Origin of the sequence: Streptomyces sp. NPDC048002 (assembly GCF_040653275.1) — a bacterium.
Classification (GTDB): Bacteria; Actinomycetota; Actinomycetes; order Streptomycetales; family Streptomycetaceae; genus Streptomyces.
The window spans coordinates 57,488-115,158 of record NZ_JBEZNL010000002.1 but is presented as its reverse complement, the minus strand read 5'-3'; the positions used below and the strand labels follow the sequence as shown (position 1 = coordinate 115,158).

Sequence of the window (57,671 nt, the reverse complement as noted above, 5' to 3'; positions counted from 1 at the left end):
TCAACACCTTCTCCATGCTGGTCGCCCAGCGCACCCGCGAGATCGGCCTGATGCGGGCCATCGGCTCCAGCCGCAAGCAGGTCAACCGGTCGGTGCTGGTGGAGGCCCTGCTGCTGGGCGTGTTCGGCTCGGTCCTCGGCGTCGGCGCGGGCGTCGGACTCGCCATCGGCCTGATGCAGCTCATGGGCTCCATGGGCATGGAACTGTCCACCTCCGACCTGACGATCGCCTGGACGACCCCGGTGGTCGGCCTGGTCCTCGGCGTGGTCGTCACCGTCCTCGCCGCCTATCTGCCGGCCCGCCGCGCGGGCAAGGTCTCCCCGATGGCCGCCCTGCGGGACGCCGGCGCCCCGGCGGACGCCAAGGCGGGCGTGGTCCGGGCCGTGCTCGGCACCCTGCTCACCGCGGGCGGCGCCTACGGCCTCTACCTCGCCGCCTCGGCCGACCAGGCCAAGGAGGGCTCGCTCTGGCTCGGCCTCGGCATCGTGCTCTCGCTGATCGGCTTCGTCGTCATCGGACCGCTGCTGGCGGGCGGGGTGGTGCGTGTCCTGGGCGCCGTCGTCCTGCGGGTCTTCGGCCCGGTCGGCCGCATGGCCGAGCGCAACGCGCTGCGCAACCCGCGCCGTACGGGGGCCACCGGCGCCGCCCTGATGATCGGCCTGGCGCTGGTCGCCTGTCTGTCGGTGGTCGGCTCCTCCATGGTCGCCTCGGCCACCGACCAGCTCGACAAGACCGTCGGCACCGACTTCATCATCCAGTCCGACAGCGGGCAGCTCGTCACCCCGGAGGCCGTCGCCGCGGTCAAGGCGGCGCCGGGACTGGAACGGGTCACCGAGTACAAGATCGCCGAGGCGGACTACACCACGCCCGACGGCAAGACGCTCAAGGACACCGACATCACCGCGGCCGACCCGACGTACGCCGAGGACCTGCGCACCGAGACGGTCGCCGGCAACCTCGCCGACGCCTACAAGCCCGACTCGATGTCCGTCCACGAGACCTTCGCCAAGGACCACGGCATCACGCTCGGCTCGAAGATCGAGGTCGCCTTCAAGGGCGGCGAGACGGCCGAACTCACCGTCCGGGCGATCACCAGCAGCGACGTCGTCATCGACGCGGGCTCCAAGTACACCTCGATCGCCACCCTCGCCAAGTACGTGCCGGCCGACCGGATGCCCCTCGACCAGCTGGTCTTCGCCTCCGCCAAGGAGGGCCAGCAGGACGCCGCGTACACGTCCCTGAAGTCGGCGCTGCACGACTACCCGCAGTACACCGTGCGCGACCAGACCGACTACAAGGAAGCCCTGAAGGACCAGATCGGGCAGCTCCTGAACATGATCTACGGCCTGCTCGCCCTCGCGATCATCGTGGCGATCCTCGGTGTGGTGAACACCCTCGCCCTGTCGGTGGTGGAGCGGACCCGGGAGATCGGCCTGATGCGGGCCATCGGCCTCTCCCGCCGCCAGCTGCGCCGCATGATCCGCCTGGAGTCGGTGGTCATCGCCCTCTTCGGCGCCCTGCTCGGCCTGGGCCTCGGCATGGGTTGGGGCGCGACGGCCCAGCAGCTGCTCGCCCTGGAGGGCCTGAAGGTCCTGGAGATCCCCTGGGTCACCATCGGCTGGGTGTTCGTCGGCTCGGCCTTCGTGGGCCTCCTGGCCGCGCTGATCCCGGCCTTCCGGGCAGGCCGGATGAACGTCCTGAACGCCATCGCGACGGAATAGCCACCGCACACGGGGGTTGCGGGGGACTCGAACGCCGGGCGTGGCTGATCTTTCAGCCCGTCCGGCGTTTGAGGACGAGGCCCTTTCGGGGCCGAAGCGGGGGTCCGGGGGCGGCAGCCCCCGGGTTCGGGACGGGAAGGGGCGGCGGGGGCGAAACCCACTGGCGCCCGCCCGGGCGGACGAGGGGCGGCCGGGGCGCAACCCCGTAGGCGCCCACACCACCCCGCCCCGACGTACGCTGGAGACACCCCCGGCCCGCGACGCGCGTCGGGCTGCTCGTGTTGCCCACCCCCCGGACGAAAGCCGCCCCGAATGAGCCTGCACGGTCTGCTCGACGCCGTCGTCAAGGACACCGCCCTCGCGGAAGCGATCACCGCGGCCACCGACGGCAACCGCATGCACGTCGACCTCGTCGGCCCCCCGGCGGCCCGCCCCTTCGCCATCGCCGCCCTGGCCCGCGAGGCCGCCCGCCCCGTACTGGCGGTCACCGCGACCGGCCGGGAGGCCGAGGACCTGGCCGCCGCCCTGCGCTCCCTCCTCCCCCCGGAGGGCGTCGTGGAGTACCCGTCCTGGGAGACCCTCCCGCACGAGCGCCTCAGCCCCCGCAGCGACACCGTCGGCCGCCGCCTCGCCGTCCTGCGGCGCCTGTCGCACCCCCGCCCCGACGACCCCGAGACCGGCCCGGTCTCCGTCGTCGTCGCCCCCGTCCGCTCGGTGCTCCAGCCCCAGGTCAAGGGCCTCGGCGACCTGGAACCCGTCGCCCTGCGCACCGGCTCCACCGCCGACCTGAACGCCACCGTGGAGGCCCTCGCCGCCGCCGCGTACTCCCGCGTCGAACTCGTCGAGAAACGTGGCGAGTTCGCCGTGCGCGGCGGCATCCTCGATGTGTTCCCGCCCACCGAGGAACACCCCCTGCGCATCGAGTTCTGGGGCGACGACATCGAGGAGATCCGCTACTTCAAGGTCGCCGACCAGCGCTCCCTGGAGATCGCCGAGCACGGACTGTGGGCGCCGCCCTGCCGCGAACTGCTGCTCACCGACGACGTACGCGCCCGCGCCCGCGCCCTCGCCGAACAACACCCCGAGCTGGGCGAACTGCTCGGCAAGATCGCCGAGGGGATCGCGGTGGAGGGCATGGAGTCCCTCGCGCCGGTCCTCGTCGACGACATGGAACTGCTGATCGACGTCCTGCCCAAGGGCGCCATGGCCCTGGTCTGCGACCCGGAGCGGGTCCGCACCCGCGCCGCCGACCTCGTCGCCACCAGCCAGGAGTTCCTCCAGGCGTCCTGGGCGGCCACCGCGGGCGGCGGCGAGGCCCCCATCGACGTCGGCGCGGCCTCCCTGTGGTCCATCGCCGACGTCCGGGACCGCGCCCGCGAACTGGACATGATGTGGTGGTCGGTGTCCCCGTTCGCCGCGGACGACGCCCTCGAAGAGGCCGACACCCTCAAGCTCGGCATGCACGCCCCCGAGACCTACCGCGGCGACACCGCCAAGGCGCTCGCCGACACCAAGGGCTGGCTCGCCGACGGCTGGCGCGCCGTCTACGTCACCGAGGGCCACGGCCCCGCCGCCCGCACCGTCGAGGTGCTCGGCGGCGAGGGCATCGCCGCCCGCCTGGACGCCGACCTCACCACCCTGAGCCCCTCCCTCGTCCACGTCGCGTGCGGCTCGATCGACTACGGCTTCGTCGACCCGGCGCTCAGGCTCGCCGTCCTCACCGAGACCGACCTCTCCGGCCAGAAGGCGGCCGGCAAGGACGGCGCCCGGATGCCCGCCCGCCGCCGCAAGACCATCGACCCGCTCACCCTCGAAGCGGGCGACTACATCGTCCACGAACAGCACGGAGTGGGCCGCTACATCGAGATGGTCCAGCGCACCGTGCAGGGCGCCACCCGCGAGTACCTCGTCGTCGAGTACGCCCCCGCCAAGCGCGGCCAGCCCGGCGACCGGCTCTACATCCCCACCGACCAGCTGGAGCAGATCACCAAGTACGTCGGCGGCGAGGCGCCCACCCTGCACCGCCTCGGCGGCGCGGACTGGACGAAGACCAAGGCCCGCGCGAAGAAGGCCGTCAAGGAGATCGCCGCCGACCTGATCAAGCTGTACAGCGCCCGGATGGCCGCCCCCGGCCACTCCTTCGCCCCCGACACCCCCTGGCAGCGGGAGCTGGAGGACGCCTTCCCCTACGCGGAGACGCCCGACCAGCTGACCACCATCGCCGAGGTCAAGGAGGACATGGAGAAGACGGTCCCGATGGACCGCCTGATCTGCGGCGACGTCGGCTACGGCAAGACCGAGATCGCGGTCCGCGCCGCCTTCAAGGCCGTACAGGACGGCAAGCAGGTCGCGGTGCTGGTGCCGACCACACTGCTGGTGCAGCAGCACTTCGGGACGTTCTCCGAGCGCTACTCCCAGTTCCCGGTCAACGTCCGCGCCCTCAGCCGCTTCCAGACCGACACCGAGGCCAAGGCGGTCCTGGAGGGCCTGAGGGAGGGGGCCGTGGACGTCGTCATCGGCACCCACCGGCTGTTCTCCTCGGAGACGAAGTTCAAGGACCTCGGCCTGGTCATCGTCGACGAGGAGCAGCGCTTCGGCGTCGAGCACAAGGAGCAGCTGAAGAAGCTCCGCGCCAACGTCGACGTCCTCACCATGTCCGCCACCCCGATCCCGCGCACCCTGGAGATGGCGGTCACCGGCATCCGCGAGATGTCCACCATCACCACCCCGCCGGAGGAGCGGCACCCGGTGCTGACCTTCGTCGGCCCCTACGAGGAGAGGCAGATCGGCGCGGCCGTCCGCCGTGAACTCCTGCGCGAGGGCCAGGTCTTCTACATCCACAACCGGGTCGAGTCGATCGACCGCGCGGCCGCCCGGCTCCGCGAGATCGTCCCCGAGGCCCGCATCGCCACCGCCCACGGCCAGATGTCGGAACAGGCGCTGGAACAGGTCGTCGTCGACTTCTGGGAGAAGAAGTTCGACGTCCTGGTCTCCACGACGATCGTCGAGTCCGGCATCGACATCTCCAACGCCAACACCCTCATCGTCGAGCGCGGCGACAACTTCGGCCTCTCCCAGCTGCACCAGCTGCGCGGCCGGGTCGGCCGCGGCCGCGAGCGCGGCTACGCCTACTTCCTCTACCCGCCGGAGAAGCCGCTCACCGAGACCGCCCACGAGCGCCTGGCGACCATCGCCCAGCACACGGAGATGGGCGCGGGCATGTACGTGGCCATGAAGGACCTGGAGATCCGCGGCGCGGGCAACCTCCTGGGCGGCGAGCAGTCCGGCCACATCGCGGGCGTCGGCTTCGACCTGTACGTCCGCATGGTCGGCGAGGCCGTGGCGGACTACCGGGCCTCGCTCGAAGGGGGCGTGGAGGAGGAGCCGCCGCTGGAGGTCAAGATCGAGCTTCCGGTCGACGCGCACGTCCCGCACGACTACGCGCCCGGCGAGCGGCTGCGCCTCCAGGCGTACCGCGCCATCGCCTCCGCCAACACGGAGGAGGACATCAAGGCCGTACGCGAGGAACTCGTCGACCGGTACGGCAAGTTGCCCGAGCCGGTGGAGAACCTGCTGCTGGTGGCGGGGCTGCGGATGCTCGCCCGCGCCTGCGGGGTCGGCGAGATCGTCCTCCAGGGCGCCAACATCCGTTTCGCGCCGGTGGAGTTGAGGGAGTCCCAGGAGCTGCGCCTGAAGCGGCTGTACCCGGGGACGGTGATCAAGCCGGCCGTGCACCAGGTGCTGGTGCCGCGCCCGAAGACCGCGAAGGTCGGCGGCAAGCCGCTGGTCGGGCGCGAACTGCTCGGCTGGGTGGGGGAGTTCCTGGCGTCGGTGCTGGGCTCGTAGCGCCGGGCCGCCCGGGTCCGGGCTCCGGACCGTACGAAGCCGTCCGCGGGTGGTGGGTCTCGCGGACGGCCTCGGTTCCCAGGGTGGTTCGTGGGTTACTGCTGTTCGGGCCTGTCACGGTCCATGCCGAGCGCGCCCTCAGCTCTCTTCTGTGCGTCGTCGACCTGGCCCTCGTACTTGTTGCCCGTCCTCTCGTTGACCTTCTTCTCCGCGGTGTCGGACATGCCCTTGGCCTTGTCCTGTGCTCCGCGGTGGCTCTTGAACCTGTCGAGGATGCCCATCCAGAGCTCCTTCCGGAGGCGACTCAGGACCGACGATACGCCCGTGATATGCCTCATGCGCGTTTTCGGCCCATATGGTCTGGACCTCTTCCCGGCTACGGTGGAGCCGGACAACGGCACACAGGGGAGGGGCACGTCGTGAAGCGACTGACGGGCGGGACGGCGGTCGGCGCCGCGTTGCTCGGTACGGCACTCGCCCTCACGGGCTGCGACGACATCGGGGATCTGCCCCTGGACGACCCCGCCTCCGCCGCGGGACCGGCCTCGGGCCGGGCCGCGAGCCCCCTGGACAACCCCGACGGCACCCGGCCCGGCCTCGCGGCGATCACCGCCGAGGCCGACCGCGCCGACGCACGGGACCTGATCGAGAAGACCGGGACCAAGGGGCGCGGCCCGAAGACCGGCTACGACCGGGACGAGTTCGGCTACGCCTGGATGGACACGGCGGACGGGGTGCCGCTGGCGAGGAACGGCTGCGACACGCGGAACGACCTCCTGAAACTCCACGGACAGCACGTCGAGTTCCGGAGCGGCTCCGACTGCGTGGTCGTGTCGATGGACCTGTACGACCCGTACACCGGCAAGGACATCGCCTGGAAGAAGGCGAAGGCCACGGCGGTGCAGATAGACCACGTGGTGCCGCTCTCGTACGCCTGGCAGATGGGCGCCGCCCGCTGGAGCGAGGAGAAGCGGAAGCAACTGGCCAACGACCCGCTGAACCTGATGCCGGTCGACGGTCCGACCAACAGCTCCAAGGGCGACTCGGGCCCCGCGTCCTGGCTCCCCCCGGAGAAGGGCATCCGCTGCTCGTACGCGGTGCGCTTCGCGCAGGTCTCGCTCAAGTACGAGCTGCCGGTCACGGCCGCCGACCAGCGGATGATGCTCCAGCAGTGCGGAGGCTGACGCCGCCCTCGGGTCAGGCGCCCAGCTCGTCCAGGTCCAGGATGTCGCCGGCCGGCTTCTCCGCGGGCACCGGCTTTCCGTAGTCGCTGAAGGTCAGCGAGCCGGGGTCGGTGGCCGTGGTGCTGACCATCCGCAGCACGTACGGCTGGCCCTCGGTGGCCACGTACAGCGTGTGGTCGTCCTTCCCGTCCTTCTCGTGCAGGGTGAGCGCGGGTGTGCCGTCCACCGTGGTGGTCTTCCCGCGGGTCGCGTCCGACTGGGCGTCGTCGGCGCCGCCGAGGAGGGTGTCGACGTCGCAGAAGTCGGCGAGTTCCTCGGCGCCCTCGCCCTTCGCGGACATCTTGGTCCACTGCCCGGCCAGCAGCGCCACCGCGGCGTCGACGTCGGCCTCGGGCTCGCCCTCGCTCTGGGCGCGCAGGAAGTCCTCGTCGTACTTCATGTAGACGGTGTCGCCGTTCTTGATCAGATCGGCGCGGCCCTCACCGTCCATGCTGAGGTGACCGGCGCAGTCGCCCTTGCGGTCGATGGCCATGTCCATGGTGATGGTGCCGCCGGACTCCTCGTCGGGGATGTCCCCCGCGATCCGGAAGGAGTCGGCGCCGGAGGTGGCCTCGATCGCCCGCTCGGCGATCTCCCCGCCGGTGAGTCCGGCGAACGCCTCCTTCGGTTCGTCCTTCTTCCCGGTGGACGATCCGGTGCTGGTGCCTGTCTTGTCCCTGGCCTTGCCGTCCGTCGTGTCCTTGTCGCCCTGGCAGCCGGTGACGGCGAGGGAGGCGACGGCGGTGAGACAGAGAGCGGCGAGTGCGGTGCGACGCATGGGAAATCCTCGGTGATGACGGAGCGCGCGGGGCGCCGGTGCGATGGTGGATGGCGCGGGCGGAGCGGGGCGGCGCGATGCCGTGCCCCGCTCGGCGGCGCGGGGCCCCGGTGGGCCGGGGCGGTGGCCTGTGGCGGGCGGGCCCGGGTTCTGGCCGGCCCGCGGGTCAGGCGGACTTCTTCCAGTCCTGGCAGCCGGACGTCTTGAAGTAGGCGTCGGAGGCGCTGATGGTGACGACGGCGGTGCCCGTCACGTTGTTGTTCGCGATGATCGAGTCGATCGAGTGGTCGGCGTTCTTCGAACGCTCCCAGTAACAGGCGTCGTCCGCGTTGCCGGTGGAGCGGTAGGTGCCCGGGGCGATGTCGACGCCGACTCTGAGCATCCCGGCGTCACCGGACATCTTCGAGGCCGGGCTGCCCTTCGCCTTCTCGTCGACGGCCTCCCAGTCGTTGCAGTCGCTGGAGGAGAAGAGCTTGTCGGCGGCCTTCACGGTGACGTAACCGGTGCCGGTCACATTGTCGTTGGCCAGCAGCGAGTCCAACTCGCCGGAGGAGTCCTTGGCCCGCTCCCAGTAGCACATGCCGTCGGTGTTGCCGGTCGTGCGGTAGGTGCCGGGCTTGATGTCCGAACCGACCTCGAAGTCGCCGTCCCCGCCGAACGCGGCCTTCTTCTCGGCGGCTTCCTCCGCGTCCGCCTTCTCGCCCTTGGTGCTGTCGCCGCCGCTGTCGCGACCGCTTTCGCCGCTGCCGCCGCCCGAGGTGCGGTCCGCGGAGGCGGAGGCGCCCTTGCCGCCGGAGCCACCGCTCTCGTCACCGGCGTTCGCCGACACGGCGCCGATGACGACGATCCCCACGACGGCGCCGAGCGCGACCTTGCCCTTCATACCCATGACTCTGTCCCCTCCCTGAGGGACAACCGCCTCTCCCTGGCGGTTGCCCGTTCGATGGGTCAATAACAACAGAGCTTGTGAACCGAGTCAACACGGTTCACACGATGGAGTGCGTACACGCCCGTGAATGCTTGGTTCCTGTGCGTCTCGGTATGCTCGTCGCCACAGAGCGGGTGCGCGTCAGATCGGGCGGGGCGAGGGGAGCCGACGGTGCAGGACAACGCGACAGAGGTGACCGCGGCCGGGATCGCCCGGCTGGCGGGCGTCGGCCGGGCCGCCGTGAGCAACTGGCGGCGCCGACACGCGGACTTCCCCAAGCCCGTGGGCGGTACCGAGACCAGCCCCTCCTTCGCGCTCGCGGAGGTCGAGGCGTGGCTGCGCCGGCAGGGCAAACTGGCTGAGGTGCCGCTGCGTGAACGGGTCTGGCAGCAGCTCGCGGGGCATCCCGAGGGGCCGGTCGCCGCGCTCACCCAGGCCGGGTGCGTACTGCTGCTCATCCATGACCGGCCGACGCTGTGGCTTGAGGTGGCCGCCGGTTCCGACGAGCGGCTCGCGGCGATGCTTCCCGGGGCGCTGGAGCAGGTCCTCGTGCCGCGGTTCGGCGCGACTCCGCCGCGGAAGGGCGCGGCGGGTGTGAACTCGCGCGGGGGTGTGAACTCGCGCGGGAGTGGAAACGCGTCGGCTGCTGTGAACCCACGCGGGGCGGGGAACGCATCGGCCGCTGTGAACTCGCCGGCCGCTGTGAACTCGCCAGAGGGTGTGAACTCGCCGGATGGTGTGAACGCGTCCGCCGCTCTGAACGCGCCCGGTGCTGTGAACCCGGTAAACGCCGCGAGCCCGGTAGATGCCGCAAACACCGCGAACCCGGTAAACGCCGCGAACCCGGTAGGCGCCGTAAACACCGCGAACCCGGTTCGCGAATCGACCGCGCACTCGATCCCCAGGTCGGCCGTCCACGTACCCACCGGCCCCGAAGTCCTCCCCTCCGCCCCCCTCCTGCGCGGCGCCGCCGAACTCGCCGCCGAGCTGGGCGGCGCCCGCCAGGCCTTCGAGTTCCTGCTGGGCCGTCATCTCGACGCCAACCCGCGCCAGTACACGCTCACCCCGGCCGAACTCGCCGGTCTCATGGCCGACCTGGCCGGCCCGGCCCGCACCGTCCTCGACCCCGCCTGCGGCACCGGAGCCCTCCTGCGCGCGGTCACCCCCCGCCCCGACCAGGAGCTGTACGCCCAGGACGGCGCCCCCGAACTCGCCGCCGTCACCGCGCTCCGGCTCGCCCTGCGCACCCCCGCCACCGTGCGCTCCGCCGCAGCGGACACCCTGCGCGCCGACGCGTACCCGGCACTGCGGGCCGACGCCGTCCTGTGCCACCCGCCGTTCAACGAGCGCAACTGGGGCCACGACGAACTCGCCTACGACCCGCGCTGGGAGTACGGCTTCCCGGCGCGCACCGAGTCCGAACTGGCCTGGGTGCAGCACGCGCTGGCCCGGCTGCGGGACGGCGGTACCGCGGTGCTGCTGATGCCGCCCGCCGCCGCCTCCCGCCGTTCCGGCCGCCGGATCCGTGCCGACCTGCTGCGGCGCGGCGCGCTGCGCGCCGTGGTCGCGCTGCCGGTCGGCGCGGCACCGCCGTACAACATCCCGCTCCACCTGTGGGTGCTGCGCAGGCCCGACCGGGCGCCCGCGCGGCCCGAGGTGCTGCTCGCGGACGCGGGCCGGTTCGCCACGGAGGGGCGCGGCGGTCCCGACTGGCGGGCCGTGCGGGACGCCGTGCTCGACGCCTGGCAGGTCTTCGACCGCACCGGCACCCTCGACGAACGCCCCGGCCTGGCTCGCCCGTTGCCCGTCATCGACCTGCTCGACGACGACGTGGACCTCGCCCCCGCCCGCCACCTGCCGCCCCCCGCGGCGGCCGACGGTGCCGAGGCGCTGACGGCCGTGCGTGAACGCCTCGGCGCGACCCTGGGGCGGGCCGCCGAGTTGACCCCGCCGCCCGCGGAGGGCGCCGGGGCCGTGCGCTGGCCGCTGACCACCGTGGGCGAACTCGCGCGCGGGGGCGCGCTGGTGATGCGGACCGGCGGGAACGGCGGCCACGCGCGCGTGCCGGTGCTCACCGACACCGACGTCCTCGCCGGGACGGCCCCCTCGGGGACACTGCCCGAGAGCGAGGAGGAGCCCGTGCTGACCGAGCCGGGCGACGTGGTGGTGCCGGTGCTCGGCGGGGGCTCGATGGCGCGGGTGATCGACGAGGCGACCGCGGGAGCCGCCCTCGGGCGCAGCCTGGTGCTGCTGCGTCCCGACCGCGCGGCGCTCGACCCCTGGTTCCTGGCCGGCTTCCTGCGCGGGACCGCCAACAACCGCCGGGCCAGCAGTTACGCCTCCACCGCCACCCGCCTGGACGTGCGCCGCCTCCAGCTGCCCAGGCTGCCGCTGGACGAACAGCGGCGCTACGGGGCGCGCTTCCGGGCGCTCGACGAGTTCGAGCGGGCCCTGCGGCACGCGAGCCGGCTCGGGGACCAGTTGGTGCGGGGCATGTACGACGGCCTGACCGACGGGACGGTCGCCCCCGACTGAGCCCCCGACCGAGCCCCCGACCGAGCCCCCGACCGAGCCCCCGTCTGAGGCCCCGTCTGAGTCCCCGACCGAGCCCCCGTCTGAGGCCCCGTCTGAGTCCCCGACCGAGCCCCCGGCCCAGCCACCGGCCGACGGGAAGTGATCAGGTCGACAACGGTTCGGTACAACCCGGGACCGGTTGTCCGTGTCGGCCTATACGCTCGAACTCTGTCGTTCGTCCGTCCGTCCCCAACGGCCAACCGGTCCAGGAGCAGTCATGTACGGCCATGGTGCGGCGCCGCCGTCTCGCAGCGCGGCAACCGTCATCTCCCTGCGCGTGCTGTTCGCGGCCTGCGGCTTCCTGTCCTGCGGGATTCTCGCCTGCGTGCCGCTGTTCCGGGTGGCCTTCCTGCGCGGGCGGTGGCCGGACTGGCTGCTGGCCTGGGTGAGCCTGCCGGTGTCCATCACGTGCTTCGCGGTGGTCGGTTCGGTGCCGGAGTCGGACGTGAGGTCGGACATCGCGGTGGGCGCGGTCCTGCTGCTCGGCGCGTTCAGCGCGGTGTACTTCCTGGTGATGGACATCCGCCTGCACAACCGCGGGCTCCCGGCGTACGGCGGGTACGCGCCGCCCGGGGCCACCACGGTGCAGGGGCACGGCTCCGTCGGTTACGGCTACCCGCAGTCCCACCCGCAGCCGCAGCAGCCGTACTCGACGACCCCGATCCAGCAGCCGCCCGCACCGATGCCGCACCAGCCGATGGCCCACCCGCAGCGGCCCCAGGACGCGACGCCGCCCGGCCCGGCGTCCACGCCCCCGCCGCCGCAGCGGCCCGCGCCCGCGCGCATCGACCAGGTGCGCGCCGAGCTCGACGAACTCAGCGACTACCTGCGCAACCACGACGGCCGCAACGGCGAGCACGAGGGCGGAAGGTGACCGTGACGACGGGGCGTGTCGTCGCCGGCCGCTACGAACTGTCCACGCTCATCGGCCAGGGCGGCATGGGCCAGGTCTGGACGGCCTACGACCAGCGGCTCGACCGCCGCGTCGCGGTGAAGCTGCTGCGCCCCGACAAGGTGGCGGGGCAGGAGGCGGACGAACTGCGCCGCCGCTTTCTGCGCGAGTGCCGGGTGACCGCGCAGGTCGACCACCCCGGTCTGGTCACCGTGCACGACGCGGGCACCGAGGGCGAGGAGCTGTTCCTCGTCATGCAGTACGTCGACGGCGCCGACCTCTCCGACCACCTCGCCGAGCACGATCCGTACCCCTGGCAGTGGGCGGTCGCGGTCGCCGCGCAACTGTGCGCGGTGCTGAGCGCGGTGCACGCCGTGCCGATCGTCCACCGCGACCTCAAGCCGCGGAACGTGATGGTGAAGCAGGACGGCACGGTCACCGTCCTCGACCTCGGCGTCGCCTCCGTCATGGACGCCGACACCACCCGTCTCACGCACACCGGCACCCCCATCGGCTCGCCCGCGTACATGGCGCCCGAGCAGGCCATGGGCGGCGCGGTCGGCCCGTACACCGACCTGTACGCGCTCGGTGTGCTGCTGCACGAACTGCTCAGCGGAGACGTCCCGTTCTCCGGTTCGACGGCCCTCGGCGTGCTGCACCGGCACCTGTACGAGCCGCCGCTGCCCGTGCGGCGGATGCGCCCCGAGGTCCCCGAGACGCTCGAATCGCTCGTGCTGCGCCTGCTGGCCAAGGACCCGCAGCACCGCCCGGCCTCGGCCCAGGAGGTCTACGAGGACCTGGCGCGGCTGCTGCCCGCGCGCGGGATGCCCACCGGGTCGCCCCTCGACCCCACGCGCCCCTTCCTGCGCCCGCACGCGCCGTGGCCGGACCGGGCGCGCACGCCCGCGCCCCAGCCGACGCCCGCGCCGCCCCCGGCGGCCGGGAAGCCCGATGTCGCGCGCGCCGTCGACGAGGTCAAGCGGCTGCTCGGCGAGGGCCGGATCACCCAGGCCGTCGACCTCCTCGGCTCGATCCTGCCGGTCGCCGCCGAACAGCACGGCGAGCACTCACCCGTGGTGCGCACCCTGCGCAAGCAGTACGCGGCCACGCTCATGGACGACGGCCAGTACCGGCGCGCGCTGCCCGTCCTGCGCGGCCTCGCCACCGAACGCGCCGCCGAGGCCGGCCAGGCCGACCCCCAGTCCCTGCGCTTCCGCTACGACGCGGCCCAGTGCCTGGAGCAGCTCGGCGACCCGGCGGCGGCGCTCAACGAGTACCGGACACTGCTGCCGTACTACGAGAACCAGTACGTGGCGGGCGATCCCGAGCTGGCCCACGACGTCCGCCGCCGCATCGGACACCTGCTCCTCGCGCTCGGCGACCGGGCCGCGGCGCACGACACCCTGGTGCGCCTGCTGCACGACGTGGAACGCCTGCACGGCCCCGCCCACCCGCTGGCCACGGACGTCCGGCGGACGCTCCAGTGGCTCGGACAGGTCCGGGGCTAGCCCGCGCAAGGGTGGACCCTCGGGGCGGAACGAGCGCGCCGGTGCCCGAAGTCCTGGTGAATCGTTGGTCGAATGGGTTGGCCAGAGCCTGGCCACTGCCTACCATCGATCACCGCAAGACTTTGTGCACCGTCGCACAATCTCCTCGGGAGGTTTCCTTGCACCGCCGCCGTCGCACCGCGCTCCTCCTCTCCGCCGCCATCGCGGCGGCGCCCCTCCTGACCGCCTGCGGAAACGATGCGCATCCTGGCGCGGCAGCCGTCGTCGGCGACCAGCGGATCACCGTCTCCCAGCTGGAGAACAGGGTGAACGAGGTGCGCGAGGCCCAGCGCGCGGCCGTGTCGGACGAGGCCCAGTACGCCCAGAGCGTGGCCCGGACCGGCAGCCTCACCCGCGACACCCTGCACGGCATGGTCCTGGACCGGGTGCTGCACCAGGCCGCCGAGGACGCGGGCGTCACCGTCAGCCGCAAGGAGATCCAGTCCATGCGCAGCGGCCTGGAACAGCAGGCCGGCGGTGCGGAGGCGCTGGAGACGGTCTGGCTCCAGGAGTACGGCGTCCCCCCGCAGCGCCTGGAGGAGAACCTCCGGCTCCAGCTGGAGGCGCAGAAGCTCGCCGCGAAGCTCGGCACGGACACCTCGCAGCCCGAGTTCTGGCAGGCGCTGTCCGAGGCGTCGAAGAAGCTCGACATCGACCTCAACCCGCGCTACGGCACCTGGGACGTGCAGAAGAGCAGCCGGGTGGACGCCAAGACGCCGTGGGTGCGCGAGGTGACGGCGGCGGGGTCGCAGGAGACGGCTTAGCGGGAGACGGGGTGGCGGGAGACGGGGTGGCGGGAGACGGGGTGGCAGGAGCCGAGGTAGCCGGAAACTGCGTGGCAGCCGTGTGCGGTCCTACGATCACACCGCGCGCCCCGGGCTGTGGACAACTCGGTCGGCCCGTCGGCGCCGTGCGTTAGCTTCGAACCGTGAACACCACCAGCCCCGAAGCCGCCCCGTCCGCCACCGGCCGGATCGTCCTGCTCACCACCAGCCACCGGGTGGCACCCGGTCTGCTGTCCTGGCCCGCCTGGCAGGCCCTGCACGCCGCCGACAGCGTGCTGTGCGCGGACGGCGCCCACCCGCAGCTGCCGTATCTGCGGGAGGCGGGGATACGGGTGGCCGAGGCGGCCCCGACCGCCCAGGAGCTGGTCGACACCTGCGCCGGCGGCCGCACCGTCGTGGTCGTGGCGACCGGCGAGGGCGAACCGGCGCTCACCGACGGCCTCGCCCGGCTGGCCGGCTCAGGCCGGGTCGACATGCCCGAGCTGGAGCTGCTCCCCGCCTCCTACGACCTGCCGGGCGCCCGGCTGCTCGACCTCGTCCAGGTCATGGACCGCATCCGCGTCGAGTGCCCCTGGTCCTCCCAGCAGACCCACAAGGGCCTGGCCAAGTACGGCATCGAGGAGGCGTACGAACTCGTCGAGGCGATCGAGGAGGGCGACCGGGACGAACTGCGCGAGGAACTGGGTGACGTGCTGCTCCAGGTCGTGTTCCACGCGCGCATCGCCGAGGAGGACCCCGACGCGCCCTTCTCCGTCGACGATGTCGCGGGCACCATCGTCGCCAAGCTGATCCACCGCCACCCGCATGTCTTCGGCGAGGAGACGGCCACCACCCCCGAGGAGGTCAAGGAGCACTGGCTGCGCACCAAGGCGCAGGAGAAGCGGCGGGAGTCGGTGACCGACGGCATCCCCCTCGGCCAGCCGGGCCTCGCCCTCGCCTCGAAGCTGGCGTCCCGCGTCAGAACCGCCGGCCTGGACGTACCCCTGCCGGCGGCGGAGGGCATCGGCTACGACCTCCTCGCCCTCGCGGTCCGCGCCGAGGCGGAGGGCGTCGACCCCGAGGCGGCCCTGCGCGCGGCGGGCCGCGCCTACCGCGACGCGGTCCGGACCGCGGAGGGCCTGAAGAGCTAGCCGCCCCACTGACGCCCCCACCGCCGCCCCACTGACGCCCCCACCGCCGCCCCACCGACGCCCCCCGCCGGCCGCCTCTGCGCCGCCCTCGCCCAGCCACCGGACCGCCAGACGTCCACCCCTCCACGGTGGCTCCCGGCACCCGCCCCCCACCTAGGCGAACCCGGCCTCAGCGATGGCCCCCGGCACCCGCCCCTCCACCTAGACGGCGCCCGCCTCCGCGGTGCCCCGGCACCCGCCCCCCGCCGCAGCGACCCCCGCCACCCCGCCCGATACCGTCGAGGAGTGACCGACCACCCCACCCCCGCACCGCATTCCGCAGGCTCGTCCGCGCAGCCCTCCGTCGGCTCCTCCACCCCGCCTTTCGCCGGCTGTCCCGTAGCGGCGCCCTCCGTTGGCGCTCCCGTACCGCCTTCGGCCGCCGAAGCTCCCGCCCCCGCCGCCGAAGCTCCCGCTCCCGCCCCCGCCCCCGACCTCTTCACCTGGGAGTTCGCCGCCGATCCGTATCCCGCCTACGCCTGGCTGCGGGAGCACGCGCCGGTGCACCGGACCACGCTGCCCAGCGGGGTGGAGGCGTGGTTGGTCACCCGGTACGACGACGCCAAGCAGGCCCTCGCCGACCAGCGGCTCAGCAAGAACCCCGAGCACCACGCCGAGCCCGCCCATGCCAAGGGCAAGACCGGTATCCCCGGTGAGCGCAAGGCGGAGCTGATGACGCATCTGCTCAACATCGACCCGCCGGACCACACCCGGCTGCGGCGCTTGGTCAGCAAGGCGTTCACGCCCCGCCGGGTGGCCGAGTTCGCCCCGCGGGTGCAGGAACTGACCGATCGGCTGATCGACGAGTTCGCGGCGAAGGGCAGCGCGGACCTCATCCACGAGTTCGCCTTCCCGCTGCCCATCCACGCGATCTGCGACCTGCTCGGCGTCCCCCGCGAGGACCAGGACGACTTCCGGGACTGGGCCGGCATGATGATCCGTCACCAGGGCGGCCCCCGCGGCGGGGTCGCCCGGTCGGTGAAGAAGATGCGCGGCTACCTCGCCGAGCTGATCCACCGCAAGCGCGAGGCCCTGCCCGCCGAGCCCGTGCCCGGCGAGGACCTGATCTCCGGTCTGATCCGCGCCTCCGACCACGGGGAGCACCTCACCGAGAACGAGGCCGCCGCGATGGCCTTCATCCTGCTCTTCGCGGGCTTCGAGACCACGGTCAACCTGATCGGCAACGGCACCTTCGCCCTGCTCACCCACCCCGAGCAGCGGGCCCGCCTCCAGCGCTCGCTCGCCGCGGGGGAGACCGGTCTGCTCGAAACCGGCGTGGAGGAACTCCTGCGCTACGACGGCCCCGTGGAGCTCGCCACCTGGCGCTTCGCCACCCGGCCGCTCGCCCTCGGCGGCCAGGAGATCGCCGCGGGCGACCCGGTGCTGGTGGTGCTCGCCGCCGCGGACCGGGACCCGGCGCGGTTCGCGGACCCGGACACCCTCGACCTCTCCCGCCGCGACAACCAGCACCTCGGGTACGGCCACGGCATCCACTACTGCCTGGGCGCCCCGCTGGCCCGGCTGGAGGGCCAGACCGCGCTGGCCACCCTCCTCACCCGGCTGCCCGACCTCCGGCTCGGCGCCGAACCGGCCGACCTGCGCTGGCGCGGCGGCCTCATCATGCGCGGACTACGCACTTTGCCGGTCGAGTTCACGCCCCGCGACTGACCGGTCGCACCCCGGTCAATGTGACACACCCTCAAGTCTGTGATCTTCACGTGATCTGTGCGGCATCGACTTGTGACAAGTGATCGTCTGCCTATACGTTCACTCGTCAGCGCGGCGCCTCGCCCCCACGAGTACCGCGCCGGTCCCTGCTGTTCTGCGAAAGGCTCTCGCATGCTCTCCGGGAACGGTCGACACCGTCGCCCCCGCCAGGCTCCGGCACTCATCGTCGCGGCCGGGGTGACCGGCTCCGCCATCGCCATCCCGCTGCTCGGCGCCACGGGCGCCAGCGCGGCGGAGGGAACCACCTGGGACAGGGTCGCGGAGTGCGAGAGCGGCGGCTCCTGGAGCGAGGACAGCGGCAACGGCTACTACGGCGGCCTCCAGGTCACCCAGGAGAACTGGGAGGAGTACGGGGGCAAGGCGTACGCGGCCAGCCCGGACCGGGCCAGCCGCTCCCAGCAGATAGCCGTCGCCGAGCGCATCCTCGCCGACCAGGGGCTGGCCGCCTGGCCGACCTGCGGTCCGCTCTCCGGCCTTGACGCGGAGTCCGGTTCGGTCGGAATCGACACGGGCCTGGAAGAGGACGGCAATTCATCCGACTCCTCCGAATCATCCAACTCGTCCAGTTCGTCCGGTCTGCTGGACGCCATCGGCGGTGGCGCCTCCGAGTCGCCCTCCGACTCCGGCAGCGACGATTCCGGTTCCGAGGCGTCCGCCACCCCGGGGGCGTCGGACGAGGCGTCGGACGAGGCGTCGGATTCGGCCACGTCGGAGAAGCCGTCAAAGGCGGACAAGTCCACCGAGTCGGCGCGGGCTTCCGAGTCCGGGAAGTCGAAGGGCGCGCCCGGCTCGTCCGGTTCGTCGGACTCCTCCCAGAGTGACCCCTCGCGCGAGGTCGACAGCCTGTTCACAGGAATATCCGGGCTGGACAATTCGGACAGCATCCTCTGGGTCGGGGGCGATTCCGCTCTCGTCGACACCGGGGCCGGCCGCCATCGGGGCCAGCCCGCGGACGAGCGCGGGGCGGACGATACGTATGTCGTCCGGGCCGGCGACACCCTGGCGAGCATCGCCGACTCCCTTGACCTCGACGGCGGATGGCGCGGGCTGTACGCGGCCAACGAGTCGGCCATCGGTCCCGACCCCAGCCGCATCACTCCCGGTCAGACCCTCGAAGTACGGGACTAACCGGTCGAAAAGCAGGGGCAGTTCGCGTCACACTTCGCGCCGAATGTCCGCTTTGGTGAAAGTGTGGGATGAGTCTCAGAAGCCCTGATCGTCTTTGAAATTCCGCGGATCGCCTGCCTACGGTCGTGACCGCTCGCAGCAGCGGGCCCCGACTGCCGCACGCCGAATCCTGCCGGTGGCCGTACGGGAACAGTCGTCGCATCATGCGCCGTAGGCAGGAGCGGGGGACCCAAGGTAAGCGCCGGGACCGGCGGTTGAGGTGACTCGACACCGGATCCGGCTTGGGGTGGAGCCGTGCGACCGACAGGCCGCGCGGCCGGGCAACTCAACCGGCCCGAACCCGACAGCTCACCTCGCAGGCGTCGGTGAGGGGATCGATCCATGCTGTTTTCCGGCAAGGGCAAGCACCGTCGTCCGTCCAAGGCCACTCGCGCCATCGCCATCGCCGGTGTGACCGGCGCGGCCGTCGCCGCCCCGCTCATGGTGGCCGGCAACGCCTCCGCCGCCACCGCCTCCGAGTGGGACGCCGTCGCCCAGTGCGAGTCCGGCGGCAACTGGTCCATCAACACGGGCAACGGCTACTACGGCGGCCTCCAGTTCTCCGCGTCCACCTGGGCCGCGTACGGCGGCACGCAGTACGCCTCCACCGCCGACCAGGCGAGCAAGGCGCAGCAGATCGAGATCGCCGAGAAGGTTCTCGCCGGTCAGGGCAAGGGTGCCTGGCCGAGCTGCGGTGTCGGCCTGTCGAGCGCCGCGTACGACGGCGGCTCCACCACCACCGAGAACTCCACCGAGAACTCCACCGGCGGCTCCACCGAGACCGCCACGCGCTCCACCGAGCAGCAGACCGCCTCGCGCTCGACCGAGCGTCCGGCCGCCAAGAAGACCCAGAAGACCGTCACCACCCCGACCGGCAAGAAGGTCAAGAAGGGTGACGGCGAGTACAAGGTCGTCAAGGGCGACACCCTCAGCACCATCGCCGAGGAGAACGACGTCAAGGGCGGCTGGGCCAAGCTCTTCAAGCTGAACAAGGACATCGTCGAGGACGCCGACCTGATCTACCCCGGTCAGCAGCTGCACCTCAAGTGATCCCGTAGCCGAATCACAGGGTCCTCCTATCGGCGGCCTCCATACTGGGGGCCCCGTGCGGACCACCCCCCGTCCCCACGGGCTCCCCGCCCCGGTGCGTGTTCCCCCGTACGCACCGGGGCGGGGTTTTTCTTTTCCCGTCGTTCACCGCCCCTTTGTTCCGGCGGGAAACAATGGGTACCGTCTGTCCTTGTCCACGGGACGGTCGGTCGGCTGGCCTACGTCCCCGGGGCGGTTAGGCTCTAGTCGCAAGGCTCACGTGCCCCGCACTTCCAGCGTCACATCCCATGAAGGAGATGCTCGTGCCGTCCATCGACGTCGTCGTAGCCCGGGAAATCCTCGACTCGCGAGGCAACCCCACCGTCGAGGTCGAGGTCGGCCTCGACGACGGCAGCACGGGTCGTGCCGCCGTTCCGTCCGGCGCCTCCACCGGTGCCTTCGAGGCCATCGAGCTGCGCGACGGTGACCCGAACCGCTACCTCGGCAAGGGTGTCGAGAAAGCCGTCCTCGCGGTCATCGAGCAGATCGGCCCGGAGCTGGTCGGCTACGACGCCACCGAGCAGCGCCTGATCGACCAGGCCATGTTCGACCTGGACGCCACCGACAACAAGGGCTCGCTCGGCGCCAACGCCATCCTCGGCGTCTCGCTCGCCGTCGCCCACGCCGCCTCCGAGGCCAGCGACCTGCCGCTCTTCCGCTACCTGGGCGGCCCCAACGCGCACCTGCTGCCGGTGCCGATGATGAACATCCTGAACGGCGGCTCGCACGCCGACTCCAACGTGGACATCCAGGAGTTCATGATCGCCCCGATCGGCGCGGAGTCCTTCTCCGAGGCCCTGCGCTGGGGCGCCGAGGTCTACCACACCCTCAAGAAGGTGCTGAAGACCAAGGGCCTGTCCACCGGCCTCGGCGACGAGGGCGGCTTCGCCCCGAACCTGGAGTCCAACCGCGCCGCCCTGGACCTCATCATCGAGGCCATCAAGGAGGCCGGTTACACCCCCGGCGAGCAGATCGCCCTCGCCCTCGACGTCGCCGCCTCCGAGTTCTACAAGGACGGCGTCTACACCTTCGAGGGCAAGGAGCGCTCCGCCGCCGAGATGACGGAGTACTACGCCGAGCTCGTCGAGGCGTACCCGCTCGTCTCCATCGAGGACCCGCTGTTCGAGGACGACTGGGCCGGCTGGAAGATCATCACCGACCAGCTGGGCGACAAGGTCCAGATCGTCGGCGACGACCTCTTCGTCACCAACCCCGAGCGCCTCGCCCGCGGTATCGAGGAGGGCTCCGCCAACGCGCTGCTCGTCAAGGTCAACCAGATCGGCTCGCTGACCGAGACCCTGGACGCCGTCGAGATGGCCCAGCGCAACGGCTTCAAGTGCATGATGTCCCACCGCTCCGGCGAGACCGAGGACGTCACCATCGCCGACCTCGCCGTCGCGGTGAACTGCGGTCAGATCAAGACCGGCGCCCCGGCCCGCTCGGACCGCGTCGCCAAGTACAACCAGCTGCTGCGCATCGAGGAGATCCTCGACGACGCCGCGGTGTACGCCGGCCGCTCGGCGTTCCCGCGGTTTCGCTCCGCGAACCAGTAAGCACGGCAAGGGCTGAGCTGCTGAAGGCCTAGCCAGTCGTACGTACGTCCCCGTACCCGGTCCCGTACCGTGTGCGGGGACGTACGCGCGTGTGTGAACGGGAGTGAGAGATGGCCGTCAAGGACCGGGACCGCTTCTCCACCACGACCAGGATCCGTCTGCTCGGCGAGCAGACGGCGGCCCGCGTCTACCGTTCGCAGACCCGGCGCCAGGCCCGCCGTTCCCGCCTCACCGGCCGTGCCGCCCTGCTGGCCCTCGTCGTCTGCTCCCTGGTCGTGGCGCTCGCCTACCCGATAAGGCAGTACGTCGCCCAGCGCGCCGAGATCGCCGATCTGGAACGCCAGAAGCGGCAGGCGCGGGAGCGGGTGGAGGAGCTGCGGGACCTCAAGGCACGCTGGCAGGACGACGCGTACGCCGAGCAGCGGATCAGGGACCGGCTGCACTATGTGATGCCGGGGGAGACCGGGTTCGTCGTGGTGGATCCGGACGCGGCGAAGCAGGCGCGCACCGACCTCGGCGCGGCCGACCGCCCCTGGTACGCGAACGTCTGGGACGGCGTCGACAAGTCCGACGCCGCGGACCGACAGACCCAGCCGCGGACCGACAGATGAGAGACGACGAAAGACTGTGATGGAAACGCCCCCGCCCACCACCCCGCGCACCGAGCCGACCGACGCCGACGTCGAGGCCTTCAAGCAGCAGCTCGGCCGGCCGCCGCGCGGACTGCGCGCCATCGCGCACCGGTGCCCGTGCGGACAGCCGGACGTGGTGGAGACGGCCCCGCGGCTGCCGGACGGGACGCCGTTCCCGACGCTGTACTACCTGACCTGCCCCAAGGCGGCGTCCGCGATCGGGACGCTGGAGGCCAACGGGGTGATGAAGGAGATGACGGCCCGGCTGGAGAGTGATCCGGAGCTGGCCGCCGCGTACCGCGCCGCGCACGAGGACTACATCCGGCGCCGGGACGAGATCGAGGAGCTGACCGGCTTCCCGAGCGCGGGCGGCATGCCGGACCGGGTGAAGTGCCTGCACGTGCTGGTGGCGCACTCGCTGGCCGCCGGCCCCGGGGTGAACCCGCTGGGCGACGAGGCGCTCGCGATGCTGCCCGAGTGGTGGCGCAAGGGCGCGTGCGTGGTCCCGGCCGGCCCGCCCACCGGCGAGGGATGGCAGACGGAGACGACCGAGGACGGCCACTTCGCCGTCAAGCCCCTCGACGAGAAGGACGGCGAGTGACCCGGGTCGCCGCCGTCGACTGCGGCACCAACTCCATCCGCCTGCTCGTCGCCGACTGCGACCCCGCGACGGGCGAACTCGTCGAACTGGACCGCCGGATGACGATCGTGCGGCTCGGCCAGGGCGTCGACCGCACCGGGCGGCTCGCCCCCGAGGCGCTGGAGCGCACCTTCGCCGCGTGCCGCGAGTACGCCGAGGTGATCAAGGAACTCGGCGCCGAGCGCGTCCGCTTCGTGGCCACCTCCGCCTCCCGGGACGCCGAGAACCGCGAGGACTTCGTGCGCGGGGTCGTCGGCATCCTCGGTGTCGAGCCGGAGGTGATCAGCGGGGACCAGGAGGCCGAGTTCTCCTTCACCGGCGCCACCAGGGAGCTGACGGGCCGCCCCGAGCTGCGGCGGCCCTTCCTGGTCGTGGACATCGGCGGCGGGTCCACGGAGTTCGTGGTCGGCGACGACCACGTCCGCGCGGCGCGCTCGGTGGACATCGGCTGCGTCCGGATGACCGAGCGGCACCTGGTGCGCGACGGTGTCGTCTCCGACCCGCCCACCGAGGAGCAGGTCGCGGCGGTGCGCGCCGACATCGAGGCGGCCCTGGACCTCGCCGAGCGGACCGTGCCCCTGCGCGAGGCGCACACCCTGGTCGGGCTCGCCGGATCGGTCACCACCGTGTCCGCCATCGCCCAGGAGCTGCCCGAGTACGACTCGGCCGCCATCCACCACTCGCGGGTCTCCCACGACCGGGTCCGCGAGATCACCGAGTGGCTGCTGCGCTCCACCCACGCCGAGCGGGCGGCGGTGCCGTCCATGCACCCGGGGCGGGTCGACGTGATCGCCTCGGGCGCGCTCGTGCTGCTGGCGATCATGGAGCGGATCGGTGCGGAGGAGGTCGTCGTGAGCGAGCACGACATCCTCGACGGCATCGCGTGGTCGGTGGCGTAGCCCTCTTTTATTACTGGCCAGTAGCCTCGGCTGAGCAGGTCATGTAGCGTCTGAGCGTCTCCGAGGGGCCCTTGAGGGCCCCTCCTCGACGCCCCGCCGAGAAAGTTCGTGAAGTTCTTCACAAGGATTTCGGCCCTCTTGGCGCGCGAAAGGGGCCCGGTTGGCCCTTCCGGGGTCCCAACACCCCCTTGAACGTGTTCAGAAGGGGTGTAAGCGGGTCTCCGGGAGAGGTCTCGCGCGGGGGTGTTTCATGATCCTCACGGAGCCTCGAAACGGCCAGAGAGGCAGCTCACGCGGCATTGACAACGGCCCGCACTACACCGTGGTTCCCCCTCGCCGCCATGACTTGGATCACGCGGGCCGCGGAGGATAGCACACCCCCTGCGGATGCTTGTGAAGGGGCGCACGAGCGACCCCCCTGGGGCGGGTGGATACTCGATGGCATGAGCACCACGGAGCGTCCCAGGATCCTCGTAGTAGGCGGTGGGTACGTAGGCCTGTACGCAGCTCGGCGCATCCTCAAGAAGATGCGCTACGGAGAGGCGACCGTCACGGTCGTCGACCCCCGGTCGTACATGACCTACCAGCCCTTCCTCCCCGAAACCGCCGCCGGCAACATCTCCCCGCGTCACGTCGTCGTCCCGCTGCGACGAGTGCTGCCCAAGGCGGAGGTCCTCACCGGCCGGGTCACCACCATCGACCAGGACCGCAAGGTCGCCACGATCGCCCCGCTCGTGGGCGAGGCGTACGAGCTGCCGTTCGACTACCTGGTCATCGCGATGGGCGCGGTCTCCCGCACCTTCCCGATCCCCGGCCTCGCCGAGCAGGGCATCGGCATGAAGGGCATCGAGGAGGCCATCGGCCTGCGCAACCACGTGCTGGAGCAGCTGGACAAGGCCGACTCCACCACGGACGAGGAGATCCGCCGCAAGGCGCTCACCTTCGTCTTCATCGGTGGTGGCTTCGCGGGCGCGGAGACCATCGGCGAGGTCGAGGACATGGCCCGCGACGCGGCCAAGTACTACACCAGCGTCTCCCGCGAGGACATGCGGTTCGTCCTCGTCGACGCGGCCGACAAGATCCTCCCCGAGGTGGGCCCCAAGCTCGGCCAGTACGGCAAGGAGCACCTGGAGAGCCGCGGTGTGGAGATCTACCTCTCCACCTCGATGGACTCCTGCGTCGACGGCCACGTCGTGCTGAAGAACGGGTTGGAGGTCGACTCCAACACGATCGTCTGGACCGCCGGTGTGAAGCCGAACCCGGCGCTGTCCCGCTTCGGTCTGCCGCTCGGCCCGCGCGGTCACGTCGACTGCGAGCCGACGCTCCAGGTCGCCGGCACCGACTACATCTGGGCCGCGGGCGACAACGCCCAGGTCCCGGACCTGGTCGGCCGGAAGGCCGGCAACCCCAACGCCTGGTGCCCGCCGAACGCGCAGCACGCGCTGCGGCAGGCCAAGGTCCTCGGCGACAACGTGATCTCCGGTATGCGGGGCTTCCCGCAGAAGGACTACAGCCACGCCAACAAGGGCGCCGTCGCGGGTCTCGGCCTCCACAAGGGCGTCGCGATGATCGTCATGGGCAAGATGAAGATCAAGCTCAAGGGCCGGCTGGCGTGGTACATGCACCGCGGCTACCACGGCCTGGCGATGCCGACGTGGAACCGCAAGATCCGCGTCTTCGCCGACTGGACGCTCGGCATGTTCCTCAAGCGTGAGGTCGTGGCGCTCGGCGCGCTGGAGTCCCCGCGCGAGGAGTTCTACGAGGCGGCCAAGCCGGCGCCGGCCCCCGCGGCCGCCGCGCCGAAGACCGAGGAGAAGACCGAGGAGAAGGCCAAGGCCTCCTGACGACCGGTCACCGATCCATCCGAAGGGCCTCCCGCCATCCGTGGTGCGGGAGGCCCTTCGGCGTACCCGCGGGGCCGGGCGGGCCCGAGGACCGGCTCCCCGGGCGCGCGCACCGGCGTCCCGGGCGCGCTGACCGCCTTTCGGGGGCATTCACCTTCTTTGCCCGCCCATGACGCTCGTGGGGGACTGCGCGAGACCTCCGTCGGTGTTTACGTGGATGTCGGACATTCCGGTTCACCGTCGTGGAGGTGCCCCATGGCAGACGCCGCGCTGCGGCTGAAGGGCCTGGTCGAACAGTTGCTGGGAGAGCCGCTCCCCCTGCGCATCCGCGCCTGGGACGGTTCGCAGGCGGGCCCGCCGGGCGCGCCCGCGCTGGTGGTCCACCACCGCCGCGCCGTGCGCCGGCTGCTGTGGCGGCCCGGCGAACTCGGGCTCGCCCGCGCCTGGGTGGCGGGCGACCTGGACATCGAGGGCGACCTCTACACCGCCCTCGACCTGCTCTCCGGCCGGATCTGGGAGCGCGGCGAGGACGCCCGCTCCCTGCGGGACGCGCTGCGCGACAAGGAGGTCCGCTCGGCGATCAGGGGGCTGGTCCGGCTGGCCGGGCCGCTGCCGCCGCCGGCGCCTCCCGAGGAGGAGGTCCGCCGCCGCGGCCACCTCCACACCCGGCGCACCGACCGGCGCGCCATCAGCCACCACTACGACGTCGGCAACGACTTCTACGGGATCGTCCTCGGCCCGTCGATGGTGTACTCCTGCGCCTACTGGCACGATGCCGACGGCACGCTGGAGGACGCCCAGCACGACAAGCTCGACCTGGTCTGCCGCAAACTCGGACTCGCGCCCGGCATGCGGCTGCTGGACGTCGGCTGCGGCTGGGGAGCCCTGGCGGCCCACGCCGCCCGCGCGTACGGCGTGAGCGTCGTCGGGGTCACGCTCTCCGAGGAGCAGGCGGCGTACGCCCGCAAGCGCGCCGCCGACGAGGGACTGACCGACCGGATCGAGATCCGCGTCCAGGACTACCGCGACGTGCCGGACGGACCCTACGACGCGATCTCCTCCGTCGGCATGGCCGAACACGTCGGCGCCGAGCGGTACCTGGAGTACGCGACCGCCCTGCACGCGCTGCTCGCTCCCGGGGGCAGGCTGCTCAACCACCAGATCGCCCGGCGCCCGCAGCGCGACGAATCGGCGTACGCGGTGGACGAGTTCATCGACGCCTACGTCTTCCCCGACGGCGAACTCCAGCCCGTCGGCGTCACCGTCACCCAGCTGGAGCGGGCCGGTTTCGAGGTCCGGGACGTCGAGGCGATCCGGGAGCACTACGCCCTGACCCTGCGCCACTGGGTCGCCCGGCTGGAGGCCGAGTGGGACCGCGCGGCCGAGCTGGCCGGTCCCGGCCGGGCCCGGGTGTGGCGCCTCTACATGGCGGCCTGCGCACTCGCCTTCGAACGCAACACCCTCGGCGTGAACCAGGTCCTGGCGGTCCGCGCCACCGACCCCGGCGACGCCCGGATGCCCCTGCGGGCCCGTACCTGGAACTGACGAAGGGCCCCGCCTCCGTACGGAAGCGGGGCCCTCGGTCCCTGCCGTTACTCGGACTTGATCGCCGTCAGCATGTTCAGCCGCGCCGCCCGCCGGGCCGGCCACAGGGCCGCCAGCACGCCCACGGTCGCCGCCAGCAGCAGGAAGACGCCCAGCCTGGCCCAGGGCAGGACCAGCTCGTACGTCGCCATCCGCGAGGCCAGCAGCTCACCTGCGGCCCAGCCGAAGAACACGCCCAGGCCGATCCCCAGCACCCCGCCGAAGAGCGAGATCACCAGCGACTCCAGCCGGACCATCCGCTTGATGCCCTTGCGGTCCAGGCCGATCGCGCGGAGCATGCCGATCTCCTGCGAACGCTCGAACACCGACATCGCCAGCGTGTTGACGACGCCGAGGACCGCCACGATCACCGCCATCGCGAGCAGGCCGTAGACCATGTTCAGGATCAGCGTGAACATCTGCGCGATCTCCTCGGACAGGTCCTCCTTGTCCTGGACCTTGATCGCCGGGTTGGCGCCGAGGGCCTTCTCCAGCGTGTCCCTGGCCTGCTCCGAGGCGCCGCCCGCCGTCTTCACCATGACCTGCATGTCGGTCGGGTCGTCGAGGTGCGGGGTGAGGGTGCGGTTGTCGAGCATGATCCCGCGGATCATCTCGTTGCCCTCGTACACCCCGGCGACCGTCAGCCGCTGCGCCTCGCCGTCCTCGTAGTGCGCGGTGAAGCGGGAGCCGGCGTGCCAGCCGTGGGACTCGGCGGTCTCCGCGTCGACCACCACCCGCGCCCCACCGACCTCGAACGCGCCGTCAGTGACCGGCAGTTCGGTCAGCTTGCCGATCGAGGAGCCGTCCACCCCGGTGAGGAACTCGGTCTCGCCGTCGATCCGGGAGGCCGCGTTGCGCAGCGGACTGGTGGCCGTCACCTCGTCCAGCCCGCGCAGCCTCTCGTCCACGTCCGGCGAGAGCGCGTTGCCGTTCGCCATCGAGACCACGTAGTCCGCGCGCAGTGCCGCGCTCGCCATCCTGTCGATGCCCTGCTGGAGACTGCCCGCCATCACCGTCATGCCGGTGATCAGGGTCAGCCCGATCATCAGCGCCGAGGCGGTGGCGGCGGTACGGCGCGGGTTGCGCACCGAGTTCTGCCGGGCGAGCTTGCCCGACACCCCGAAGACCCGCAGGACCGGCGCGGCGGCCGCGATCAGCGGGCGGGACAGCAGCGGCGTCAGGATGAAGACACCGATGATGAGCAGGACCGCGCCGAGGCCCATCGGGGCCTGGCCGTCGGAGCCCTCCATCGAGGTCGCCGCCAGCACCACCGCGACACCGGCGGCCGAGAACAGCGCGCCGAGCGTGTTGCGCAGCACCAGCGACCTGGCCGTCGCCTGCGCGTGCACGCTGCTCATCGCGGCCACCGGCGGGATCCTCGCCGCCCGGCGGCCGGGCAGCCAGGCCGCCAGCATGGTGATCACCACGCCGACCACGAGCGCGGTCGCCACGGTGCCCGGCGACACCACCAGCGGCCCGTCCGGGACGGTCGCGCCGAGGGTCCCCATCAGCGAGCGCAGGCCCGCGCCGATCCCGATGCCCGCGACCAGTCCGGCCACCGCGGCCACCGCGCCGACCACGAACGCCTCGATCAGCACCGACCGGGTGACCTGCCGGCGCGAGGCGCCCACCGCGCGCAGCAGTGCCAACTCCTTGGTGCGCTGGGCGACCAGCATGGTGAAGGTGTTGGCGATGATGAACGTGCCGACGAACAGGGAGATCCCGGCGAAGACCAGCAGGCCCTGCTTCAGCCCGCTCATCGACGAGGAGATCGCCTCGGCCTGGTCCTCGGCGAGCCGGGCGCCGGTGGTGGTCTCCACCAGGTCCCCGGGCAGCGCCTCGTCGAGTGCCGCCTTCAGCCGCTCCTGGCTGGTCCCGGCCGCCGCCCGCACATCGATCTCGTCGTACGTGCCGGGCTTGCCGAACAGCTTCTGGGCCGTCGCCGTGTCGAACAGGGCGAGGCTGCCGCCGGCCGCGACATTGCCGTCGTCGGTGGTGAACACCCCGACCAGCGTGGGTTCGAGCACCGGGCCGTCCACGGACAGCCGTACCCTGTCGCCGACTTCGTACCCGGCGCGCTCGGCGGTCGAGGAGTCGAGGACGATCTCGTCGGCGCCCTTCGGGGCGTGCCCCTCGGTCAGCGGGTACCGGGCGTCCTCGGTGCCCCAGTAGTTGCCGCCCTGGGACTGGAAGCCGCCGCCGACGAGCCTGCCGTCCCGGTCGGCGACGGCGGTGAAGCCGTTGACGACGCCGATCGCGGAGGCGGCGCCGGGCACGGCCGCGCTCTTGTCGAGGAGCGCCTCGGTCAGTTCGGGCGTGCGGCCGATCCGGTTGCCCTCGGACTCCTGGTGCTCGGCGGTGACGGCGACGTCGACCTGGTCGAAGCCCTTGGCGGAGCTGTTCTGAAGGGCGCCCGAGAGGGTGTTGGTGAAGACCAGGGTGCCGGAGACGAAGGCTACGCCGAGCATCACGGCGAGCACGGTCATCGCCAACCGGGCCTTGTGCGCGAGGACGTTGCGCAGGGCGGTGCGGAACATCAGGAGGTCCGGCCCTTCGCGTCGAAGCCGGGGGTCTGGGGGTTTCCCCCAGGAAAGCGCCGCATGGAGTCGAGGACGGACTCAGCCGTGGGCTTGTCCATCTCGTCCACGATCCGTCCGTCGGCGAGGAAGACCACGCGGTCCGCGTAGGCCGCGGCCACCGGGTCGTGGGTCACCATCACCACGGTCTGGCCCAGTTCCCGCACGGAGTTGCGCAGGAAGCCCAGGACCTCGGCGCCGGAGCGGGAGTCGAGGTTGCCGGTGGGCTCGTCACCGAAGATGATCTCCGGCTTGGCGGCGAGGGCGCGGGCCACGGCGACGCGCTGCTGCTGGCCGCCGGAGAGCTGGGAGGGGCGGTGGCCGAGCCGGTCCGCGAGGCCGACCATGGCGATCACCGAGTCCAGCCACTGCTTGTCCGGCTTGCGGCCCGCGATGTCCATGGGGAGCGTGATGTTCTCCAGCGCGGTCAGCGTCGGCAGCAGGTTGAAGGCCTGGAAGATGAAGCCGATCTTGTCCCGGCGCAACCTGGTGAGCTGCTTGTCCTTCAGCGAGCCCAGTTCGGTGTCGCCGATGCGGACCGAGCCGGAGGAGAAGGTGTCCAGGCCCGCCACGCAGTGCATCAGCGTGGACTTGCCGGAGCCGGACGGGCCCATGATCGCGGCGAACTCGCCCTGCCGGAACTCCACGGAGACCCGGTCCAGGGCGACCACCCGGGTCTCGCCCTGTCCGTAGACCTTCGACAGGTCCGTGGCGCGCGCGGCCACGGCGGTGGACCGGTCGGCCCGGTGCTCCCCCTGGTGGAGTCCGGGGGTGGATGCGGTGGTCACGACAGGGTGCTCCTCGGCTGACGACGAAACGTGTTCGGGGGACGTCATCCATCGTCGTGGCCGTCGGTGTCCGTGGAGTCAGCCGCTGTTCCGGTTCCGAAGGCAGACTCCGGTCGGACCGGGCGCCGCCGGGTCATACCTGGGTATGACCCCGACCCCCGAGACCGGGCTTGTCGAGAACAGGTGGAGCGTCCTTGTTCGGGCGGTGAAATTCCGTCATTCCGCATACGTGGCCGAGCACGGGTTGCAAGGCTATTGGCAAGTGCGGATGGCCCGTTCCACGGTCTGATGCACCCTCAGACCTCAATAAAATAAGACAACATCGAGCCGTCCGTCCGCTGTTCGGGGGACGCGCCCCGATAGGCTCGGAGCCGCGCCGCGGAGCCCATGGCCTGCCCGGATGGTGGAATGCAGACACGGCGAGCTTAAACCTCGCTGCCCCTCGCGGGCGTACCGGTTCAAGTCCGGTTCCGGGCACCTCCGACCCACGCAAGGCCGCCGAACGGCGGCCTCTTTTCTTGCACCCTCCATCGAGAAGTTCACCGCGCCAACCGTTGACAGCGGCCGGTTGCCGTCGGAGACTCACGTCAACAAGTGAGTGAAACAAACTTCACCAGACGAACAAGTGACATGCTGTGATCCGCCGTGGCGCACCGTGGCACTTCCTCGGGAAGGGAACGACCGATGCGCACCACCGTCGGCATCATCGGAGCCGGACCCGCCGGCCTCCTCCTGGCCCGGCTCCTGCACCGCGCCGGTATCGACTCGGTCGTCCTGGAGAGCCGCGACCGCGCCTACGTCGAGCAGCGGCAACGCGCCGGGATCCTCGAACAGGGGACGGTCGACGTGCTGCGCGCGGCCGGCGCCGGCGAGCGCATGGACCGCGAGGGCCTGCGCCACGACGGCATCGAGCTGCGGTACGACCGCACCCGCCACCGGGTCGACTTCCCCGCGCTCACCGGCGGCCGGTCGGTGACGGTCTACGCGCAGACCGAGGTCTGCAAGGACCTCATAGCCCTCCAGATCGAGGAGGGCGGTCCGCTGCTCTTCGAGGCGGAGGCGCTCGCCGTGGAGGACGCCGACAGCGACCGCCCCCGGATCCGCTTCCGGCACCAGGGTCGCGAGTCCGTCCTGGAGTGCGCCTACGTCGTGGGCTGCGACGGCTTCTGGGGCGTGGCGCGCCGGGCGATCCCCGAGGAGCTGACCCGGGCCTTCGAGCGGACGTACCCCTACGCCTGGCTCGGCATCCTCGCCGACGTACCCCCCTCGCACGACGAACTGGTCTACGCCCGCCACGACCGCGGTTTCGCCCTGCTCTCCATGCGCTCCCCGTCCGTCTCCCGCCTCTACCTCCAGGTGCCGGACGGCACCGACGCCGGGGAGTGGTCCGACGACGCCGTCTGGGCGGAGCTGGAGCGCCGCTTCGAGACGGACGACGACTGGCGGCTGGAGCGCGGCCCGATCACCCAGAAGTCGGTGACCCCCATGCGCTCCTGGGTCCACGAGCCCATGCGGCACGGCCGGCTCTTCCTCGCCGGTGACGCGGCGCACATCGTGCCGCCGACCGGGGCCAAGGGGCTGAACCTGGCGGTCGGTGACGTCGTCACCTTCGCGCGGGCGTTGACCCACCTGCGTGACACCGGTTCGGACGAACTTCTCGACGCCTACTCACGGACCTGTCTGCGGCGGGTCTGGCAGGCCGAACGCTTCTCCTACGACATGACGACGATGCTGCACCGGGCCCCCGACGCCACCCCCTTCGACGACCGCCTGCAGCTCGCCCGGCTGGCGCGCGTGGCGTCCTCGCGGGCCGCCGGGACCGAGCTGGCCGAGGCGTACACGGGCTTCCCGGTCGACTGATCACCGACTGGTTCCGGCCATGTCGCGGGTTGGTCATGAATGGGCCCCTCCGGTGTCGGGAATCACGCACCCGCGTAGCGTGTTGGGCAGCACAGCAAGGGAAAGATCCTCCCCAAGCACTAGAGTCTTTCTTTTGCCTTTCCATTACTCTTGAGCCCAAGGCTGCGCAAGGTGGCCATGGAGGAGTGAAATGAGGAGCAGCAACCCGGTCTTCTCGCGACGGGGGTTCAGCCGCGACAACGGCTACGCGGGCTTCAACGCCCAGCCGCAGGCCGGGGGCGCCGCTGTGGGCACGCAGGGCAATCCTTACGCCCAGCCGCAGGGGGCCAACCCCTACGCCCAGAACCCGTACGCGCAGAACCCCTACGCCCAGGGTGACCTTCAGCACGGCGCGCCGCCGCAGGCCCCGGTCACCACCGGCCGGATGACGATGGACGACGTCGTCATGCGCACCGGTACGACCCTCGGCGTACTCGTCGTCACCGCCGCGCTCGCCTGGGCGCTGCTGCCGGTCGACGACGCCAACATCGGCCGTTCCTACGGCATCGCCATCGTCGCCGGCCTGGTCGGCATGGTGCTGGCGCTGGTGCAGTCCTTCAAGCGCAAGGCCTCGCCCGCCCTCATCCTGACCTACGCCGCGTTCGAGGGTGTCTTCCTCGGCGTGGTCTCCAGCGTCGTCGACAACCGCATCGCGGAGGGCGCGGCCATGCAGGCCGTGCTCGGCACCATCGGTGTCTTCCTCGGTGTGCTGGTCGCCTACAAGGCCGGCTGGATCCGCGTCAACCGCCGCTTCGTCGGCTTCGTGATGGCGGCCGCGCTCGGCTTCATCATGCTGATGGCGATCAACCTGCTCTTCGCCGTCTTCGGCGGCGGCGACGGCCTCGGCTTCCGCAGCGGCCCGATGGGCATCCTGTTCGGCATCATCGGCATCCTGCTCGGTGCCTGCTTCCTCGCCCTGGACTTCAAGCAGGTCGAGGACGGCATCGCCTACGGCGCCCCGCGCGAGGAGGCCTGGCTCGCGGCCTTCGGTCTCACCCTGACGCTGGTGTGGATCTACATGGAGTTCCTGAGGCTCATCTCGATCCTCAACAGCAGCGACTGATCAACGCCGTTGCTCAGAAGGGCCCCGGGTCTCCGACCCGGGGCCCTTCGGCGTCTGCGAGCAGTGCGCGCGGCCAGGTCGTGTCGGACTAGAAGAACCTCCGCGCGGCCCTCCTCAGGTCGTACTCGTGGATGATCGCCTTGGCGTGGCCGTACGCGAGGTTGTGTTCGTGGCGGAGCCAGCTGACCTTTTCCTCGAAGCGGAAGAGAGCCGGGCCGTCCTCGACGGTGCGCAGCCAGTCGGACACTTCACGACCGGTGCAGTGAGGGATGCGGGCGAGCAGGTTGCGATGGGTCTCCTCGGAGAAGACTTGGGACATCGGCGCCTCCGGACGCAGGGGATGTAAGCCGGTCCTTCAGGTCACCGTGCCTGAGCGTTCGCGCGTTGGCAACAGTCCCGGTGGGGCGCGTACGGTTGCGGCGTGGTGGATACGACGCGTCTGACGCAGGCAGTGGATCACTTCGCCGACCGGCTGCGGGCGGCCCCGCAGTCCCGGCTGCAACGCAGTGCGGCGGCCGAGGCGCTGGGCCTGGCCAGGGAGTTGTCCCGCCGGGCGCAGCTGCTGGAGGACCCCGCGGGAGAACCGCGCGAGATGCCGGACGCGGGGATGTTCGCCGCCGCCGACCAAATCACCGTCGCCGTGCACGACTTGGGCCTCGTCCTGACGGACGAGGCCCAAGTGGACGAAGCGGTGGAACTGGTGGCGGCGGCTCAGAAGCGCGCCGGAGTCTGACGGAGTCGACGGCCTGAGTCCGACGGCCTGAGTCCGACGGGTTGAGTCCGACGGAGTGCGGCCGGGGCCGGCTCCTACAGGCTGGCTATGACCCGGTCCGCCAGGATGTAGACGTTCTCCTGGCCGCAGGCGAAGGTCAGGGTGTACGCGCCCGAGATCCCCGAGCCGCCCAGCAGGACCGGGGACTCGCCCGCGCGCAGGGCCTCGGCGAGGCGCTCCGCGGTCTCCCGGTGGCCCGGGGTCATGCACAGGGTGGTGCCGTCGGCGAAGACGTAGACGTCGAGGGTGCCGAGCGGACCGGGGCGGACGTCGGTCAGCTCGGTGCCGGTCGCGGCCAGCTCCTCCAGGGTGGCGACCGTGCGCTCATGGTCGTTCACCACCGGCGACTGCACCGGCACGAAGTCCGGGTGCGAGGGGTGGCGGCGGCGGGCCGCGGCCAGCTCCGCGGACTCCCCGGCGAACTCGTCGGCCTCCACCGCGGGCTCGGTGACCGGCTCCAGCGGCTCCAGCCCGACGAGATCGGCCTGCCGGGGCATGAACAGCTCACTGTCGCCCAGACCCAGCAGGGTCGGCGCGTCGGAGGCGTCCCGCGCCTCCTGGGCGGCCCAGAACGCGCGCGCCTCGGCGAGCTCCCGCTCGCGCTCCTCCGCCAGGGCGTCGGCCACGGCGGCGCGTATCTCGGCGGTGTCGGCGGAGGGGCGTGCGGCGGGGACCAGTCCCCGGGCCGCGGCCGCGTTGTTCGCGGCGAGCTCGGCCTGCAGGGCCGCCACCTGTCGGCGCAGACCCATGAGGGTGCGCAGGACGGCGACGCCCACGGCGCCGGTGGCTGCCGTGGTGAGCAGCAGGGCGATCGGCATGGCGCTCACTGACGTACTCCCGGTTCAAAGTCGACCCCCGACTTCCTACATCAGCTTGAAGGGTGGACTACCAAGCTGTCAGTGCGTAACGTCACGAATCGGACAGTACTTTCAGGACTTCGGGCCTGGCGGGCGGCGGTGGACAGCCTCTGACCTGCGGAAATGCCCCAACAGGGGGAGATAGGTCACATCCTGAGGGAGATTGGATCACAAAAAGGCCCGGAACCGCGGCGGTTGCCGGGCTCCGGGCCTTTCCGATCACTCAGGGTCCCGCGCCGATCACGGTCAGCTGAGGCGCTCGATGACCATCGCCATGCCCTGGCCGCCGCCGACGCACATCGTCTCCAGACCGAACTGCTTGTCGTGGAACTGGAGGGAGTTGATGAGCGTGCCGGTGATGCGCGCGCCCGTCATGCCGAAGGGGTGGCCGACGGCGATGGCGCCGCCGTTGACGTTCAGCTTGTCGAGGTCGATGCCGAGGTCGCGGTAGGAGGGGATCACCTGGGCGGCGAACGCCTCGTTGATCTCGACCAGGTCGATGTCGTCGATGGTCAGGCCGGCCCGGCGCAGCGCCTGCTGCGAGGCCTCGACCGGGCCGAGGCCCATGATCTCGGGGGAGAGGCCGGAGACGCCGGTCGACACGATGCGGGCGAGCGGGGTGAGCCCCAGCTCGCGCGCCTTGGTGTCGCTCATGACGACGACCGCGGCGGCGCCGTCGTTGAGCGGGCAGCAGTTGGCGGCGGTGACCAGGCCGTCGGGGCGGAAGACCGGCTTCAGGCCCTCGACGCCCTCCAGGGTGACACCGGCGCGGGGGCCGTCGTCCTTGGCGACCACGGTGCCGTCGGGCAGGGTCACCGGGGTGATCTCGCGCTCCCAGAAGCCGTTCTTGATGGCTTCCTCGGCGAGGTTCTGCGAGCGGACGCCGAACTCGTCCATGTCGCGGCGGGTGACGCCCTTGGAGCGGGCGAGGTTCTCGGCGGTCTGGCCCATCGCGATGTAGGCGTCCGGCACCAGGCCGTCCTCGCGCGGGTCGTGCCAGGTGGTGCCCTCCTGCTGGGCCACGGCCGCGGTGCGGGCCTCGGCCTCGGCGAAGAAGGGGTTGTGGGTGTCCGGCAGCGAGTCGGAGTTGCCCTTGGCGAAGCTGGAGACCATCTCGACACCGGCCGAGATGAAGACGTCGCCCTCGCCGGCCTTGATGGCGTGCAGGGCCATGCGGGAGGTCTGGAGCGAGGAGGAGCAGTACCGGGTGATCGTGCAGCCCGGCAGGTGGTCCATGCCCATCTGCACGGCGACGATCCGGCCGAGGTTGTTGCCCTGCTCGCCACCGGGCAGACCGCAGCCGAGCATCAGGTCGTCGATGTCCCGGGGGTCCAGCTCGGGGATCTTGGCGAGGGCGGCCTGGATGATCGTGGCGGTGAGGTCGTCCGGCCGCAGGTCCTTGAGGGAGCCCTTGAAAGCGCGGCCGATGGGGGAGCGGGCGGTCGAGACGATCACGGCTTCGGGCATCACGGCTCCATTGGCGTTCCGGGGGCAGTCAGGGCTGGTTGGGAAGTTACCTGTACGTAAGCCATCGGTCACGGCCATCAGGGTGTGATGCGGGACTCTTTTCCAAGCGCTTGCTTAGGGTGTACGGCCGGCTGGGACGGGGGTGGCCGCCGGGGCCGGTGACGGGGGTGCCTGCGCGGGTGCCGGCGTCCCCGCGGGCGCCAGCAGCCAGGTCGCCGAGGGACGGGTCAGCGGCCGGACGAGCCGGCGCACCCAGGGCGAGGCGAGCGCGGCGGTGAGCAGGACGCCGAAGGCGACCAGCGCGGCCAGCTCCACCGGGGTGTCCGCGCGCGCGATGAGGCCCTTCTCCCGCAGCGGCAGGATGACCAGCGGGTGCAGCAGATAGACGGTGAAGCCGCCCGCCCCGAGCGCCGAGACCAGGGGCAGCCGCCGCCTCGGCACCAGCCGCAGCAGACAGAGCACCAGACCCGCGGCGGCGGCCAGCACCGCCAGCCGGACCAGCCAGGCGCCCTCCATGCCGAGCGGGGTGTCGGCCCGGTAGGCGTGGCGCATGGACAGCCACGGCCCCTGGACGTCCCGGTGCCACACCGCGGCCGCGGTGATCGAGCCGAGCACTCCGGCCACGGCGGCCGGCAGGCTCCAGCGGCTGGCGAACCAGTCCCGGAGCATGCCCTGGCCGAGCCGCCAGCCGAAGTAGAACAGCGGCAGGTAGACCAGGGTGCGGCTGGCCGAGAACTGGAGCCCGAACTCCTCCACGTAACCCACTCCGAGCGCCACCGCGGTGGTGACCAGCAGCGGATGCCGCAACTGCACGACCAGCGGCAGCAGCAGCCGCCAGCAGAACAGCGACATCAGGAACCACAGCGTCCACGGCAGCTGCGTCACATGCAGGTCCAGGGGGCCGCCGAGCGCCTTCGTCTCCAGCGAGAACAGCAGGCTGAAGATCAGCGCGGGCAGCACGATGCTGCTCAGCAGCGTGCGCAGCCGGCGCGGTCCGAGCGGTCCCGCGCTGCTGAAGACACCGGCCAGCACCACGAAGGCCGGCACCCGGAAGGGCCAGGCCGCGACATGGAAGGCGTGCAGCGCGTCGTGCCGGTCCATGATGCTGCCGACCGTGTGGAGCACGACGATCAGCGTCGCGGAGACGAACCGGGCGTTGTCCCACCAGGGGTCACGGCCGGGGCCGGTGGAGGTGGAGCCGGTGGATCTCGGTAGCGGTTCGCGCATCGCGGGGTGGTGCTCCTGACAGTCTTGTGACAGCGGAGCCACACCATCGCCAAAGCCGGGGATGATCCGGTGACGTTCCCCCGTTCGGGCGGTGAACGGTGCGTGTACGGAAAGCCGCCTCCAGGAGGGGGAAGCTCCGCTTCACACGCCGGACGTGCTGGTGGGAGAGGGTTCCGCCTCGCCGACCCGGCGCCGGCGCCGGCGCTTGAGCAGCGCCCAGGGCCCGCGCGGCCCGGTCTGCATCGCCGAGGCCACCTCCGTGCCCGCCTCGGACGCGGCCTCGGCCGCGGCCCTCGCGACCGGCAGGAAGCCCTCGCGGCGCGAGACGTCGGGGCGCTCCTCGTCGGCCGGCCACAGGCCGAGAGCCGCGCAGAGCGTCGGCAGGACCGCCATCGCGGCGGTCGCGTACCCCTCGGCGGAGGGGTGGTAGCTGTCCGGTCCGAACAGCTCGCGCGGGTTCGCGGCGAACTCCGGGCCGAGCAGGTCGCCCAGGGACACCGTCCGGCCGCCCTGCTCGACCACGCCGATCGTCTGGGCGGCGGCGAGCTGCCGCGAGGCCCGCCGGGCCAGCCAGCGCAGCGGCTGCTGCACCGGCTCGATGGTGCCGAGGTCGGGGCAGGTGCCGACGACCACCTCGGCGCCGGCCGTGCGCAGCCGCCGTACCGCCGTCGACAGATGGCGCACCGAGCGGGTCGGAGGCATGCGGTGGGTGACGTCATTGGCGCCGATCATGATCACGCAGATGTCCGGCACCCGCTCGGGGTCCGCCAGCGCGGCGGCCACCTGGCGTTCCAGGTCGTCGGAGCGGGCCCCGGTGAGGGCGACGTTGCGCAGCTCCACCGGGCGTTCGGCCACCGCCGCGAGGCCCGAGGCGAGCAGCGCGCCCGGTGTCTGACCGGCCCGTCTGACGCCCTGGCCGGCGGCCGTGGAGTCGCCCAGCATCAGCAGCCGCAGCGGAGGCTCGCCCGCGACGGTGAACCCATTGCCGTACCGGCCCTCCGCGCGCGGCGCGTGCGGTGCCGTGCCATTGCTGTTCACGGCCCGCCTGGCCAGCCGGACCTCGGCCAGCATCAGCCCCACGACGGCCGCTCCGGCCAGCCCGACCCCGCCGCCGCCGTACGCCGCCCCGGTCGCGATGCGCCGGGCCGCCCGCGCCCTCGACATGCTCGTCATGTCCCGCCGTCACCTCCTCGAACCCGTACATCCACTGCTTGCCCCGCACGGACCGTGGCCCAATCCCAACGAGGAGTGAACGACCGTCATGGGTGTCCCCCAGGCCATAGGCTGGCTGAACCACTAGTGACCACATCTTTTGCTGCATTCCGGAGACAACGGTGCAATTCCACGACTCGATGATCGGCCTCGTCGGCAACACCCCGCTGCTGAGGCTCAACAGCGTGACCAAGGGCATCAAGGCGACCGTCCTGGCCAAGGTGGAGTACTTCAACCCCGGCGGTTCGGTGAAGGACCGCATCGCCCTGCGCATGATCGAGGCCGCGGAGGAGAGCGGCGCCCTCAAGCCCGGCGGCACCATCGTCGAGCCGACCAGCGGCAACACCGGGGTCGGGCTCGCCATCGTCGCCCAGCAGAAGGGCTACAAGTGCATCTTCGTGTGCCCCGACAAGGTGAGCACCGACAAGATCAACGTGCTGCGTGCCTACGGCGCCGAGGTCGTGGTCTGCCCGACCGCGGTGGACCCCGAGCACCCGGACTCGTACTACAACGTCTCCGACCGCCTCGTCCGTGAGACGCCCGGCGCGTGGAAGCCGGACCAGTACTCCAACCCCAACAACCCGCTCTCCCACTACCACTCCACCGGCCCCGAGCTGTGGGAGCAGACGGAGGGGCGGATCACCCACTTCGTGGCGGGCGTGGGCACCGGCGGCACCATCTCCGGCACCGGCCGCTATCTGAAGGACGCCAGCGACGGCAAGGTGCAGGTCGTCGGCGCCGACCCCGAGGGCTCGGTCTACTCGGGCGGCTCCGGGCGCCCGTACCTCGTCGAGGGCGTCGGTGAGGACTTCTGGCCGACCGCCTACGACCGCACGGTCGCCGACGAGATCGTCCCCGTCTCCGACAAGGACTCCTTCCAGATGACCCGTCGTCTGGCCAAGGAGGAGGGCCTGCTGGTCGGCGGCTCCTGCGGGATGGCCGTGGTCGCCGCGCTGCGCGTCGCCGAACGGCTCGGCGAGGACGACGTGGTCGTCGTCCTGCTGCCGGACAGCGGCCGCGGCTACCTCAGCAAGATCTTCAACGACGAGTGGATGGCCGACTACGGCTTCCTGGAGGACGAGGGCCCCAGCGCCCGTGTCGCCGACGTGCTGAACGACAAGGAGCACGGCGCGATCCCGTCCCTCGTCCACATGCACCCCGACGAAACCGTCGGCCAGGCCATCGAGGTGCTGCGCGAGTACGGCGTCTCGCAGATGCCGATCGTCAAGCCGGGCGCGGGCCACCCGGACGTGATGGCGGCGGAGGTCGTCGGCTCCGTCGTCGAGCGGGAACTGCTGGACGCCCTGTTCACCAAGGCGGCCTCGCTGGGCGACCCGCTGGAGAAGCACATGTCCGCCCCGCTGCCGCAGGTCGGCTCCGGCGAACCGGTCGGCGACCTGATGTCCGTGCTCGGCACGGCGGACGCGGCGATCGTCCTGGTCGAGGGCAAGCCCACCGGGGTGATCAGCCGCCAGGATCTGCTGGCGTTCCTCGCCAAGGGCGGAAAGTAGCGGCGAACCTGCGGTGAACGGGGCGCGTCGGCGGCGAACTTGCGGTGATCAGCAGCCTTCGTGGCTTCGCGGAAGTGGTACGAGCGTGTCACGTCCGCGCAGCACCCGCTTAACACGCGTCCGGCACATTAGTGGATGTCGGCAGGGCGGGAGCGGCTCCCCGCCCAGGCCGGCACCGAACGTCCAAGGACCTCCGGAGCGGCTCCCGGACCTCCATGGACGCCGGACGCGAGACCCGGCCCTGACCCGGTCAGCGTCCCTCGCGGGGACCGCCGTCGTCCCGCCCCCCGGTAACGGGGGTGCGGCGGTCCCCGCGCATATCCTTTCCCCGCGGCTCCTGGCCACGTCTCCCACGCGGGGACCGCCCCCGGTCAGTCCTCCCAGTCCCCGTCCCGACGCGGCTTGCGGCGGCGGAACAGGCCCGGGTTGGTACGGGCGGCCTGCACGACGTTGACCCCGACGATCCCCGCCCAGGCGACCAGCAGGCCCGGCAGATGGGCCACCCCGCCGCCGATGGCGGAGAGCGGGATCGCCAGGACGAGGGAGACGATGCCGAAGCCGAAGCGCTCGCCCCACGAGTCCGTCGCCCTCGGTGACCGGGAGTCCCGGGCCACCACCATCTGCTGCTCGGCGAGCTGCCGGCGCACCCGGCGCTCGACGGCGCCGTCGATCCGCTGGTCGACCTTCTCCAGGAAGGAGTCGACCAGCGCGGACTCGTACTCCTCGCCCAGTTCCCTGCGCGCCTGCAGGGTGGCGTTGAGTTCCTTCTTCAGCTCGGTGTCCCGTGTGTCCATTCCGGTCATGGCACCACGGTAGGGAGCGCGCGCCGCCCTGACACTGGGGATAGCCCCCCAGTCCGGACGGGGGCGGCCACCGCCCCGGCGTTCCCCGCGCGGGGATGCCGCTTGCCCGGCTGTATGGACTCATGCAGAGTTCTTCTTGCTTGAATACGCCGTGCGGGGTGAGGGGAGTGCCGGTCGTGAAGTCGTCGTCTCGGGTCGCCGACGGGCGGATCGCCGACGGGTCGATGGTCGTGGACAGCGGCTCGGTCTTCCTCGACGGCCGGGAACTCACCGTCGCCGACGTGGTCCGGCTCGCGGACGGAACCGCGCGGCCGGTGCCGGCCGAGGAGGCGATGAAGCGGGCCAGCCGCTCCTGGGACGCCGCCCGGCGGATCGCCGCGACCGGCCGGGTCTACGGCCGCTCCACCGGGGTCGGCGCCAACCGCAACGAGGACGTGCCCACCGAGGCCGCCGCCGGGCACGGACTGCGCCTGCTGCGCAGCCACGCCGGAGGCATAGGCGAGGAACTCCCCGCCCGGCAGGTGCGGGCGATGCTCGCGGTCCGGGCCAACCAGCTGCTCGCGGGCGGTGCCGGCCTCCGGCCCACGGTCGTCACCGCCCTGTGCGAGGCGCTGCGGAGCGGGGCGCACCCGGCCGTCAACGAGTTCGGCTCGGTCGGCACCGGCGACCTCACCGCCCTCGCCCAGGTCGGCCTCGCGCTCGCCGGGGAGCACCCCTGGCACGGCACCGGCGCCCCCGAGCCGCAGCCGCTGGACAACAACGACGCCCTCGCCCTGATCAGCAGCAACGCCCTCACCCTCGGCCAGGCCGCCCTCGCCCTGCACGAACTGCGCGGGCTCGTCGCCGCCACCCAGGTCGTCGCCGCCCTCTCGCTGCTCGCCGTGGACGGCTCCCACGAGCCGTACGCCGCTCCCGTCCACGCCGCCCGCCCGCACCGCGGCTCCACCGAGGTGGCCCGCCGGATGCGGGAGCTGACCGGTGCCGCGGACCGCCCCGCACCCCCGCTCGGCCGGATCCAGGACCCCTACGGCTTCCGCTGTCTGCCGCAGATACACGGTCCCGCGCACGACGCGGCGGACGCGCTGGAGGCGGTGCTCGCGGTGGAGATCAACGCCGCGGCGGAGAACCCCCTGATCGCCGTGGAGGACCTGGCCGCCTATCACCACGGCGGCTTCTACCAGGCCCAACTCGCCCTCGCCCTGGATCACTTCCGGCTCGCGGTCACCCAGGTGGCCCGGCTGTCCACCTCCCGGCTGCACACCCTCAACGAACCCGCCTACACCCGGCTCAAGCCCTTCCTCGCCGACCAGGTGCCGGTCTCGTCCGGTGTGATGATCCTGGAGTACTCCGCCGCGGCCGCCCTCGGTGACCTGCGGGCCTTCTCCGCGCCCGCGTCGCTCGGCCACGCTGTACTCTCCCGGGGCGTCGAGGAGCAGGCCAGCTTCGCCTCGCTCGCCGCCCGGCAGACCCTGCGCGCGTGCGGCGCGTACCGTCTCGTCGTCGGCTGCGAGCTCGTCGCCGCCGTACGGGCGCTGCGCCAGCGCGACCTCAGGCCGGCCCCGGGACTGCCGGTGGCGCGGGCACTGGAACTGGCCGAGGCGTTGCTCGACGAGGACCAGGCCGACCGGCCGCTCACACGGGACGTGACGGCGGCGGCAGCACTGCTCGACCGGTTCACGGAGATCTGGAGGGGGAACGGCGCATGAGCGCGGAAGGCAACACGAGGGCCGCGGACACCCCGGCGGCACGGCTCCAGGCGCTCTTCGAGGGGCACCGGCTCACCCCGACCCAGCGGCGCATCGCGCACAGCATGGTGCGCCGCGCCGCCGACGTGCCCTTCCTCTCCAGCGTCGAACTCGCCGAGCTGGCCGGGGTCAGCCAGCCCTCGGTGACCCGCTTCGCCGTCGCCCTCGGCTTCGACGGCTACCCGGCCCTGCGCCGGCATCTGCGCGAGGTCGCGCCCGCCGAACCGGCCGCGGCCACCGGCACGTTCAACGAGTACCAGCAGGCCGTCGAGGCGGAGATCGAGAATCTGCGGCACCTCGCCGAACTGCTCGCCGACCCCGGCCCGGTGCACCGGGCGGGACGGCTGCTGGCCGCCTCCCGTCCGCTGCCGGTGCTCGGGCTGCGCGCCGCGGCCGCCCAGGCCTACGGCTTCGCCTACTTCGCCGCCAAGGTCCATCCGGACGTCCGGCTGCTGCACGAGGGCGGCACGATGGTCCACGACCGGATCGACGCCTGCGTCCGGGCCGGCGCCACGGCCCTGCTCTGCTTCGCCCTGCCCCGGCATCCGCGCGAGGTCCTCGACACCCTCGGCCACGCCCGGGAGGCGGGACTGACCGTGGTGACGGTCGCCGACTCCGCCTTCGCACCGGTCGCCAAGGTCTCCGACCTGCTGCTCCCGGCCGCCGTCGGCACCGGGCTCGCCTTCGACACCGCCTGCGCGCCGATGCTGCTCGGCCGGGTGCTGCTGGAGGCGATGTGCGACGACCTGCCGGAGGCGCAGGCCCGCCTGGAGGAGTTCGACGCGCGGGCCGCGGCCCGGGGGCTGTTCGTGGAGTGAGCCCGGCGGGGCGCGCTTCTCAGACGGGTCTCACACAGGGCCGCTAGCCTCCCGGCACGCGCAGTGCGGGACGACGAGGAGGCGGACGTGGCACGTGGAGGACAGGGACTGGCCCGGGTGGCCGTCGTCGTACGGGCCGGGTCGGCGCCGATGGTGTGGCTCGGGGGGTGCGCGGCCGGGATCGGCGTCCTGGTGCCCGGCGTGACCGGGCGGCGGATCGGCGTGCTGGCCGGGGCGGCGCTGTTCCTCGTCACCGCGGCGGTGGTGGCGTACCGGAAGCGGGGCCGCTACGGCGCCCTGCTGAACGGCGCGGCCCGCGCGGGCAAGCACGATGTGCTCCAGGACCGCGCGGTGACCGTGCGCGTCTGGCGCCGCGGGCACCGCTGGTGGCTGGTGCTCGCCTTCGTCGGCGCCCTCGGCAGCGCGTTCGTGGTGCCCGCGGCGGGCGGGCTGCTGCTCGCCGGGGCGGGCGTCGGGCTGTGGCTGAAGGCCGCCTGGATCGGCCGCCGGGAGCGGGCCGTCGACGCGCTGCTGTGGGTGCGCGTGGACTGGCTCACCGCACGGGGCGGGCGCCCGGCCGGGAAGGCGGTGAGGGCCTTCCGCTCGACCGGCCTCGCGGCGGGCGACGCGGCTCCGGGGGGAGCACGCCGCCACGCCGACGCGTTGGTCTAGCCGGCGGGACTCACACCTCCAGCTCCATTTCGATCCTCCGCAGCTGGTGGCGGGCCATCGCCAGGTTGGCGCGCTTGGCGTCGAGCACCAGGTACATGAACAGGCCGTTGCCGCTGCGCCCGCTGAGCAGGCGGATCAGGTGGAACTGGTCGGACAGGGTGATCAGGATGTCCTCGATCTCGGCCTTGAGGCCGAGGTGTTCCATGGTGCGCATCTTGGCGCGCACCACATCGGTATTGCCCGCGGCCGCGACGTTCAGGTCGAAGCTCTTGCTGCCGCCCATGGTGCCCAGGGCCATGCCGGTGGTGTAGTCGACGAGCGCGACGCCGGTCGCGCCCTCGATCGAGGTCAGGGCTTCCTTGAGCGAGGTCTCGGTGTTGGCCATGATGGAACTTCCTCTCAACTCTCCGTGGTGGTGCGCGGATGGGTGGGTGCGGTGCGCCGCTCGCGCGGGGTCTTCGCCCGCGCGGCCGGCACTCTCGCGGGAGTGCGGATCTTGGTTTCGGGTGCCGCCTCGTCGACCAGCTCCCCGATCCGGGTCGCCGCGCGGCGGCCCTCCAGGTGCAGCCGGCCCACGCTGACGTCGTCGCGGGCGAGCAGGGTCAGCACGGCGCCCTGCCCCGCCGCGTAGGTGGCCACATAGCCGTCCCGGCCGCGGACGAGCAGTTCGCGCAGGTCCCCGCTGCCGGTCACGTCGCTCAGCCGGACGGCCACGCCGAGCGCGGCGGCGGTCAGCGCGGCGACGCCCTCCGGCTCCACACCGGGGGTGTCCTCGGCGACGACCAGTCCGTCGACGCTGGCCGCGAGGGAGCCGGTCAGCTGGGGGATGCGGGCTCTGAGCCGGTGGAGTTCGTCGAGTATCGGCGCCTCGGCGGCCATCAGGTTTCTCCTCTGTCGGTCAAAGGGCCTCCAGCGCATCCCGGACTCTCTTCAGCAGGGCGACGTCGGGGTCGTCGGGAGCCAGCCGCTCGGCGGGCGCCGGGCGGGGGCGGGTGGGGAGCCGCGGCAGCGCGGCCACCGGGTCCGGCGCCCTCGGCACGGACCGGGCGGCGAGGACCCCGGCCGCCGCCAGCCGCCGTATGTCCACCAGCGTGTGGAACGCCGGGCGGCCCAGCGCCCGCGCTATGTCCGTCGCCGTGCGCACCCCGTCCAGCAGCGCCACGACCGCCTGCTGACGGGTGGTGAGGGCGGGCAGCGCGGGGGGCGGGTCGGCCCGGGTCAGGGGGGCGCTGTCGGTGTCCGGGTCGGGCCAGATGTGGTGCAGCAGGTCGCGGCGGCGCAGCGTCTCGCGCTCCACGGCGTCCACCGGTACCGGATGCACCGGGCCCAGCCAGTGCCCGGTGCCGTAACGGAAGCGGCCCGGGGTGCTGCTGGGCGCGAGGGCGAAGTAGGCGGCGTCGTACAGCGCGCCCAGGTGGCACAGCTCCAGGGTGCCGGGGCTGAGCCGGCCGCTGTCGACCAGCAGCCGGGCCGCGCCGTGCCGGTCGTCGGCGCGGGCCACGGCGTCCTGCCAGGCGGCGCTGGAGAGGGTGCCGTGCGCGGTCAGCAGGACGTCCAGACCTGGCGCGGCCGGGCTCTCGGCGTGCACCACCCGGCCTTCCGACAGGTACAGCGTCCCCCGTTCCCGCAGCAGGACCCCGGTGGCCCGTTCGGCGGCGAGCCGGCTCAGCATCGGCGACAGTCCGCGCGGCGGTGTCCGTTCGGCCGCGGTGCTCCGGTCCCGTACGGGCAGCCGGGGCGGCAGAGCGGCCGAGGCGGCGCGCAGTGTGGTCATCCCAGCACCAGCCGTCCGGCCAGTTCACCGAGGCGTATCCGGGCCAGCGCCAGGTTGCCCTCCTCGCGGCCGAGCCACAGATGCAGGAACACGCTGCTGTCGAACGAGGTCCACACGAAGCGCAGTACGTGGTAGCTGTCCCGGTTGCTGAGGATCAGGTCCTCGACCGGGGGGTCCGTCTCCGCGCCGGGGTCCTCGGGGGCGGTGCCGTCGGCGGGCGCGAACGCCCGGTGCTCGGCGGCCAGCCGGGCCAGCTCCGCCGCCTCCGCCGCGCTGGCCTCCGGGTCGCCGCCCGGGGACTCGCCGACCGTGCCCAGCGCCAGTCCGCTGGTCCAGTCGACCAGCGCAGCGCCCCTGGCCCCGGGCAGCTGCATGGCCTCCAGCAGACACTCGTCGATTCCGGGCACGCTGCTTCCCCTCCCGCCTGCGGTTCGGCTGAGTGACAGCGAAACTACGCAACGTGTGGGCGACGGGTGAGGGATCTGGCATTTTCCAGTGGAACATGCTGCGGATGACTAAGGTGGGTCGACTGACCCTGTTCACGGACCAGTTGAACCGCGGCTCCCCAGGAGTGCGTCAGGGGCGGCCGGGTGCGCGGAGGGTGGTGAGGGCCGAGGCGTGCGCCCCGCCGGACTCGGCCACGATCGACTCCAGGCGCTGCGGCTCCCGCACGGTCGCGAAGTCCACACCCCCCGACCCGTCCGGCACGAAGCCGTAAATCCCGGGCCGGGCCAGGGAGTTGTACGCGTAGTGGTGGGCGAAGTAGTACGCGCCGGTGTCCAGCGCCGCCACCAGGTCCCCCGGCTCCAGCGCGGGCAGCGCCCGCCCCTCGGCCAGCAGGTCGCCCGCGAAACAGGCCGGCCCGGCCACGTCCTGCACCACCTCGGCCCCCGCCTTGGGCCGCCCCTTGGCGTCGTACGCCGCGATCCGCAGCGGCCAGGCGCCCGGCGCGTACACGGTCCGGGTCGCCACCTGCACGCCCGCGTGCGTCACCGCGACCGGCCGTCCGCCCGCGCTCTTGGTGTACTCCACCCTGGCCAGCACCGTCCCGTGCTCGGCCAGCAGCGACCTGCCGAACTCGGTCACCAGTCCGTACCGGCCGTCGAACAGCCCCGGTACCGCCTCGCTCAGCAACCGGGCGTACTGCGCGTACGTCGGCGTGGTGACCTCGGAGGAGAAGTTCACCGGCAGGCCGCCGCCGATGTCGAGGGTGTCGATCTGCCGGCGCCCGGCCCGGCCGTTGATCTCCTCGGCCAGCGCGTACGCCTCCGCCACGCCCCGCGCCATCAGGGACAGCGGCACGCCCTGGGAACCGGTGTGGGTGTGCAGCCGGGTCAGCCACGGGCGGTCCAGGTACGCCCGCACCACCCACTCCCGCGCGCCCTCGTCGCGCAGCGCCACGCCGAACTTCGAGGTGGCCGTCGCCGTCGACAGCGCCCCGATGGCCCCCGCGCCCACCTGCGGATTGATTCGTATCCCGAGCGGTGAGCGGCTCGGCGCCGACCGCATCAGGGCGTCGAGCCGCTCCAGCTCCTGGGGGTTGTCGGCGTTGACGGCGATGCCCAGCGCCAGCGCCTGGCGCAGCTCGGCGGGCGTCTTCGCGGGCGAGTCCAGCACGGTGCGCTCCGGCGGCAGCCCCGCCGCGCGGGCCAGCGCCAGCTCGCCCGGACTCGCCACCTCCGCCCCGATCCCCGACTCGTGCAGCAGCCGCAGGACCGGCACCAGCGGGGTCGCCTTCACGGCGAAGGCGTGCAGCACCGGGGTGCCGGGCGCGGTGACCGCGTCGAACGCCGCCCGCAGCTCCGCCGCCGACTCCCGGATGCCGGTGACGTCGAGCAGGCCCGCGATGGGGGAGTCCGGCCCCAGCAGCCCTCGCTCGACGGTGGCCCGCACCGCCTCGTCCCGGCGCGCGGCCCGCTCGCCGCCGTCCGTCCGTATGTCCTTCGCACCGTCCATCGCCGCCCCCGTCGTGACGTTCCCCGAGACCACGTATCCAGACAAACATCCGAGGCGCGCCCGCGCTGGCGCACCACTGTATTGACTAGTTCTATTCAGGAAGCCAGGATGTGAATAGCAGCAGTACTTCCAGCGAGGAGGCAGCCCATGTCAGGACCCCGCCCGCCCGTCTCCCGCCACCGCCCTCAAACGAGGCCCTACGGGCCGCCCCCTGGTCCCGTACGAGCCCCGCGCGGTACGGAACTGAGCGCCCTGGGATGGCAGCAGGAGGCCGCCCTGCGGATGCTCCAGAACAACCTCGACCCCGAGGTCGCCGAACACCCCGACCAACTCGTCGTCTACGGCGGCACCGGCAAGGCCGCCCGCGACTGGCGCTCCTTCGACGCCATGGTCCGCACGCTGAAGGGGCTGAAGCAGGACGAGACGATGCTCGTCCAGTCCGGCCGCCCGGTCGGCGTCATGCAGACCCACGAGTGGGCCCCGCGGGTGCTGATCGCCAACTCCAACCTGGTCGGCGACTGGGCGAACTGGGAGGAGTTCCGCCGCCTGGAGCAGCTCGGCCTGACCATGTACGGCCAGATGACCGCCGGTTCCTGGATCTACATCGGCACCCAGGGCATCCTCCAGGGCACCTACGAGACCTTCGCCGCCGTCGCCGCCAAGAAGTTCGGCGGCACCCTCGCCGGGACGATCACCCTCACCGCCGGCCTCGGCGGCATGGGCGGCGCCCAGCCCCTCGCGGTCACCATGAACGACGGCGTCGCGATCTGCGTCGACGTCGACCCCCGCGCCATCGAGCGGCGCATCGAGCACCGCTACCTGGACGTCCGCGCCGACTCACTGGAACACGCCCTCCGGCTCGCCGTCGAGGCCCGGGACGCCCGCCGCCCGCTCTCCATCGGCCTGCTCGGCAACGCGGCGGAGCTGGTGCCGCAGATGCTCGCCGAGGGCGCCCCCGTCGACATCGTCACCGACCAGACCTCCGCCCACGACCCGCTGGCCTACCTGCCCGTCGGCGTCGACTTCGACGACATGGCCTCCTACGCGGCCAAGGACCCGGCCGGGTTCACCACCCGCGCACGGGAGTCCATGGCACGGCACGTCGAGGCGATGGTCGGCTTCATGGACGCCGGCGCCGAGGTCTTCGACTACGGCAACTCCATCCGCGGCGAGGCACAACTGGCCGGATACGACCGGGCGTTCGCCTTCCCCGGCTTCGTCCCCGCCTACATTCGCCCCCTCTTCTGCGAGGGCAAGGGCCCCTTCCGGTGGGCTGCGCTCTCCGGCGACCCGGCCGACATCGCCAGGACCGACCGCGCGATCCTCGACCTGTTCCCGGAGAACGAGTCCCTCGCCCGCTGGATCCGGCTGGCCGGCGAGCGGGTCCACTTCCAGGGCCTGCCCGCCCGGATCTGCTGGCTCGGCTACGGCGAGCGCGACAAGGCCGGCGAGCGCTTCAACGACATGGTCGCGAGCGGCGAGCTGGTCGCCCCGCTCGCCATCGGCCGCGACCACCTCGACTGCGGCTCCGTCGCCTCGCCCTACCGCGAGACCGAGGCCATGCTCGACGGCTCCGACGCCATCGCCGACTGGCCGCTGCTGAACGCCATGGTCAACGTGGCGTCCGGCGCCTCCTGGGTCTCCCTGCACCACGGCGGCGGCGTCGGCATGGGCCGCTCCCTCCACGCCGGGCAGGTGACGGTCGCCGACGGCACCGCCCTGGCCGGGGAGAAGATCCGCCGGGTCCTCACCAACGACCCCGGCATGGGCGTCATCCGGCACGTGGACGCGGGCTACGACATCGCCGAGTCGGTGGCGGACGACAAGGGCGTCCGGGTGCCGATGCGCGAGGGTGACCCGGCGTGACGGAAAGCGGCAACTCTCCGGTGGGGGCGGGCGCCTCGTCTTCGGGCGCGGGCCCGGTTGTGCCCACCCCTTCCGCGGCGCGGAACGACCGCCCACAGCCTGGTGGTCCGGTCGGCGGTTCGTTCCACGCCATGTGGCGTGAGCTGCTGCCCATCGGGCGGCACGCCGACTCCCGCGGCTACCGGCGCTTCGCCTGGACCGGCGCCGACGCCGAGTGCCGCGCCTGGTTCCGGGCCCAGGCCGAGTCGCGGGGCCTGGCCCACGAGGTGGACCGCAACGGCAACCAGTGGGCCTGGCTCGGCGACCCCGCCGCCGGGGACGCCGTGGTGACCGGCTCGCACCTGGACTCCGTGCCGGACGGCGGCGCCTTCGACGGGCCCCTCGGCGTGGTCTCCTCGTTCGCCGCGCTGGACGAACTCCGCTCCCGGCGGGTGACGTTCACCAAGCCCGTCGCCGTCGTCAACTTCGGCGACGAGGAGGGCGCCCGGTTCGGCCTCGCCTGCGTCGGATCGCGGCTCGCGGCGGGGCAGCTGAGCGTGGCGGACGCCTGCCTGCTCACCGACGGGGACGGGATCACCCTGCCCCGGGCCATGGAGGCCGCCGGTCTCGACCCCGAGGCCATCGGGCCGGACCCCGAGCGGCTCTCCCGGATCGGCGCCTTCGTCGAACTCCATGTGGAGCAGGGGCGGGCGCTGGACCTGAGCGGCGACCGGGTCGGCGTCGCCAGCGCCATCTGGCCGCACGGCCGGTGGCGGTTCGACTTCCGGGGCGAGGCCAACCACGCCGGCACCACCCGGCTCGTGGACCGGCGCGACCCCATGCTGTCCTACGCCGAGACCGTGCTCGCCGCCCGCCGGGAGGCGGCACTGGCCGGTGCCGTCGCCACCTTCGGCAAGATCTCCGTCGAGCCGAACGGCGTCAACGCCGTGCCCTCCCTGGTGCGCGGCTGGCTGGACTCGCGCGCCGAGGACCAGTCCACCCTCGACACCGTCGTCGACGGCATCGAGCGGGCCGCCCGGGAGTACGCCGACGCCCACGGCATCACCCTCGACGTCGTCCGGGAGTCCTTCACCCCCGTCGTCGAGTTCGACCACGCCCTGCGCGACGAACTGGCCCGTGTGCTCGGCAAGGACACCGGTCTGAAGGTGCCCGTCCTCGGCACCGGCGCGGGACACGACGCCGGGATCCTGTCCGGGACGGTTCCCACCGCCATGCTGTTCGTGCGCAACCCCACCGGTGTCTCGCACTCCCCGGCCGAGTTCGCTGCCGAGGACGACTGCGTGGCCGGAGTGCTGGCACTCGCCGACGTACTGGAAGGACTGGCCTGCTCGTGACCCGGACGTACTGGCTGGAGCACGCCTGGCTCGGCACCCATGTCGAGCCGGAGGTGGCCGTGGACGTACAGGACGGCCGTATCACCGCCGTCCGCACCGGCACCCCGGCCCCGCCGCCGGGCGCGGAGATCCTGCGCGGACTCACCCTCCCGGGGCTCGCCAACGCCCACTCGCACGCCTTCCACCGCGCCCTGCGCGGCACCGTCCAGGTCGGCTCCGGCACCTTCTGGACCTGGCGCGAGGTCATGTACCGCACCGCCGACCGGCTCACCCCGGACAGCTACCACGCCCTCGCGCGGGCCGTGTACGCGGAGATGGCGCTCGCCGGGATCACCGCCGTCGGCGAGTTCCACTACCTGCACCACGCCCCCGGCGGCACCCGCTACGCCGACCCCAACGCCATGGGCGAGGCCCTGATCGCCGCCGCGGCCGACGCGGGCATCCGCATCACCCTCCTCGACACCGCCTACCTCTCCGCCGGCTTCGGACAGCCGCCCACCGCCCACCAGCTGCGCTTCTCCGACGGCAGCGCGGACGCCTGGGCCGAACGCTGTTCAGTTCTCAAGGAACGGGATCACGCACGGATCGGAGCGGCGATCCACTCCGTACGGGCCGTGCCGGCCGACCAGTTGGAGACCGTGGCCCGCTGGGCCGAGGAGCGGCGGGCCCCGCTCCATGTGCACCTGTCGGAGCAGACCGCCGAGAACGAGGCGTGCCTGGAGGTCCACGGCTGCACCCCCACCCAGCTCCTGGCCCTCCACGGCGTCCTCGGGCCGCGCACCACCGGCGTGCACAACACCCACCTCACCGCCGAGGACGTCTCCCTGATCGGCGGCAGCGGCACCGGCACCTGCATGTGCCCGACCACCGAGCGGGACCTCGCGGACGGCATCGGACCGGCCGTCGCCCTCCAGAACGAGGGCTCCCCGCTCTCCCTCGGCTCCGACAGCCACGCCGTGATCGACCTGCTGGAAGAGGCGCGCGCGATGGAGCTGAACGAGCGCCTGCGCACCCGCACCCGCGGTCACTGGACGGCGGCGGCCCTCCTGCGGGCGGCCTCGGCCGACGGCCACGCGGCCCTGGGCCGGGACGACCTGGGCACCCTGGAGGCGGGCGCCCGCGCCGACTTCACGACGATCGCGCTGGACTCGGTCAGAACGGCGGGGCCGCTGCCCAGGCTCGGCGCCGAGATGGCCGTATTCGCGGCGACCGCGGCGGACGTACGGCACACGATCGTGGCCGGCCGGCACATCGTGCGCGACGGGGCCCACACGCTCGTACCCGATGTGCCGCAAGCCCTGTCGCGGGCGGTCGAAGCCCTCCGCGCCTGACGACCACCCACGAGGACGCCATGAGCAGCACCGCCATCACCAACATCGCCGCACTCGTCACCAACGACCCCTCCCTCGGCGACCGTTCCCCCCTCGGACTGATCCAGGACGCGGCCGTCGTCATCGACGGCGACCGGGTCGTGTGGACCGGTGAAACAAGCAAAGCACCCCCCACTGACAACCGGGTCGACGCCGGGGGCCGGGCCGTCCTGCCGGGCTTCGTGGACTCCCACTCCCACCTGGTCTTCGCGGGCGACCGGACGCAGGAGTTCAACGCCCGGATGTCGGGCCGCTCCTACAGCGCGGGCGGCATCCGCACCACGGTCGCGGCGACCCGGGCGGCCACCGACGCCGAGCTGGAGGCCAACCTCACCCGCTACCTCGCCGAGGCCCTCCGCCAGGGCACCACGACCTTCGAGACCAAGTCCGGCTACGGCCTGACCACCGAGGACGAGGCCCGCGCCCTGCGCATCGCCGCCGCGCACACCGACGAGGTCACCTACCTCGGCGCGCACATCGTCTCCCCGGACTACGCCGACGACCCGGCGGCCTATGTCGCCCTGGTCACCGGCGAGATGCTGGACGCCTGCGCCCCGCACGCCCGCTGGATCGACGTGTTCTGCGAGAAGGGCGCCTTCGACGGCGACCAGGCCCGCGCCGTCCTCACCGCGGGCAGGGCCAGGGGGCTGCACCCCCGGGTCCACGCCAACCAGCTCTCCTACGGCCCCGGCGTCCGGCTCGCCGTGGAACTCGACGCGGCCAGCGCCGACCACTGCACCCACCTCACCGACGCCGACGTCGACGCGCTGGCCGCCGGGAACACCGTCGCCACGCTGCTGCCCGGCGCCGAGTTCTCCACCCGCGCCGAGTGGCCCGACGCCCGGCGGCTGCTGGACGCGGGGGTCACCGTCGCGCTGTCCACCGACTGCAACCCGGGCTCGTCCTTCACCTCGTCCGTGCCGTTCTGCGTCGCCCTCGCGGTGCGGGACATGGGCATGACCCCGGACGAGGCGGTCTGGTCGGCCACCGCGGGCGGCGCCGCGGCCCTGCGCCGCACGGACGTCGGCCGGATCGCCCCGGGCGCCCGCGCCGACCTGATCCTCCTGGACGCGCCGAGCCATGTGCACCTGGCCTACCGGCCGGGCGTACCGCTGGTCGCCGGGGTCTGGCGCAGGGGCGTGCGCGAGGTCTGACCACCAGGTCCCCGCTCACCCGTCCCGGCCACCCGGTGAACCCGGTCCGCTCACCCCGGCTCGCTCACCCCGGGACCGCCCCGCTCACCCCGCCCGCCACCGCTGCCCGGCACCGCCGGTCTCCGGCGCCAGCGCCACCGTGTCGCCGCCGGCCGGGGTCACCGCGTGGCCGGGGGCGATCCCCGGGCGGACGATCCCCTGCGAGTCGACCGCGAACCGCAGGTTCTGCCCGTTGTCGCCGTCCACAGAGTCGCACTCCCAGATCCCGACACCCCGCTCCACCGAACCCCGGCTGTCCAGGCAGAAGTCGGGATCGGCGGACGACTGCACCACCCCGCGACCGGAGTCGACCCGCCACACCTGGGTGGGGGAGGACGTACAGGGCGCCGTGACGACGTCCGTGCCCTTGGCGAAGTCGCCGTCGCGGACGTCCAGGCACAGCCCGCTGGAGACGTTGACCACGCGCGCGTACGCGGCACCGGGCGGCCGGTGCGCGGGTGTGGGCGTCGGCGTCGGCGTGGGCGAGGCGCTGGGCGTGCGGGAGGGCGCTGCCGAACTCCGGCTCGGAGACGGTGACGTCGACGTGGACGCGGCCGACGGGGAGGGCGACGGCGTCGCCGACACCGTGGCCGTGACCGTCACCCGCGGCGGGCCCGCCGGACCGTCCGCGGAGGCCACCGGTTCCCCGTCCCGGGGTGACGCCCCGGACTGCGTGACCAGGAGGACCAGCAGCGGCGCCAGCGCCACGCCGAGCGCCGCCGACATCAGCGCGAAGCGCCGGGACAGCCGCAGTCCCGCGGTGGCCGGGCGCCGTTCGGCCGGCGGGGGTGGCGGCTCGTCCCGTACGTAGGACGGGCCGGCCCACGGCAGCAGCCCCTCGCCCAGGGCCCGGCGCGGGTCGTCGCGCAGCGCGGAGAGTTCCTCGTGGGCGGACGTGCAGGTTCCGCAGCGCGCCATGTGCGCGTGCAGATCGGTGCTCGCGCGCGGGCCGTCCGGCCGTACCGACTCCTCGATCAGCCGGTGGAAGTCGCGGCAGTCGGGGTCGGCGGACGCGGCCAGCCGGGCGCGCAGACAGGCCCGGCCCAGGCGCTGGAGCGCCGCGCCCGTGTCCCGGGGCACGTCCTCGGGGGTGATGCCGGCGTAGGCGGCGGTACGGGCGTCCGGTTCGCGCTCCACGACGGCGTACCAGAGCACGCCCTGCTCGCGGGCGCTCAGCGACTGGAACGCGCCCAGCATGGGCGGTACGGGTCCTGCCTCGCCCGCCGTGCTCAGCACCAGCAGCAGCCCCGGGTCCAGACCGGCCGCCCGTTCGTCGGCGGCCCAGGAGGCGGCCAGCCGCCCGGTCAGCAGCAGGAGCCGGTGCCGCCAGGGGCCGCCGGGGTCGATACCGCGGGAGGTCTCGCGGGCCGCGAGGGTGAACACCTGACCCGCCAGCTGCCGCGCCACGGAGTCGCCGGTGGCACAGAGGCGCGCGTACTCCAGCACGGCGGGCCGGTGACGGGCGCGCAGCTCCTGGAGCGCCGTGTACGCGGTGGCGGAGTCACCGCGCAGCAGCTCCGTCAGCCGTGCGTCGCTCTCGTCGGCCCACGCCATCAACTGCCTCCTCGCAGCCCGTACCTACCGGCGGGTATGACCGCACATAGTGATGGACGAGGGGCCGCGGGGAAAGAGTTTCCGCCGGTAACTCACAGCGGGGCCAAGGAAAAGCCGAGCGGCCCGGTCCACCAGGGGTCCGGGCCGCTCGACAGGTCCTGCGGGGTGGTGCGGAGGGTGCCGTCACTCCTCGACGGTCAGGCCCTTGCGCAGCTTCACCAGGGTCCGCGACAGCAGGCGCGAGACGTGCATCTGGGAGATGCCCAGTTCCTCGCCGATCTCCGACTGGGTCATGCACGCGACGAACCGCAGCGACAGGATCGTGCGGTCCCGGGACGGGAGTTCGGCGATGAGCGGCTTCAACGACTCGATGTACTCGATGCCTTCGAGTCCGTGGTCCTCGTAGCCGATCCGGTCGGCGAGCGCGCCCTCGGCGTCGTCGTCGTCCGGCTGTGCGTCCAGCGAGGAGGCGGTGTAGGCGTTCGACGCCGCCATGCCTTCGACGATCTCTTCGTTGGTCAGCCCGAGCCGTTCGGCGAGCTCGGCCACCGTCGGGGCGCGGTCGAGCTTCTGGGCGAGTTCGTCGCCCGCCTTGGCCAGGTCGAGCCGGAGTTCCTGGAGCCGGCGCGGGACGCGTACGGACCAGGAGGTGTCCCGGAAGAAGCGCTTGATCTCGCCCATGATGGTGGGCATCGCGAAGGTGGGGAACTCGACTCCGCGGCTGAGTTCGAAGCGGTCGATCGCCTTGATCAGGCCGATGGTGCCGACCTGGATGATGTCCTCCATGGGCTCGCTGCGCGAGCGGAACCGGGAGGCGGCGAACTTGACCAGCGCGAGGTTGAGTTCGACGAGCGTGTTGCGGACGTACGCGTAGTCGTGGGTCCCTTCCTCCAGCGACTCGAGCCGCGCGAAGAGGGTCTTGGACAGGGCCCTCGCGTCCACCGGTCCCACCTCGTCGTACGGGGGGATGTCCGGCAGGTCGGCGAGTACGTCGTCCTGCTCGATGGGATCCAGCTGTTCCGGGGCAGATGTCGACGTCGCCTCGTGGGTATGCGGTGCGTCGATCCGGGGTGACATGATGTCCTCCATCGTTCTCGGCATATGGCTGCCGAAGCCTGTGCGTGCACTGCGGTGTGCGGCGCCTCCAAAGCCGGCCGTGTCGGTTTACGTGTCTCTACTAGCCCTACCCGTTTTCCCGAGCCCATCGCAAGTGCTTCTTGTGGTGAAATGTCCGTTTCTGGGTGGTTGTTCGGGTGTCGAAGGGTCCAGAGAAGGCGTAGTGTTCGAGGGCGTCAGTCACAGTCGCCACGTCAGGAGTGAGAGACGGCATGGACCGCGGGACAGTCGGCAGCGCACAGTCCGGCCGGCTTCTGGTGGAGGTACGGGAAGAGGGCTCCAGCGCCGTCGTGATCCCGGTGGGTGAGTTGGATCACCACACCGCCGATCTCTTGCGCGAGCCCCTTGAGGACTGCCTCGGCAAGGGGTTCAGTCGACTGGTGGTCGACTGCGCCCGGCTGGACTTCTGCGACTCCACGGGGCTCAACGTGCTGCTCGGCGCCCGCCTCAAGGCGGAGGCGGCCGGTGGTGGAGTGCACCTCGCGGCGATGCAGCCGGTTGTCGCCCGGGTGTTCGAGATCACTGGGGCGGAGGCGGTGTTCACCGTTCATGACAGCCTTGAATCCGCGCTGGCCGGCGAGGCCGACTGAGCCGGGCCCGCGGTCCTGCGGACCGCCTCCGAGGCCCCTTCTGGAACGTCGCTCTCTGGACGTCACGCGATTCGTGCCGAATCCGGGGGTGTTCCGCCGGTCCGCCCGGGCAGGAGACATCCTGAACGGGTCGCCGCCGAGGCGGCGAGGAGCCCGACCGGATCCGCGTACTGACTTTCTTCCATTGCGAACTGGTGAATCGGTGAGGTGAAGCGCTGATGAGCACCACCCGGCCCTACTCGCCGGGCGACCGCGGCCCCGAGCCCAGCGGCGCTTCCGGGGTGTCCGACGGGAGCCCGGACGTGCCGTCCGAGCCGACGGCGGGCGGGCAGATCCGTGTCCTGAACCTCGAGGGCGAGAGTGGTGTCGTGCCGCTCGCCCGCGACTTCACCCGCCAGGCCCTGTACGCCTGGGGCTGGCTGCCGGCCGAGGCCGCGGACCGGCGGGCCGCCGCGGAGGACGTCCTGCTCGTCGTCTCCGAGCTGGTCACCAACGCCTGCCTGCACGCCGGGGGACCGGACCGCCTCCGGATCACCTGCGACAACAAGGTGATCCGCCTGGAGGTCTCCGACCGCGGCGCCGGCCAGCCCGCGCCGCGCACCCCGCACCGCGCGAGCCGCCCCGGCGGCCACGGGATGTTCATCGTGCAGCGGCTCTGCATGGACTGGGGGGTCGTACGGACCCCGGGCGTCACCGGCAAGACGGTCTGGGCCGAACTCGGCGCCCCCGCCTGAGCGGTCCCCTCCGCGGAGTGCCCGGTGTTACTCCGGGTCACCCCCTGGTCGTCACCCCCGTTCGAACTCCCTTCCGCCCCTCTTCCGTGCGCGTCGGATCGTCACAACTCCGGCGCGCACCGTGTCTTCCCTCCTTTCGGCCCCGGGCGTACCTTGACGGCCCGATCTGATGTGC

Annotated in this window: 48 protein-coding genes, 1 tRNA gene and 1 riboswitch (1 of these 50 cut by a window edge); of the genes, 31 read left to right on the top strand and 18 right to left on the bottom strand. The window is 72.2% G+C overall.

The features are described from left to right. Together AB0E07_RS03520 and mfd are read left to right on the top strand one after the other, a co-directional pair. Positions 1-1,721: the 3' portion of an FtsX-like permease family protein gene (locus AB0E07_RS03520; RefSeq protein WP_362245959.1), read on the top strand. It extends 859 nt beyond the left edge of the window; the window shows 1,721 of its 2,580 coding nt (coding positions 860-2,580); its start codon lies off the left edge, out of view; it ends in the stop codon at positions 1,719-1,721. Positions 1,722-2,033: 312 nt separating this feature from the next. Next, a complete protein-coding gene (mfd, locus tag AB0E07_RS03515) occupies positions 2,034-5,567 on the top strand; it encodes a transcription-repair coupling factor (protein WP_362245957.1) in 3,534 nt (1,177 codons plus the stop codon). A gap of 95 nt (positions 5,568-5,662) precedes the next feature. Here the strand turns inward: mfd and AB0E07_RS03510 are convergent, their stop codons facing one another. Continuing rightward, complete coding sequence (locus AB0E07_RS03510) at positions 5,663-5,848, bottom strand: Rv0909 family putative TA system antitoxin (protein ID WP_362245955.1); 186 nt, start codon at positions 5,846-5,848, stop codon at positions 5,663-5,665. Between the two features lie 138 nt (positions 5,849-5,986). Here AB0E07_RS03510 and AB0E07_RS03505 point away from each other — a divergent pair, with 138 nt between their 5' ends. Next, entirely contained in the window at positions 5,987-6,751 is a 765-nt protein-coding gene (locus AB0E07_RS03505) for an HNH endonuclease family protein (protein WP_362245953.1), read from the top strand. A 13-nt stretch (positions 6,752-6,764) separates the two neighbouring features. Here the strand turns inward: AB0E07_RS03505 and AB0E07_RS03500 are convergent, their stop codons facing one another. Both AB0E07_RS03500 and AB0E07_RS03495 read right to left on the bottom strand, forming a co-directional pair. Then, positions 6,765-7,568, bottom strand: a complete 804-nt coding sequence (locus tag AB0E07_RS03500) for a hypothetical protein (protein WP_362245951.1) — start codon at positions 7,566-7,568, stop codon at positions 6,765-6,767. 166 nt (positions 7,569-7,734) lie between these two features. Beyond that, positions 7,735-8,457, bottom strand: a complete 723-nt coding sequence (locus AB0E07_RS03495; protein WP_362245949.1) for a hypothetical protein — start codon at positions 8,455-8,457, stop codon at positions 7,735-7,737. A 210-nt stretch (positions 8,458-8,667) separates the two neighbouring features. On the opposite strand from AB0E07_RS03495, the gene AB0E07_RS03490 reads away from it, so the two are divergent. The 14 genes from AB0E07_RS03490 to AB0E07_RS03425 all read left to right on the top strand — a co-directional run bounded on the left by AB0E07_RS03490 (position 8,668) and on the right by AB0E07_RS03425 (position 26,560). Then, positions 8,668-11,031 (top strand): N-6 DNA methylase, encoded by a 2,364-nt coding sequence (locus AB0E07_RS03490; protein WP_362245947.1) that lies wholly within the window; start codon positions 8,668-8,670, stop codon positions 11,029-11,031. Between the two features lie 256 nt (positions 11,032-11,287). Then, positions 11,288-11,944, top strand: a complete 657-nt coding sequence (locus AB0E07_RS03485; RefSeq protein ID WP_362245945.1) for a hypothetical protein — start codon at positions 11,288-11,290, stop codon at positions 11,942-11,944. 38 nt (positions 11,945-11,982) lie between these two features. Then, positions 11,983-13,470, top strand: coding sequence for a serine/threonine-protein kinase (locus tag AB0E07_RS03480; protein ID WP_362246806.1), 1,488 nt, complete (start codon positions 11,983-11,985; stop codon positions 13,468-13,470). Between the two features lie 158 nt (positions 13,471-13,628). After that, positions 13,629-14,273, top strand: a complete 645-nt coding sequence (locus AB0E07_RS03475) for a SurA N-terminal domain-containing protein (protein WP_362245943.1) — start codon at positions 13,629-13,631, stop codon at positions 14,271-14,273. Between the two features lie 164 nt (positions 14,274-14,437). Next, entirely contained in the window at positions 14,438-15,424 is a 987-nt protein-coding gene (locus AB0E07_RS03470) for a nucleoside triphosphate pyrophosphohydrolase (protein WP_362245941.1), read from the top strand. A 285-nt stretch (positions 15,425-15,709) separates the two neighbouring features. Further along, entirely contained in the window at positions 15,710-17,131 is a 1,422-nt protein-coding gene (locus tag AB0E07_RS03465) for a cytochrome P450 (RefSeq protein ID WP_362245939.1), read from the top strand. A 171-nt stretch (positions 17,132-17,302) separates the two neighbouring features. Then, complete coding sequence (locus AB0E07_RS03460; protein WP_362245938.1) at positions 17,303-18,319, top strand: transglycosylase family protein; 1,017 nt, start codon at positions 17,303-17,305, stop codon at positions 18,317-18,319. Positions 18,320-18,515: 196 nt separating this feature from the next. Continuing rightward, positions 18,516-18,696: riboswitch (cyclic di-AMP (ydaO/yuaA leader) on the top strand. Between the two features lie 4 nt (positions 18,697-18,700). Continuing rightward, a complete protein-coding gene (locus AB0E07_RS03455; protein ID WP_362245936.1) occupies positions 18,701-19,408 on the top strand; it encodes a transglycosylase family protein in 708 nt (235 codons plus the stop codon). Between the two features lie 296 nt (positions 19,409-19,704). Beyond that, positions 19,705-21,000 carry a phosphopyruvate hydratase gene (gene eno / locus AB0E07_RS03450; RefSeq protein ID WP_362246804.1) on the top strand — a complete coding sequence of 432 codons (1,296 nt, stop codon included), beginning with the start codon at positions 19,705-19,707 and terminating at the stop codon, positions 20,998-21,000. Between the two features lie 110 nt (positions 21,001-21,110). After that, positions 21,111-21,611 (top strand): septum formation initiator family protein, encoded by a 501-nt coding sequence (locus AB0E07_RS03445; protein ID WP_362245934.1) that lies wholly within the window; start codon positions 21,111-21,113, stop codon positions 21,609-21,611. Positions 21,612-21,630: 19 nt separating this feature from the next. Then, a complete protein-coding gene (locus AB0E07_RS03440) occupies positions 21,631-22,233 on the top strand; it encodes a DUF501 domain-containing protein (protein ID WP_362245932.1) in 603 nt (200 codons plus the stop codon). Then, positions 22,230-23,171 carry a Ppx/GppA phosphatase family protein gene (locus tag AB0E07_RS03435; RefSeq protein WP_362245930.1) on the top strand — a complete coding sequence of 314 codons (942 nt, stop codon included), beginning with the start codon at positions 22,230-22,232 and terminating at the stop codon, positions 23,169-23,171. Before AB0E07_RS03440 ends, AB0E07_RS03435 begins: the two co-directional genes overlap by 4 nt. A gap of 443 nt (positions 23,172-23,614) precedes the next feature. Next, positions 23,615-25,015 (top strand): NAD(P)/FAD-dependent oxidoreductase, encoded by a 1,401-nt coding sequence (locus AB0E07_RS03430; RefSeq protein ID WP_362245928.1) that lies wholly within the window; start codon positions 23,615-23,617, stop codon positions 25,013-25,015. Between the two features lie 255 nt (positions 25,016-25,270). Continuing rightward, entirely contained in the window at positions 25,271-26,560 is a 1,290-nt protein-coding gene (locus tag AB0E07_RS03425; protein ID WP_362245926.1) for a cyclopropane-fatty-acyl-phospholipid synthase family protein, read from the top strand. A 47-nt stretch (positions 26,561-26,607) separates the two neighbouring features. On the opposite strand, the gene AB0E07_RS03420 is transcribed toward AB0E07_RS03425, so the two are convergent. After that, positions 26,608-29,136, bottom strand: a complete 2,529-nt coding sequence (locus AB0E07_RS03420) for an FtsX-like permease family protein (protein ID WP_362245924.1) — start codon at positions 29,134-29,136, stop codon at positions 26,608-26,610. Further along, positions 29,136-29,963 carry an ABC transporter ATP-binding protein gene (locus AB0E07_RS03415; protein WP_362245922.1) on the bottom strand — a complete coding sequence of 276 codons (828 nt, stop codon included), beginning with the start codon at positions 29,961-29,963 and terminating at the stop codon, positions 29,136-29,138. The genes AB0E07_RS03420 and AB0E07_RS03415 overlap by 1 nt, the downstream gene beginning before the upstream one ends. 394 nt (positions 29,964-30,357) lie before the next feature. On the opposite strand from AB0E07_RS03415, the gene AB0E07_RS03410 reads away from it, so the two are divergent. The 3 genes from AB0E07_RS03410 to AB0E07_RS03400 all read left to right on the top strand — a co-directional run bounded on the left by AB0E07_RS03410 (position 30,358) and on the right by AB0E07_RS03400 (position 32,925). Next, positions 30,358-30,440: transfer RNA gene (locus tag AB0E07_RS03410), tRNA-Leu, on the top strand. A 207-nt stretch (positions 30,441-30,647) separates the two neighbouring features. Further along, positions 30,648-31,823, top strand: a complete 1,176-nt coding sequence (locus tag AB0E07_RS03405; RefSeq protein WP_362245920.1) for a 4-hydroxybenzoate 3-monooxygenase — start codon at positions 30,648-30,650, stop codon at positions 31,821-31,823. 190 nt (positions 31,824-32,013) lie between these two features. Next, entirely contained in the window at positions 32,014-32,925 is a 912-nt protein-coding gene (locus AB0E07_RS03400) for a Bax inhibitor-1/YccA family protein (RefSeq protein ID WP_362245918.1), read from the top strand. Positions 32,926-33,013: 88 nt separating this feature from the next. On the opposite strand, the gene AB0E07_RS03395 is transcribed toward AB0E07_RS03400, so the two are convergent. Continuing rightward, entirely contained in the window at positions 33,014-33,244 is a 231-nt protein-coding gene (locus AB0E07_RS03395) for a DUF4287 domain-containing protein (protein ID WP_362245916.1), read from the bottom strand. Positions 33,245-33,346: 102 nt separating this feature from the next. On the opposite strand from AB0E07_RS03395, the gene AB0E07_RS03390 reads away from it, so the two are divergent. After that, entirely contained in the window at positions 33,347-33,658 is a 312-nt protein-coding gene (locus AB0E07_RS03390) for a hypothetical protein (RefSeq protein WP_362245914.1), read from the top strand. Positions 33,659-33,732: 74 nt separating this feature from the next. Here the strand turns inward: AB0E07_RS03390 and AB0E07_RS03385 are convergent, their stop codons facing one another. The 4 genes from AB0E07_RS03385 to AB0E07_RS03370 form a co-directional block, all read right to left on the bottom strand. Then, a complete protein-coding gene (locus AB0E07_RS03385; RefSeq protein ID WP_362246802.1) occupies positions 33,733-34,515 on the bottom strand; it encodes a hypothetical protein in 783 nt (260 codons plus the stop codon). A 285-nt stretch (positions 34,516-34,800) separates the two neighbouring features. Then, positions 34,801-36,021, bottom strand: coding sequence for an acetyl-CoA C-acetyltransferase (locus AB0E07_RS03380; protein WP_362245912.1), 1,221 nt, complete (start codon positions 36,019-36,021; stop codon positions 34,801-34,803). Positions 36,022-36,135: 114 nt separating this feature from the next. Then, the gene (locus AB0E07_RS03375; RefSeq protein ID WP_362245910.1) at positions 36,136-37,248 is read right to left on the bottom strand and encodes an acyltransferase family protein; all 1,113 of its coding nucleotides are present in this window, start codon (positions 37,246-37,248) and stop codon (positions 36,136-36,138) included. A gap of 141 nt (positions 37,249-37,389) precedes the next feature. After that, positions 37,390-38,421 (bottom strand): SGNH/GDSL hydrolase family protein, encoded by a 1,032-nt coding sequence (locus AB0E07_RS03370; RefSeq protein WP_362245908.1) that lies wholly within the window; start codon positions 38,419-38,421, stop codon positions 37,390-37,392. A gap of 161 nt (positions 38,422-38,582) precedes the next feature. Here AB0E07_RS03370 and AB0E07_RS03365 point away from each other — a divergent pair, with 161 nt between their 5' ends. Further along, complete coding sequence (locus tag AB0E07_RS03365) at positions 38,583-39,971, top strand: cystathionine beta-synthase (RefSeq protein ID WP_362245906.1); 1,389 nt, start codon at positions 38,583-38,585, stop codon at positions 39,969-39,971. Positions 39,972-40,342: 371 nt separating this feature from the next. Here AB0E07_RS03365 and AB0E07_RS03360 read toward each other — a convergent pair whose 3' ends face one another. Next, positions 40,343-40,765 (bottom strand): hypothetical protein, encoded by a 423-nt coding sequence (locus AB0E07_RS03360; protein ID WP_362246800.1) that lies wholly within the window; start codon positions 40,763-40,765, stop codon positions 40,343-40,345. Between the two features lie 233 nt (positions 40,766-40,998). Here AB0E07_RS03360 and AB0E07_RS03355 point away from each other — a divergent pair, with 233 nt between their 5' ends. From AB0E07_RS03355 to AB0E07_RS03345, 3 genes are all read left to right on the top strand, one after another. After that, a complete protein-coding gene (locus tag AB0E07_RS03355) occupies positions 40,999-42,480 on the top strand; it encodes an aromatic amino acid ammonia-lyase (protein WP_362246798.1) in 1,482 nt (493 codons plus the stop codon). Beyond that, complete coding sequence (locus AB0E07_RS03350) at positions 42,477-43,337, top strand: MurR/RpiR family transcriptional regulator (RefSeq protein WP_362245904.1); 861 nt, start codon at positions 42,477-42,479, stop codon at positions 43,335-43,337. The genes AB0E07_RS03355 and AB0E07_RS03350 overlap by 4 nt, the downstream gene beginning before the upstream one ends. A gap of 87 nt (positions 43,338-43,424) precedes the next feature. Further along, complete coding sequence (locus AB0E07_RS03345) at positions 43,425-44,009, top strand: hypothetical protein (RefSeq protein WP_362245902.1); 585 nt, start codon at positions 43,425-43,427, stop codon at positions 44,007-44,009. Between the two features lie 10 nt (positions 44,010-44,019). Here AB0E07_RS03345 and AB0E07_RS03340 read toward each other — a convergent pair whose 3' ends face one another. The 5 genes from AB0E07_RS03340 to AB0E07_RS03320 all read right to left on the bottom strand — a co-directional run bounded on the left by AB0E07_RS03340 (position 44,020) and on the right by AB0E07_RS03320 (position 47,739). Then, on the bottom strand, positions 44,020-44,394 hold the full coding sequence (locus AB0E07_RS03340; RefSeq protein ID WP_362245900.1) for a hypothetical protein: 375 nt from the start codon (positions 44,392-44,394) through the stop codon (positions 44,020-44,022). Between the two features lie 14 nt (positions 44,395-44,408). Continuing rightward, positions 44,409-44,888, bottom strand: coding sequence for a roadblock/LC7 domain-containing protein (locus tag AB0E07_RS03335; protein WP_362245898.1), 480 nt, complete (start codon positions 44,886-44,888; stop codon positions 44,409-44,411). Between the two features lie 19 nt (positions 44,889-44,907). Beyond that, complete coding sequence (locus AB0E07_RS03330; RefSeq protein ID WP_362245896.1) at positions 44,908-45,783, bottom strand: transcriptional regulator; 876 nt, start codon at positions 45,781-45,783, stop codon at positions 44,908-44,910. Beyond that, complete coding sequence (locus tag AB0E07_RS03325) at positions 45,780-46,190, bottom strand: hypothetical protein (protein WP_362245894.1); 411 nt, start codon at positions 46,188-46,190, stop codon at positions 45,780-45,782. Before AB0E07_RS03325 ends, AB0E07_RS03330 begins: the two co-directional genes overlap by 4 nt. A 169-nt stretch (positions 46,191-46,359) precedes the next feature. Further along, a complete protein-coding gene (locus tag AB0E07_RS03320) occupies positions 46,360-47,739 on the bottom strand; it encodes a diaminopimelate decarboxylase (protein WP_362245892.1) in 1,380 nt (459 codons plus the stop codon). Positions 47,740-47,886: 147 nt separating this feature from the next. Here AB0E07_RS03320 and hutU point away from each other — a divergent pair, with 147 nt between their 5' ends. The 4 genes from hutU (at position 47,887) to hutI (ending at position 53,463) form a co-directional block, all read left to right on the top strand. Beyond that, on the top strand, positions 47,887-49,605 hold the full coding sequence (hutU, locus tag AB0E07_RS03315) for a urocanate hydratase (protein ID WP_362245890.1): 1,719 nt from the start codon (positions 47,887-47,889) through the stop codon (positions 49,603-49,605). Between the two features lie 131 nt (positions 49,606-49,736). Continuing rightward, on the top strand, positions 49,737-50,939 hold the full coding sequence (locus tag AB0E07_RS03310; RefSeq protein ID WP_362245888.1) for an allantoate amidohydrolase: 1,203 nt from the start codon (positions 49,737-49,739) through the stop codon (positions 50,937-50,939). Beyond that, complete coding sequence (locus tag AB0E07_RS03305) at positions 50,930-52,270, top strand: formimidoylglutamate deiminase (protein ID WP_362246796.1); 1,341 nt, start codon at positions 50,930-50,932, stop codon at positions 52,268-52,270. Before AB0E07_RS03310 ends, AB0E07_RS03305 begins: the two co-directional genes overlap by 10 nt. 20 nt (positions 52,271-52,290) lie before the next feature. Next, the gene (gene hutI, locus AB0E07_RS03300; RefSeq protein ID WP_362245886.1) at positions 52,291-53,463 is read left to right on the top strand and encodes an imidazolonepropionase; all 1,173 of its coding nucleotides are present in this window, start codon (positions 52,291-52,293) and stop codon (positions 53,461-53,463) included. An 84-nt stretch (positions 53,464-53,547) separates the two neighbouring features. On the opposite strand, the gene AB0E07_RS03295 is transcribed toward hutI, so the two are convergent. Beyond that, entirely contained in the window at positions 53,548-55,056 is a 1,509-nt protein-coding gene (locus AB0E07_RS03295) for an RICIN domain-containing protein (RefSeq protein WP_362245884.1), read from the bottom strand. Between the two features lie 183 nt (positions 55,057-55,239). Continuing rightward, positions 55,240-56,145: an RNA polymerase sigma factor SigF gene (locus AB0E07_RS03290; protein WP_362245882.1), complete on the bottom strand. Its 906-nt coding sequence runs from the start codon at positions 56,143-56,145 to the stop codon at positions 55,240-55,242. Positions 56,146-56,384: 239 nt separating this feature from the next. Here AB0E07_RS03290 and AB0E07_RS03285 point away from each other — a divergent pair, with 239 nt between their 5' ends. Both AB0E07_RS03285 and AB0E07_RS03280 read left to right on the top strand, forming a co-directional pair. Next, complete coding sequence (locus tag AB0E07_RS03285) at positions 56,385-56,762, top strand: STAS domain-containing protein (protein WP_362245880.1); 378 nt, start codon at positions 56,385-56,387, stop codon at positions 56,760-56,762. A gap of 218 nt (positions 56,763-56,980) precedes the next feature. Continuing rightward, positions 56,981-57,496, top strand: a complete 516-nt coding sequence (locus tag AB0E07_RS03280) for an ATP-binding protein (RefSeq protein WP_362245878.1) — start codon at positions 56,981-56,983, stop codon at positions 57,494-57,496. Positions 57,497-57,671: the final 175 nt, after the last annotated feature.

Coding starts and splice junctions, on each gene's coding strand:
- mfd (WP_362245957.1), top strand. CDS start 2,034: ATGAGCCTGCACGGTCTGCTCGACGCCGTCGTCAAGGACACCGCCCTC.
- AB0E07_RS03510 (WP_362245955.1), bottom strand. CDS start 5,848: ATGGGCATCCTCGACAGGTTCAAGAGCCACCGCGGAGCACAGGACAAG.
- AB0E07_RS03500 (WP_362245951.1), bottom strand. CDS start 7,568: ATGCGTCGCACCGCACTCGCCGCTCTCTGTCTCACCGCCGTCGCCTCC.
- AB0E07_RS03495 (WP_362245949.1), bottom strand. CDS start 8,457: ATGGGTATGAAGGGCAAGGTCGCGCTCGGCGCCGTCGTGGGGATCGTC.
- AB0E07_RS03485 (WP_362245945.1), top strand. CDS start 11,288: ATGTACGGCCATGGTGCGGCGCCGCCGTCTCGCAGCGCGGCAACCGTC.
- AB0E07_RS03460 (WP_362245938.1), top strand. CDS start 17,303: ATGCTCTCCGGGAACGGTCGACACCGTCGCCCCCGCCAGGCTCCGGCA.
- AB0E07_RS03455 (WP_362245936.1), top strand. CDS start 18,701: ATGCTGTTTTCCGGCAAGGGCAAGCACCGTCGTCCGTCCAAGGCCACT.
- eno (WP_362246804.1), top strand. CDS start 19,705: ATGCTCGTGCCGTCCATCGACGTCGTCGTAGCCCGGGAAATCCTCGAC.
- AB0E07_RS03445 (WP_362245934.1), top strand. CDS start 21,111: ATGGCCGTCAAGGACCGGGACCGCTTCTCCACCACGACCAGGATCCGT.
- AB0E07_RS03440 (WP_362245932.1), top strand. CDS start 21,631: ATGGAAACGCCCCCGCCCACCACCCCGCGCACCGAGCCGACCGACGCC.
- AB0E07_RS03430 (WP_362245928.1), top strand. CDS start 23,615: ATGAGCACCACGGAGCGTCCCAGGATCCTCGTAGTAGGCGGTGGGTAC.
- AB0E07_RS03425 (WP_362245926.1), top strand. CDS start 25,271: ATGGCAGACGCCGCGCTGCGGCTGAAGGGCCTGGTCGAACAGTTGCTG.
- AB0E07_RS03420 (WP_362245924.1), bottom strand. CDS start 29,136: ATGTTCCGCACCGCCCTGCGCAACGTCCTCGCGCACAAGGCCCGGTTG.
- AB0E07_RS03405 (WP_362245920.1), top strand. CDS start 30,648: ATGCGCACCACCGTCGGCATCATCGGAGCCGGACCCGCCGGCCTCCTC.
- AB0E07_RS03400 (WP_362245918.1), top strand. CDS start 32,014: ATGAGGAGCAGCAACCCGGTCTTCTCGCGACGGGGGTTCAGCCGCGAC.
- AB0E07_RS03395 (WP_362245916.1), bottom strand. CDS start 33,244: ATGTCCCAAGTCTTCTCCGAGGAGACCCATCGCAACCTGCTCGCCCGC.
- AB0E07_RS03385 (WP_362246802.1), bottom strand. CDS start 34,515: ATGCCGATCGCCCTGCTGCTCACCACGGCAGCCACCGGCGCCGTGGGC.
- AB0E07_RS03380 (WP_362245912.1), bottom strand. CDS start 36,021: ATGCCCGAAGCCGTGATCGTCTCGACCGCCCGCTCCCCCATCGGCCGC.
- AB0E07_RS03375 (WP_362245910.1), bottom strand. CDS start 37,248: ATGCGCGAACCGCTACCGAGATCCACCGGCTCCACCTCCACCGGCCCC.
- AB0E07_RS03370 (WP_362245908.1), bottom strand. CDS start 38,421: ATGACGAGCATGTCGAGGGCGCGGGCGGCCCGGCGCATCGCGACCGGG.
- AB0E07_RS03360 (WP_362246800.1), bottom strand. CDS start 40,765: ATGGACACACGGGACACCGAGCTGAAGAAGGAACTCAACGCCACCCTG.
- AB0E07_RS03355 (WP_362246798.1), top strand. CDS start 40,999: ATGGTCGTGGACAGCGGCTCGGTCTTCCTCGACGGCCGGGAACTCACC.
- AB0E07_RS03350 (WP_362245904.1), top strand. CDS start 42,477: ATGAGCGCGGAAGGCAACACGAGGGCCGCGGACACCCCGGCGGCACGG.
- AB0E07_RS03340 (WP_362245900.1), bottom strand. CDS start 44,394: ATGGCCAACACCGAGACCTCGCTCAAGGAAGCCCTGACCTCGATCGAG.
- AB0E07_RS03335 (WP_362245898.1), bottom strand. CDS start 44,888: ATGGCCGCCGAGGCGCCGATACTCGACGAACTCCACCGGCTCAGAGCC.
- AB0E07_RS03330 (WP_362245896.1), bottom strand. CDS start 45,783: ATGACCACACTGCGCGCCGCCTCGGCCGCTCTGCCGCCCCGGCTGCCC.
- AB0E07_RS03320 (WP_362245892.1), bottom strand. CDS start 47,739: ATGGACGGTGCGAAGGACATACGGACGGACGGCGGCGAGCGGGCCGCG.
- hutU (WP_362245890.1), top strand. CDS start 47,887: ATGTCAGGACCCCGCCCGCCCGTCTCCCGCCACCGCCCTCAAACGAGG.
- AB0E07_RS03310 (WP_362245888.1), top strand. CDS start 49,737: ATGTGGCGTGAGCTGCTGCCCATCGGGCGGCACGCCGACTCCCGCGGC.
- hutI (WP_362245886.1), top strand. CDS start 52,291: ATGAGCAGCACCGCCATCACCAACATCGCCGCACTCGTCACCAACGAC.
- AB0E07_RS03295 (WP_362245884.1), bottom strand. CDS start 55,056: ATGGCGTGGGCCGACGAGAGCGACGCACGGCTGACGGAGCTGCTGCGC.
- AB0E07_RS03290 (WP_362245882.1), bottom strand. CDS start 56,145: ATGGAGGACATCATGTCACCCCGGATCGACGCACCGCATACCCACGAG.
- AB0E07_RS03285 (WP_362245880.1), top strand. CDS start 56,385: ATGGACCGCGGGACAGTCGGCAGCGCACAGTCCGGCCGGCTTCTGGTG.
- AB0E07_RS03280 (WP_362245878.1), top strand. CDS start 56,981: ATGAGCACCACCCGGCCCTACTCGCCGGGCGACCGCGGCCCCGAGCCC.